Genomic DNA, 57,671 nt, shown 5'->3' on the forward strand with positions numbered 1-57,671 from the left:
AATGGCCCGGATGTTGACTCGAACTTACGCATGTTGATATTTATATGTGTGAAAGCGAGGTGAGAATTCGCCTGGCCCGGCAGCGATTACCCCTGCCCGGAATTCGACACCCGTCGGAATCCGGGAGCCCTGCTGCGGCCCCGATTCGACAGTCGTCCAGCATGACGCCGACGCAAGGAGAATGTCTGTGCGCACCTGGCGGAGGAGGGCGCTGCTACCCGCAGCCGCTCTGCTTGCACTGACCCTGCCCCTGAGTAGCAGCCTCGTTCTGAATTCGGCCGCCACCGCGGCCCCGCGCATCACCAGCCCCGAGCAGTTCTTCGGCTTCCCCCTCGGCTCGGAGGGCAAGCTCGCCCGCTGGGACGATCTCGTTCGCTACTACAAGCTCGTCGCCGACCGCTCCGACAAGGTGCTCTACCAGGAGATCGGCAAGACCGCGGCGGGCCGGCCGTTCCCCCTCCTCACGGTCAGCTCCCGGGAGAACCTACGGAACCTCGACCGGATCAAGGAGGTCAACAAGCGGCTCGCCGATCCGCGTGGGCTGACCGAGGTGGAGGCGAAGAAGCTCGCCGCGCAGAGCAAGCCGGTCTTCCTGCTGGAAGCCGCGATCCACTCCACCGAGGTGGGCACCGCGCAGGTCATTCCGAACATTCTTCACCGGCTCGCCGAGGAGAAGTCGACAACGATTTCGGAAATCCTCGACAACGTGGTGGTGCTCATCATTCCGGCGCAGAGCCCGGACGGCACCAAGTGGGTCGGCGACCATTTCAACGAAACCGCGGGGACCAACTACGCGCGCACCTATCCCGACCTCTACCAGAAGTACATCGGGCACGACGACAACCGTGACTGGTTCATGTTCACCCAGCCCGAGACGCAGATCAGCGTCGCCCTGCAGAACGAGTGGAAGCCGCAGGTCGTGCAGAACCTGCACCAGATGGGTAACGCCCGGGGCCGGATCTTCATCCCCCCGTACCTGTCGCCGAACGACCCGAACATCGACCCCATCACCGTGCAGCAGACCAACTCGCTCGGCATGGAGATCTCCCGAAGCCTGACCGCCGAGGGCAAGAAGGGCGTCAACTGGGGCTCGACCTACGACTACTGGACGCCGTCGCGGCAGTACATGACCTACCACGGCGCGCCGCGCATCCTCGTCGAGGCGGCGAGCGCGCAGGACCTCGCGTACACGTACCGCAGCAGCGACGGCGGCCCGATCGGTCCACAGGAGCCGGACACCAACTTCATCGAGCCGTACGACCAGTCCACCTGGACGCTGGCGCAGATCGTGGACTACCTCGACACGACGGTCTTCGGCGCGTTGAGCAACGTCGCCAAGTACAGGACAGAGTGGCTCTACAACTTCTACCGCACCCAGCGCAACGCGGTCGAGCCGAGCGCCGACAAGCCGTTCGCCTACGTGGCGCCGGCCGGCCAGCGGGACCCGTTCGCCACGTACGAGCTGCTGAAGACGCTGCAGACCGGTGAGGTCGAGATCGAGCGGGCCATCTCGGCCTTCACGGCGAACGGCAAGCGCTACGAGGCCGGCTCCTGGATCATCCGGTACGCGCAGCCCTACGGCCGCTTCGCCAAGACGCTGCTGGAGACGCAGGACTACCCGGACCTGCGGGAGTACCCGGGTGGCCCGCCGCAGAACCCGTACGACGTGACGGCGCAGACCCTGCCGATGCTCCTCGGGGTGCAGGTCGACACCATCGCGAAGCCGTTCACCGTCTCGACCAGCCGGGTCAAGCAGGTGCAGCCGGCCGCCCCGGCGTTCCCCGGCGACCCGGGCAGCCGCGGCGCCTACCTGGTCGGCCCCGAGTCCTACGGCACCGCCATGATGATCGCGGCGCTGCAGAAGGCGGGTGCGGAGACCTTCCGGGCCGGCGCCGAGTTCTCGGCCGGTGGGCGCAGCCACGCGCCGGGAACGCTGATCGTCGAGCCGAGCCGGGCGGCGCGGACCGCGCTGCAGGAGGTCTCCCGTAAGACCGGTATCCCCGTCTTCGGCGTCGGCCAGGCCCCGCGGGTGGCGGCGGAGCAGCTCAAGGAGAACACCCGGGTCGGCCTCTTCCGCGGCGTCAACAACATCCCCGGCGGCTGGATGAAGTGGCTCTTCGAGCAGTACGACATCGGCTTCGAGGAGGTCGTCGCCGCGGACTTCGCCGGTGACCTCAACGCGAAGTTCGACGCGATCGTGCTGCCGGCGGGGATCAGCCGCGCCGACATCGTCTCGGGCCTGAACCGGGACCGTTACCCGGCCGAGTGGGCCTGGGCGTACGGCGTCGGCGAGGAGGGTTGGGCGAAGCTGCGCAAGTTCGTCGAGGACGGCGGCACGCTGCTGGCCATCGGCGACTCGGTGGCGACGGCGCGCCAGCTCGCCTCGCTGCCGATCACCCCGGCGCTGCCGACCGACGAGCACGTCTTCTTCTCGCCCGGCAGCATCCTCAACCAGCGCTTCGACACCACGGACCCGGTGGCCTGGGGCATGCGCCCCGACACCCCGGTCTGGTTCGGCGAGGACGACCAGGCGTACAACGTCGAGGGTGGCGACGTCGTCTCCTCGTTCCCGACCTCGGGCGAGCAGCTGCGCAGCGGCTGGCTGATCGGCGGCGAACACCTCAACGGCAAGGCCAACGTCGTGAAGCACCAGGTGGGCGAGGGTCTGATCGTGACCTTCGGTAGCGAGCCGACCTTCCGTACCTGGTCGCGTGACCCGAGCAAGCTGCTCTTCAACGCGATCTACCACGGACCGTCCACCCCGGTGGAGGCCAGCGCGCTGCCGGGCGCGCTGGGCGGCTGACCCTGGCGTAGCAGGGCGGCTACGGAGGGGGCCGTGTCCCAGCCACGGGACGCGGTCCCCTTCGCGCCGCCGAGCAACCGAGCCCGGCGGCGGTCCGATCTTGACCCATGGGTACGGAATGTGAAAATCTCGAACGATCTTGAAAGTGTCGTTCGGGCCCGTGGAGGAGGGGACATGCGCCGCAGCCGTGTCTACGGAGGACTCATCGCGCTGATCGTCGGCTCGACGACGGTCGCGGCCGGGCCGGCGACCGGGGCGGGCGCGAACGTCGCGGCCGGCGGCGGCTGCGCCCCGGTCGTGACGGCCGCCCGGCCGGCGGTCGGCCTCCAGCAGAAGTGGGCGCACTTCGGCGACGGCGCCGGCGCGGGGGAGTGGGCCGGTGGTGACGGCACCTACTCGACGCCGCTACCGGACGGCCGTACCGCGTGGCTCTTCAACGACACCTTCCTCGGGCCGGTCGGTCCCGGCCGGAGCATCACCCCGCACGCGCCGGTGCACAACACGATCGTGACGGCGGACGGCCGCAGCGACCGGCCGACCGGCACCATCCTGCGCGGAACCGCGGAGAACCCGCTCCCGATCGTCGGTCCGGCCGGCACCGACGAGCCGTGGTACTGGAACGGCGACGGCATCGTCGACGGCGGCAAGCTGTACGTCTTCGAATTCCAGCAGCGGACGGCGGGCGAAGGCCACTTCGGCTTCGAATGGATCGGCACCGACCTCGCGTCCCTGTCGTTGCCGGATCTGCGGCTGCGTGAGGTCACTCCGACCTATGACGGGCACGGCATCCAGTGGGGCGTGGAGCTGCTCCGGGTGGGCGGGTACATCTACATCTACGGCACCGGCGCCGAGTGGCCGGGCAAGCAGGCCCACGTCGCGCGGGCCCGGGCCGGCCACCTCGACGGCGCCTGGGAGTTCTACACGGGCAGCGGCTGGTCCCCGAACGAGGCCGACTCCGTCTCGATCCTGGACGAGGTCGGCTCCTCCTACGGCGTCGCCGAGGTGCAGGGCCGGTACGTGCTCGTCACCACCGACAGCTACCTCGGCTCCGAGATCTACGTCCACACCGCGTCGACGCCGTTCGGCTTCGCCGGCACCGAGCGGGTGCCGGTCTACGACACCCCCGAGGGGCAGCCGGAGTTCGACGCCGACGCGGACGGTGACATCTACACCTACAACGTGGCCGTGCACCCGACGATGAGCGCCAGGAACAGCCTCGTCGTGTCGTACAACGTGAACAGCACGAGCATCGCGGACCTGTACGGGGACATCAGCAACAACCGGGCGCGCTACCTGGACCTGCGGTTCGCCCCCGGGCACCGCCCCTGCCGGTAGCCCCGACCCGCGGCGTGCTCCGCTGACCCGTATCCAGGCGAGGTAAGGCGTGCGGTCACGGGTCCGTCCCGTGGCCGCACGCCTGCCGCCCGCCCGAGCTAGGGCGTGTGTCAAAGTCCCTGGCCGGCCTGCGGCGGGCCCAGACGACGACCGGCGGCGTCGGCGCTTCGTCCGGATACGACACCGGTATCCGAACGAATCCCCGCCTTGCCGGACCGCCGCCTGGACTCCGCCTCGGCTGGACCGAGGACTTCGACACACGCCCTAGAGGTTGAAGCCGCCGGCGACCTCGATGTCCTGCGCCGTGATCCAGCGCCCCTCGTCGGAGACGAGCGTCGCGATCACCATGCCGATGTCGTCCGGCTCGCCGACGCGGCCGAACGCGGTCTTCGCCGCGAGGGCGGGGATCACCTCGGGGTAGCGTTCGAAGGCGTTGTCGGCGAGTCGGGTACGGGTGGCGCCGGGGGCGATCGAGTTGACGCGGATGCCGCGCGGGCTGAACTCCTTGGCCATGTACCGGGTCAGCACCGTGAGGCCGCCCTTCATCGAGGCGTACGCCGAGTAGCCCGGCTCCAGACCGGAGTGCAGCGCGGCGTTGCTGGTGACGTTGACGACCGCGCCGCCGTCGGCCAGCAGCGGCAGCAGGGTCTGGGTGAGGAAGTACGGCCCTTTGAGCAGCACCCGCATGAACCGGTCGAAGAGCTCTTCGGTGGTCTCCTCGAACATCGCCATCTGGCCGAAGCCGGCGTTGTTCACCAGGATGTCGAACGTGTCCCGCTGCCAGGTGTCACGCAGAACCGCCTCGATCGAGTCGCGGAAGGCCGGGAAGGTCTCGCTCCGGCCGACGTCCAGCGGCAACGCGACCGCGCTGCCGCCCTCCTTCTCGATGGCGGCGACGGTGTCCCGCGCTCCCTCCTGGTTCCTGCCGTAGGTGAGCACCACACCCACTCCGCGCTTGGCGATCTGGATGGCTGCGCTCTGTCCGATGCCGGAGCTGGCGCCGGTGACGATGGCGACCCGCATGGTTCGCCCTACCTCTCCGTTCGTGGAGCGCGGCAGCGCTCCGGGGAATTGGGGTTGACCCAATACAACCTCCTGAGCTGCGCAGGTAGTAGAACGATGGTCTTGGAGACTTGCACGATCCTCCAAGCCCGGAGAGCAGTGGGTGTGCTTCAATCGGGTTGTGCCCCTCGACGAGCTGCGGACGTTGCTGGCCCGCCATGCCCGCCCGGATGGCGCCACCGCCATCGACGGTGTGCTGATCTCGAAGGTCGAGCGGGTGGACCCACCGTCGGCGTCGATGTCCGGCACGGTCTTCGCGCTCATCGCGCAGGGCGCGAAGCGTCTGGCGCTGGGCGACCGGGTGTACGAGTACCGCGCCGGTCAGTACCTCGTCGCCTCGGTCGACCTGCCGGTCACCGGTCACTTCACCGAGGCCAGCTCGCGACTGCCGGCCCTGGGGCTGGGCCTGGTGCTGCAACCCGCCGCCGTGGCCGAGCTGTTGCTGCAGGCCGCCGCAACCGATCTTCCGCCGGTGGGCGGCACCCCGCCGCTGGGCATCGCGGTCAGCGACGCCCCCGGCGAGCTGCTCGACGCGGCGATCCGTCTGCTGCGCCTGCTCGACACTCCCCGCGACGTCACGGTGCTCGCCCCGCTGATCAAGCGGGAGATCCTGTGGCGGCTCGTCAGCGGTGAGCAGGGGGCGGCGGTTCGCCAGCTCGGCCTCGCCGACAGCAGCCTGGCGCACGTCTCCCGGGCTGTGCACTGGATCAGGGACCACTACGCCCACTCCTTCCGGGTGGAGGAGGTGGCCCGCAGGTCCGGCATGAGCGTCTCCGCCTTCTACCGCAACTTCCAGGCGGTGACCGCGATGAGCCCGATCCAGTTCCAGAAGCAGATCCGGCTCCAGGAGGCCCGGCTGCTCCTCGCCACCCACCCCAACGACGTCACGGGCGTGGGCCGTCGGGTCGGCTATGACAGCCCGTCGCAGTTCAGCCGCGAGTACCGCCGGCAGTTCGGCGCGTCACCCAGTCAGGACGCTTCCCGCCTACGCGGCTCGGCGGTCACCGTGACCCGCAACCCCGCGCCGGCGCTGCCCTGACGAACGGCGCGCTGCCCGGTCGTCGAACCCCGCGGCCGGGCCGCAGACGTGGGGTGACCGGATAGGACGGTGCTCGCCGCAGCGCGGCCACCCAGGACATCGGTGGCTGTTGACATCCCAACGACAGGCGTTCATATTTTATGAAAACATCGGAGCGCTCACGAGATGAGCCGCCTGCCGTGCCGGGAGTTGCCGGATTTCGCGCGACAGAGGTCCGATGTATACGTCGGAAGGAAACCACCGTGCTCGAGTCGTCACGTCGTAACTTCCTCCGCCTCACCGGCGCGGCCGGCGCCGGTCTCGCGCTCGTCGGCGCCCGGCCGTTCGCCGCGCACGCGGCACCGGCCCGCCCCGCCGAGGCCGCGCTGGTCCCGGAGGCCGAAGCGACGACGCTCTGGTACCGCACCCCGGGCCGCGAGGACCAGATCATCCGCGAGGGGCTGCCGATCGGGAACGGGCGACTCGGCGCGCTCGCCGCTGGCGGTCCCGCCGAAGACGTCGTCTACCTCACCGACGGCTCGTTCTGGACCGGCGGGCGTAACGACACGCTGCAGAGCGACGGCCAGCTCCCGTACGACTCGAACGGCTTCGGCAGCTTCGGCCTGCTCGCCCAGGTGCGCATCGCACTCACCGGTCACACCCCGGACGCGTACGCGGACTATCGCCGGGCGCTCGACCTCAGCAACGGAATCGTGTCGGCGCGTTACCGGATCGGGAAGACGACCTACCGCCGCGAGCTGTACGCCAGCCACCCCGACGACGTGATCGTCCTGCGGCTCACCCGCTCCGGCGGCGGCAGCCACACTGGCGCCGTATCCCTGGTCGGCACGCACGGCGAGGTCACCACCGCCTCCGGAGGCCGGGCGAGCTTCGCCGGCACCCTGGCCAACGGCCTGCGGTACGCCGCGGCGGTCACCGTGATCGGCGTCGGCGGCCGGGTCGGCGTCGACGGCTCCAAGGTCACCTTCGAGGACTGCAGAGAGGTCCTCGTGGTGATCTGCGGTGGCACCGACTACTCGCGGGACGCAGCCCGGGACTTCCGTGACCCGGCGGTCGATCCGCTCGCGCTCGCCCGTGCGAAGGTCGCGGCGGCCGTGGGTGTCGGCGCAACCGAGCTGCTCGCCACGCACGTCACCGACTACCGGCGGCTCTACGACCGGATGCGGCTGCGCCTGGGGGAGTCGACGCCGGCGCAGCGGGCGCTCGACACCTGGTCGCGGGTCGCGGTGCGCTACACCGACCCGAGCACCCCCGACCCCGAGCTGGAGGCGATGTACGTCCAGTTCGGTCGATACCTCACCATCACCGGGTCACGTGACCGGCTGCCGATGAACCTGCAGGGCATCTGGGTGCACAACAACAACCCGGACTGGTACGGGGACTACCACACCGACATCAACATCCAGATGAACTACTGGCTGGCCGACCCGGCCGGGCTCGGCGAGTGCACGCAGGCCCTGGCCGACTACTGCGTGTCCCAGTTGCCGGTCTGGACCGACGTGACCCGGCGGCTCTTCAACGACCCCCGTAACCGCTTCCGCAACACCAGCGGAAAGGTGGCCGGGTGGGCGGTCGCCTTCTCCACGAACATCTACGGCGGCAGCGGCTGGGCCTGGCACCCCTCCGGCAACGCGTGGCTCTGCAACTCGCTGTGGCGCCACTACGAGTACAGCCTGGACCGTTCGTACCTGGCGAAGATCTATCCGGTGCTCCGGGGCGCGGCCGAGTTCTGGCAGGCCCGGCTCGTCCCGACCACCGTCACCGAGCCGGACGGCACGACCCGCGAGGTGCTGATCGACGACACCGCCTGGTCGCCGGAGCACGGTCCGGACGCGAAGGGCATCACCTACGCCCAGGAGCTCGCCTGGGACCTGTTCCAGCAGATCCGGATCGCCGCCGAGGTGCTCGGCCGGGACGCGGAGTTCGCCGCCGAGGTCACCGACCTCCAGGCCCGGCTCTACCTGCCCCGGGTCAGCCCGAAGACCGGCTGGCTGGAGGAGTGGATGAGCCCGGAGAACCTCGGTGAGACCACGCACCGGCACCTCTCCCCGCTGATCGGCTTCTACCCGGGCGACCGGATCAACACCGACACCAGCCCGAAGCCCCTGATCGACGGGGTGCGGGCCCTGCTCACCGCACGAGGCATGGACAGCTACGGCTGGGCCTGCGCATGGCGGTCGCTCTGCTGGTCCCGGCTCAAGCACGCGGAGAACGCCTATCAGCTCTACCTGACCGTGCTGCGGCCGTCGATGAACAACGGCAACGGCACCTCGGCCAACCTCTTCGACATGTACAGCCAGGGCAGCTACACGATCTTCCAGATCGACGCCAACCTGGGCGGCGCCACCGCCGCGCTGGAGATGCTGCTCTACTCCCGGCCCGGCGTCATCGAGCTGCTGCCCGCGCTCCCCGATGCCTGGGCGGACAGGGGTGAGGTGACCGGCGTCGGCGCGCGCGGCGGCTTCGAGGTCGATCTGGCCTGGCGTGCCGGCAAGGTGACCAGTGTGACGATCCGTAGCGTCGGCGGCACCGAGACCGAGCTGCGTGCGGGTGGTTGGCGACGCCGGATCACCGTGCAGCCGGGCAGGTCCGTCACGCTGACCCCCGGCCGCTGACGCGCCTGGCGGAGCCGGCCCGACCGGCCAGGACTCAGCCCCGACGGGTCCTGGCCGGTCGATCCGGCGGGGCAACGGCGGCGGCTCGCCGTGATACCTTCGGCGTCGCCGTGCGCCGCTGCGAACCGAGGAGGTGAGACCGATCAACGCTGTGACAGGTCGGGCCTCCCTCCCGCGCGTGGCCTAGGGAGTGCCCGCAGAAGGCATCCCGAAAGGCTTCAAACGCTGTGCAATTCACCTCTGAGACGTCGTTCGACGGCATCCTCGAACAGCTCTTCACTCTCGGCGAGATCCCTGGCGTGCTCTGGACGCGCGAAGGCGCCGTCGGTCCTCGCCCCCTGATCCTGATGGGGCACGGCGGCGGTCAGCACAAGAAGGCCCCGGGCATGGTGGCCCGCGCGCGCCGCTTCGTGACCGAGGCCGGCTTCGCGGTCGCGGCGGTCGACGTGCCCGGTCACGGCGACCGGCCGAAGGACGAGGAGTACGACCGGATCGCGACCGAGAACCAGGCTCGGGTGGCGGCCGGAGCGGAGTTGGCACCGCTGATCGCCGACTTCCAGGCGCTCGTGGCTCGCCAGACCGTTCCGGAGTGGCGGGCGGTGCTGGACGCGGTCCAGGCCCTCGGGCACGTCGGCGCGGGTCCCGTGGGTTATTGGGGCGTCTCGTTGGGCTGCGGGCTCGGCGTGCCGTTCGTCGCCGCCGAACCTCGGGTCCGCGCGGCAGTGCTGGGGCTGGGCGGGGCGCTGGCCTCGGCCGACGCCGCCGGGAGGATCACCGTTCCGGTGGAGTTCCTGGTCCAGTGGGACGACGAGCGGGTGCCACGGGCCCAGAGTCTGGCGCTCTTCGAGGCGCTGGCCTCGACCGAGAAGTCGCTGCACGCCAACCCGGGCAGGCACGGGGAGATCCCGGCCTTCGAGCTGGAGAGCGCGCTCCGGTTCTTCGCCCGGCACCTCGGCTGACCTCGCCGCCGGGCGTTCGGTACGCGCCGATCGGGATCCTCCCCGATCGGCGCGTACGCGGAACGCGATCAACGTGCTCAGAGGGTGGTCTCGCCGTTGAGGCCGAAGAAGTCGTGCCATTTGGCGCCGCCGGTGAAGGCGGTGCCGGTGGAGAGTCCGACGTAGACGTCGTTGAGGGTGCCTTTGGTGAAGACGATGATGTCGTCACGCCCGTCGCCGTTGTAGTCGCCGAGGTAGGGGAACTCGCCGGCGAGGCAGAAGAAGTCGTTCCATTTGATGGTGGTGCCGGCGAAGCTGGTGCCGGTGGAGGTTGCGGCGTAGACGTCGGCGTTGGCGTTGCAGGTGAAGGTGACGATGTCGTCCTTGCCGTCGCCGTTGATGTCTCCGACGCGCGGCTGTTCGGCGCCGACGGCGAAGAGGTCGTGCCAGGTTTGTGCCGCGCCGAAGGCGGTGCCGGTGGAGAGGGCCACGATGACGTCGGAGGCGGAGGCCGGTCCCTGGGTGAAGGTGATGAGGTCGTCCCGGCCGTCGCCGTCGACGTCACCGAGCGCCGGGTACTCGCCGGCGATGGAGAAGTACTCGTGCCACTTCACGGCCGTGCCGGCGAAGGACGACCCGGTGGAGAGCGCCACGTAGACGTCGCCCGCGGCGTCGTGGGTGAAGGCCACGATGTCGTCGCGGCCGTCGCCGTCCACGTCGCCCACCGCCGCGACCTCGGCGTTCGGCGCGAACCAGTCGTGCCATTTCGTGGCACCGGCGAACGCGGCGCCGGTCGACAGGGCGACGTACACGTCGGCGAGCGTGCCGTGGGTGAAGGCCACGATGTCGTCCCGGCCATCGCCGTCGAAGTCGCCGGAGAGCAGTGTCTCGCCGTCGAGGCCGAAGAAGTCGTTCCACTTCACCGACGTCCCGGCGAAGGACGAGCCGGTCGAGGAGGAGACGTACACGTCGTTCGTCGCCCCCTTCGAGAAGGCCACGACGTCGTCGCGGCCGTCGCCGGTGAAGTCCGTGGGGGAGCCCGCCAGGTATCGACCGCCGGTGCTCGACCCGCCGCAGTTGTCGCTGACCAGGAACCGCTGTTGGTACTGGCCCGGATAGGGGGCCAGCGACACCCCGTTGATCACGATCGGCTGACCGACCCCGTTGAAGAGTTGCTCGTAGTGCACGTGCGGGCCGGACGAGTTGCCGGTGCTGCCCGTGACGCCGATCTGCTGGCCCTGCTGGACGTAGGCACCGTCGGGCACCGAGTAGGAGCTGAGGTGGAAGTAGTAGGTGGTCCAGCCGCCGCCGTGGTCGATGACGACGTAGTTTCCGGCGCCGCCGGGCTGGGAGTAGCGGCGGGCCACCCCGGCGGCCGAGGCGACCTGGGGGGTGCCGCCGGTGATCCCCCCGTCCGCCCGTACGAAGTCCAGCGCCTGCCGTACCTCGGCGCTGTGGTGGCTGTAGGTCCATCGCTGCCCACACGGGAAGGGCGCCTTGAAGACCGGCGCGGCGAGCGCGGGCACGGGCTTCGCCACCGCGCCGGTCAGCACGGCCGTGGCCAGGAGGAGCAGTGCGACCAGACTGCGACGCACGGTGTCACCGTAGCGGCGGGACATGTCGTGACTCCTGTCGGGAGATGGTCGGGGGACGGTGCGACAGGCGGCCCCACCGCCGTTCGGCCACGTCCGGAGGGCAGCGCACCGGCACACCGCGTACCTCGGCGTCGCCCGGCCCGACGCGCTGGCACGCCGCTCGCGACGACGGTCCCCTGTGGAGTCCGGCGCGGCGCCCGGCTCCCGGGCTGCTGGCAGAAGTCAAGCCGTACAGCTCGACACTTGTCAATGCCTGATGGCCTGGACTGAAAATTTCATTCTTCGCCGCAAAGCAAGTCGGCAACCATTGACAATCGTCGCTGGCCGCAGTTAACTCCCGGGAAATCGATTGCCCGCTATCCCGACGGCACCTGCGAAGGGAGACCGATGAGGCTACGAACCCCCCGCTGGCTCGCCGCCGCCGTCGCGGCGGCGCTGGTCACGACCATCTCCACGGCGGCGGCCGCCACCGGGCCGAGCGCGGCCGCCACCGGTGCGAGCGGCGCCGGCCGAGCTGTCGCGGCCGCCGCCGACAAGGGCCCCGTCGGGTGGGACGCCTACCGTCGCCTCGACCGGCTGCCCGAGCTGTCGGGCGGAACCCGGACCCGGCAGTTCTCCAGCTTCGCCCGCGACGGCTCCAACGACGACGGGTTCGTCGGCACGTACTCCTGCCTGCGCCAGTCCGGCGGCTGCGTGATCGCCGAGGATCGCGGCGCGGGGGAGGTGCAGTCGATCTGGTTCACCCGGGACGAGGGCAACGTCACCGCCACCGGCTGGATCCGCATCGAGCTCGACGGAGTCGTCGTCGTCGACACCGGGCTGCAGAACCTCGTCAACGGCGGTCTCGGCAGCCCGTTCGTCGCGCCGCTGGTCAGCAACGCCGACCAGACGTCCGGTGGAGTCACCGTCAAGGTGCCGATGCCCTACCGGGACTCCATGCGGATCACCACCCAGCGCAACCCGCTCTTCTACCACGTCACGTTCCGCGAGTTCGACGACGCGACAGGGGTGTCCCGATTCGACCCCGCCGACCGGGCCACCGACGTCGTCGACCTGCTGCGCGCCGCCGGCACCGGAGACCCGAAACCGCCGCAGCCCGGCGCCGGCACCACGGCCGCGACGGTCACCGTACCCGCCGGTGGGGCGGCCACCCTCGCGACGCTGAGCGGACCGAGAGCGATCACCGCGCTGCGGCTGCAGGTGCCCGACAGCGCGGCCGGCGAACCGGTGCTCTCCGGTCTCCGGCTCCGGATCACCTTCGACGGTCGTACCACAGTGGACAGCCCGGTCGGGGAGTTCTTCGGCAGCGGCCTGGGCGAGCGCCGGGTCCGCTCGTTGATGTTCGGCATGGACGACGCGCCCGGCGGCTGGTACAGCGTCTGGTGGCCGATGCCGTTCCGCTCCACGGCGACAGTCGCGCTCGCCAACACCAGCGGCACGACGGTCAGCGGCGTTCGCGCGGAGATCACCTCCGCCCCCGGCACGCAGTGGACCGACGCGCTCGCCGCGAACGGACCCGCCGGCTACTTCAGCACCCAGTCCCGGCGGGCGGAGACCGTCGGCGGGACCGACTGGATCGTCGCCGACCAGACCGGCCGCGGCCGCTTCGTCGGTGTCTCGCAGACCATGCGCGGGCACATCATCGGCGGGAACACCCGCAACTATCTCGAGGGCGACGAGCGCGTGCACGTCGACGGTTCGCCGACCCCGCAGATCTACGGCACCGGCACCGAGGACTTCTACGAGTCCGGGTGGTACTTCAACCGGGGCGAGTACAGCGGCGTCTTCACCGGCAATCCGGCGCACCTGTTCCGCGCCGGTGGATGCGCCGACGAGTGCGACGCCACGTACCGTCTGATGATCGGTGACGCCGTCGCGTACGGCACGGGTCTGCGCTTCGGCATCGAGCACGGACCGGTCAACGACATGCCGGCGAACTACGCCTCGACGGCGTTCCTCTACACGCAGCCCACCGTCGCGTCGCGGCGGACCGACGCGATAACCACCGGCGACGCCGCCAGCCGGGCGAGCCACGCGTACACCGACTCGGCGACCCAGTACCCGTTGAGTTCGAGCTTCGAGGGCGACGACGACAACGTCACCGAGACGGCCCAGGTCCGCGCCGCGACCGCCGCCGTCCGGTTCCGGATCGCGCTCGACCCGGCCAACCAGGGCGTACGGCTGCGCCGCCACGCCGACCAGCTCAGCGGCTACCAGCAGGTGGCCGTGTCGGTGGACGGCGCCACGGCGGGCGTGTGGTCGCAGCCCCTGGGCAACGCCCGGCAGCGGTGGCTGGCCGACGAGTTCGTGCTCCCGGCGGCGCTGACCAGCGGCAGGTCGACGGTCACCGTGACGCTCGCCCCCGCCTCGGGCGCGCCGGCCTGGACCGCGGCCCGCTACCTGGTCGACAGCGTCGTCGCACCGTTCACCGACACCACCGCGCCGGGGGCGGTCACCGGGCTGGCGCTGGGCGGCGGCCGGGTGCACGCCCTCGGGCTCTCCTGGTCGCCGTCGACCGACGACGTCGGGGTGACCGGTTACCGGGTCTACTCGGCCCGGACGCCGGGGGTCGCGATTACGCCCGGCAACCTGGTCGCCACCACCCGGTCGACCTCGTTCCGGCACGGACCGTTGCCGGCGGGCCAGACCCGCTACTACCGGGTCGTCGCCGTGGACGTCGCTGGGAACACCGGGCCGCCCTCGGCCGAGGTGTCGGCCAGCACCCGGCCCCGCAACGTCAGCGACGCCAACGGTGACCGGCGCGACGACGCGATCGACTTCACCCGCGGCAGCGCCGCCGACGTCTTCACCGCCCTCTCCGACGGCACCCGGTTCGTGCCGGACGGTCGGTCGTGGAACGACTTCTTCGCGGCCGGCGCGGAGATCCCACTCACCGGCGACGTCAACGGCGACGGCCGGGCCGACATCATCACCTTCACCAGAGGTGAGAACGCGGACGTCTACGTCGGGCTCTCCACCGGCTCCGGCTTCGCCGCGGGCGTCAAGTGGCACGACTTCTTCGCCGTCGGCACCGAACTCCCGGCCGTCGGCGACGTCAACGGCGACGGCCGGACCGACATCATCACCTTCACCCGGGGCGAGAACGCCGACGTCTACGTCGCGCTCTCCACCGGCTCCGGCTTCGGCCCGGGGGTCAAGTGGCACGACCGCTTCGCCCTCGGTGCCGAGCTGCCGGCGGTTGGTGACGTCGACGGGGACGGTCGCGACGACATCGTGACCTTCACCCGGGGCGGTACGGCCGACGTGTTCGTGTCCCTCTCCGACGGCACCCGCTTCGTCGAGGACGGGTGGAAGTGGCACGAGAACTTCGCCGTCGGCGACGAGCTGCCGGCGGTGGGCGATGTCGACGGGGACGGTCGCGACGACATCGTGACCTTCACCCGGGGCGGTACGGCCGACGTGTTCGTGTCCCTCTCCGACGGCACCCGCTTCGTGCAGAACGCCTGGAAGTGGCACGAGAACTTCGCCATCGGCGACGAGACGCCCGGAGTGGGCGACTTCGACGGCGACGGCCGGGCGGACGTCCTGACGTTCACCCGAGGTACGGCGGCCGACGTGTACGTCGCCCTCTCCGACGGCGGGCGGTTCGGGCCGACGGCCAACCGGTGGCACGACCAGTTCGCGCCGAACGACCACCTACCCCGGCCGAGCGTGCCGTGAGACACCTCCAATCGACCCCGACGCGACCCCCCGAACCCACGCACCACTCACCGGTGAGGAGCCATCGTGAGACGCAAGCTTCTGGCGATCCCGCTCGCGCTCTGCACGGCCCTGGCGGCAGTGGCCGTCGGCGTACCCGCCCAGGCGGACCCGATCGGCACCCTGGCCTGCCCGTCGATCCCCGCCAACCACGACCCGGCCATCACCCTGATCGTCTACCGGGTGGCCCGCGCCCACAACGTCAACGACAAGGTGCTGCTCTCCGCCTTCGAGGCCGGTTGGGTGGAGTCCCACATGAACAACCTGCCCTGCGGTGACAAGAGCTCCCTCGGGGTCTTCCAGCAACGCTGGGACTACGGCTGGGGCACCCCCGAACAGATCATGGACCCGGTCTACGCCACCACCCAGTACGTCACCCGGGCCATCGTGTGCGACAGCAACAACCCCGGCTTCACCGCGGGCCAGGTCGCCCAGTGCGTACAGCGCTCCGGATTCCCGGACCGCTACGACCAGGTCGCGGCGAAGGCGCGGACGCTGCTCGCCGAGGCGGCCCGCACCCACGCCATCGCCGGCGGATCGCCGACCGACGTCACCGGCGACGGCCGCGACGACGTGCTCACCTTCACTCAGAACGGGCTGGCCGACGTCTACGTCGCCACCTCCACCGGCTCCGCCTTCGCCGGCACCTCGGCGAAGTGGAACGACTTCTTCTCCATCGGCGGCGAGACCGCGTCGAGCGGCGACGTGAACGGCGACGGCCGCGACGACATCGTCACCTTCGCGCACAGCAACACCGGCGACGTCTACGTGGCCTTGTCGAACGGCTCCGCCTTCGGCGGCGGCCAGAAATGGCACGACTGGTTCGCCCCGGGAGCGGAGATCGGCGCGGTCGGCGACGTCGACGGTGACGGCCGCGACGACCTCGTCGCCTTCACCCACAACCCGGCCGGCGACGTCTACGTGGCGCTCTCCACGGGCACGTCGTTCGGCCCCGGGCAGAAGTGGCACGAGTTCTTCAGCCCGTTCGGCGAGTACCCGGCGGTGGGCGACGTCGACGGCGACGGCCGGGACGACCTCATCACCTTCACCCAGGGTCCGGCCTCCGCCGCCGACGTGATCGTGGCCCGCTCGACCGGCACCGCCTTCGGCGCGGCACAAACCTGGCACGACCTCTTCGCCGTCGGCTCGGAGCTGCCCCGCGTCGGTGACGTCAACGGCGACGGCAAGGACGACATCGTCACCTTCACCTGCGACGCCAACGCCGACGTCTACGTCGGGCTCTCCACCGGTACGTCCTTCGCCGGCACCACCGTGAAGTGGAACGACTTCTTCTGCCTCGCGGGCGAATTCCCCTACCTCGGCGACTTCGACGGCGACGGGCGTGACGACATCGTCGTCTTCACCAAGGGCGCCACCAACGACGTCTACGTCGGTCTCTCCACCGGCACCGCGTTCGCCGGCGGCGCCAAGTGGCACGACTTCTTCGGCCTCAACGGGGAGGCGACGCTGTGAAACCCGAACTGGAGACCCCCATGGCAGGAACCCGTCCCCGCCGGCGCCGTGGCGCCGTCACCCTCGTCGCGGTGGCTCTCACCGCCGCCACCGTCGGCCCGGCCGGGCCCGCGGCGGCCGACAGCCCGGCCCGTACCGCGATCGACTCCGCCTTCGAGCGAGCGGCGAACGAGTTCGACGTGCCGCGGGACCTGCTGGTCGCCGTCGGATACGGCGAGTCCCGGCTCGACGGACACGACGGCGAGCCCAGCCAGGCCAACGGGTACGGCGTCATGCACCTGGTGAGCAACCCGACCCGGCACAGCCTGGAACGGGCCGCCGCGTTGACCGGCGAACCGGTCGCCAGGTTGAAGGCGACCACCTCGGCGAACATCCGGGGTGGCGCGGCCGTGCTGCGGGACCTAGCCGACGCGCAGGGGCTGACCGCCGACGACCGCGACCGGATCACCGCCTGGTACCCGATCGTGGCCAGGTACGGGGGAGCGGTCGACGACCCGACCGCGCGGCTCTACGCGGACCACGTCTACGACCTGTTGCAGCAGGGCATCCCCGGCGCCGCTCCGGTGCGTCCGCACCGGGTCGAGCCCGAGCGGGGCCGCTACGCGCAGGTGTCGCCGGCCGGCACGCCCGCGTCGAAGCTGGCGGCCGCCGCCGTGCCCGAGTACGCTCCGGCGCGCTGGATCGCCGCCAACGGGGCCAACTACGGGGTCGGCCGGTCCAGCCGGATCACCACCGTGATCATCCACGTCACCCAGGGCTCGTACGCGGGCACCATCAGCTGGTTCCAGAACCCGGCGGCGGGGGTGAGCGCGCACTACGTCGTCAAGTCGAGCAACGGTGAGATCACCCAGATGGTGCGCGAGGGCGACACCGCCTACCACGCCCGCTCCGGCAACGCGTACGGCGTGGGCATCGAACACGAGGGGTACGTGGACAACCCGGCCTGGTTCACCGACGCGATGTACCGCTCGTCGGCGGCGCTGACCCGCTACCTCTGCGACAAGTACGGCATCCCGAAGAGCCGGGCCGGCATCAAGGGGCACAACGAGATCCCCGGCAACACCCACACCGACCCCGGGCCGAACTGGAACTGGAACTACTACATCTCCCTGGTCAACCAGGGCGGTACGGGCACCGGGTCGGCGTACCTCGCCGGTTCGCCGACCGATTTCACCGGTGACGGCAAGGACGATGTCGTGGCGTTCACGCACGGCGCGCTCGCCGACGTCTACGTCTCGACCTCCACGGGGACCGGCTTCGCCGGCACGTCGGTGAAGTGGAACGACTTCTTCGGCCTCACCGGCGAGACGCCGCTGACCGGAGACTTCAACGGCGACGGCCGGGACGACATCGTGGCGTTCACCCACGGCTCACTCGGCGACGTGTACGTCGGGCTCTCCACCGGCACGGGATTCGCCGGCGGTGCGAAGTGGCACGACTTCTTCGCGCCCGGCGCCGAGGTGCCGGCGGTCGGGGACGTCAACGGCGACGGCCGGGACGACATCATCACCTTCACCCATGACGCCGCGGGCGACGTCTACGTGGCGCTCTCCACCGGCAGCTCCTTCGGCCCCGGGCAGAAGTGGCACGAGTTCTTCTCGATCGCCGGGGAGTATCCGGCGGTGGGCGATGTCGACGGCGACGGCCGGGACGACCTCATCACCTTCACCCAGGGACCGGCCTCCGCCTCCGACGTCATCGTGGCCCTCTCCACCGGCACCGCCTTCGGCGCGGCACAAACCTGGCACGACCTCTTCGCCGTCGGCGCCGAACAGCCGCGCGTCGGAGACATCAACGGCGACGGCAAGGACGACATCGTCACCTTCACCTGCAACGCCGATGCCGACGTCTACGCGGCGGTCTCCACCGGCACCAGCTTCGTAGGCACCACCATCAAATGGAACGACTTCTTCTGCCTCGCCGGCGAGTTCCCCTACCTCGGCGACGTCAACGGCGACGGGCGTGACGACATCGTCGTCTTCACCAAGGGCGCCACCAACGACGTATTCGTCGGACTCTCCACCGGCACCGCCTTCGCGGGCGGCGCCAAATGGCACGACTACTTCGGGCTGACCGGCGAGACCACACTCTGACCGACAGTTCGAAGGGGAAGCGCCGGCCCGGCCAGGGCCGGCGCTCCGTCGTGCTGGCGCGGCCAGCCGGCGGGGATGCGCTCCAGCACCCCGCCGGCGAAGACGTCCCGCAGGCCGAGGGGCTTGAGGTGCACGTATCCGATGTGGCAGTCGCAGATCGCGTTGCCGCACGGCCGAGGCTTCAGAGCGGCCCGCCACGAGCCGTCGTAGAGGTTGCCGATGGGGCTGGGGATGAAGTGGCAGCGGCGCACCGTCCCGTCGCCCAGCACGGAGACGGCCGTCTCCCCCGCGTGGCAGGGCTCGCCGAGGGAGAGGTGCGGCCGGACGCTGTAGCCGAAGTGCGGGTCCAGCTCGGTCCAGGTCGCCTCCTCGGCGGCGTCGTAGCGGTGCCCCTCGGCGGCGTTCACCCAGAGGTAGACCTCCTCCGGCAGGGCCGCGCGCAGCGCCCGCGCCTCGTCGAGGTGCTCCGGAAGCCCGACCACCCCGACGGAGTACCGGATGCCCAGCTCGGCCAGGCGGGCACAGCGCCGCAGGAACTGCTCCCGCTCGACCTGCCCCGGATGGTAGGTGGCCCAGAGCGCGGCGGAGCCGGGGTCGGCGTCGGCCAGCCAGTCGACCCGGGCGGCCAGGTTGGTCTGGATGGCGACCCGCTCCACGTGCGGCAGCTGGGACAGCGACACCATCGCCTCCCGGTACCAGCTGCGGGTCAGCCCCTCGCCCCACGGGGTGAAGAGCACGGAGAGCGAGACGTCGGTGGTCGCGGCCACCCAGTCGGTGAACCGGGTCAGCGCCGTCCGGTCCGCCCGGAGCAGCTCGGGCGGGTCGCGCCGCTTGGCGAACGGGCAGTACGGGCAGTCGTAGTTGCAGCTCGCCAGCGGCCCGCGATAGAGGATCGCCAGGTTCATCGCGGCACGTACCCGGTCATCGCCTGGTGGACCTGTGCGGAGGTGAGCCACGGGCCGACCGCGTCGGAGTGGGCCAGCCCGGCGGGCGTCAGTCGCAGCCCGCCGTCGGTGGCCCAGCCCCGCTCGACGAGCCGGCCGAGCTGGGGGAAGTCGTCGGTCGGCGGACGCCCGAACCGGGCCCGGTAGGCGTCGGCGTCGACCCCCTCGGCGCGCAGCAGCGACTTGAGCAGCCACCGGCGGCGCTGCTCGGCGCCGTCGAGGTGGAAGCCGAACTCGGCGTACCCGAAGTCGTCGGCGTCCCGGGCGAGGTAGTCGTCGAGCACCGCCCGCACCTCGGTCACGCTCACCGCGTAGTCGAAGGAGTAGTGCAGGGTCGTGGTGTAGGAGCGTGCGCCGCACCCCAGCCCGACCATGCCGTCGTCCTGGCAGCAGTAGTCCGGACCGTCCGGGGCCGGCACGTCCGCGCGGCGGAACTGCCGCATCGACTCCTGTCGGTAGCCGGCCGCGGCGAGCGTCTCCACGGCCTGCCGGTAGAGGGCGAGCCGCTGGGCGTCCCAGTCGGCGCGGGCATGGGCGCGCCTGCCGAGCCCGGTGAGCGGCCGTACGTAGAGCGGGTAGAGGTAGAGCTCCTCGGGCCGCCAGGCCAGCGCCGCCGCCAGGCTCTCCTGCCAGGTCTCGGTGGTCTGCCCGTCGATGCCGTAGATCAGGTCGATGTTGAGCACCGGGATCCGGGCGTCGCGGATCGCGCCCAGCGCGGCCTCCACCTCGGTGCGGCGCTGCGGGCGGCCCGCTGCGCGCGCCTCGACGTCGAGGAAGCTCTGCACGCCGATGCTCACCCGGGTCGTGCCGTACGCGGCGAGCACCGCGAGCCGGTCCGGGGTCGCGGTGGCCGGTGAGGTCTCCACCGACAGGGGTACGCCCGGCAGGCGGGCACCGATCGTGCCGGTGGCGATGTCGAAGAGCTCGGTCAACTCGTCGGCGGTGAGATAGGTCGGGGTGCCGCCACCGAACGCCGCCCGCGCGTACCCGGCGTCGTCGCCGAGCGCGTCGGCGACCCGCCCGGCCTGTCGCCGCAGCTGCCGCAGGTAGGCGGTGACCTGCTCCTGTGGGGCGTTGGCCCGGGTGAAGAGGTTGCAGAAGCCGCATCGCATCTCGCAGAACGGCACGTGCAGGTAGAGGAAGAGGGCTTCTCGTGCCTCGGCCCGCCAGACGTCCGCCAACCGGGGGCGCGGCCGCAGCGGCCGGTACGACGTCTTGTGCGGGTACGCGTAGAGGTACTGCTGGTACGGCGAGCCGTCGAGGCTCGGGTCGGTGCTGGTCACCATTCTCCCGGTCGCAGGGTGAAGTGAGCGTACGGAACGGTCCACACCACGTCGTGGCCGATCCGGTGGCCGGTGTGCCCGTCCTCTCCGTAGGCGGTGCCGTGGTCCGAGCAGATGATCGTGAAGACTGGCCGGCCCCGGCCGGTGACCAGGTTGAACAGTCGATCGATCCGCCCGTCCACGTACCGGAGCGCGGCGGTGTGGCTGGCCAGGCTGTCGACCTCCGCGCCGGGCAGGTGGTGCCGGTTGGGCTGGTGCATCGCGGCGACGTTGAGGAAGGTGAAGAGCGGCTGCGTCGCCGGCACCCGGGGCAGCACCTCGGCCAGCCGGTCGAGCTGCGCGTCCAGGCAGGTCGGGGAGGTGACCCCGAACTCCGACTCCCAGTGCGCCTCGGCGAAGAGTCCCGGTAGCACCGCGCCGAGCGGACTGTGCCGGTTGAAGAAGCCGACCCCGCCCAGGCAGAGCGTGTGGTAGCCGACGCCGGCGAGGGCGGTCGGCAGGTCCGGCTCGTCGAAGACCCAGGTCTCCGCTCCGGAGGTCTCGCTGCCCGGGAAGGCCGCCGCGTAGAGCCGTTCGTGCCGGCCGGGGCCCGCCGGGGTGGGCAGGAAACCGGCGAAGAAGGCGTGGTGCGCGGCGTAGGTGAAGCTGGCGGGGGAGTGGCGTCGCTCCCAACGCCCGCCCGGCAGGGCCCGGGCGAGGTTCGGGGTACGCCCCGCCGCCGCCTCCGCGACGGCCACGTCGTAGCGCAGCGTGTCGAGGGTGACCAGGAGCAGGTCGTGACCGCCGATCAGACTCCGCACGGCAGCACCTCCCGCACCGGATCCGCCCCGACGGCCGCCCGCCAACGCCGCCACCGGCCGCTGGTGAGCGCGTGCACCTGCTCGGCGTAGCTGTCGCGCCCGTCGGCCAGCACCCCGGGCAGCAGGTCACCGAAGGCGTTGACCTCGGCCACGGCGTGCCGACGCCAGCCGGCCAGGAACATCAGGTCGATCCCGACGTGCAGCGAACCCGGGAAGCACGCGGCGACCCGTTCGCAGGTCTCCATCGCCGCCGACCAGCCCCGCGGCCCGGCCGCGGCCCGCAGCTCGGCGAGGTCACCGCGCGCGTTGCCGAGGTGCAGGTTGGTCATCGGTCCGCGGGCGGCGCGGACCACCGCGTGCGTCGGCCGTCCCGCGACGACCAGCACCCGCACGTCGACCACCCGGTCGCCGAGGCCGGCCTTCGGCAGCCACCGCTCGACGTGCAGGCCCTCCGGCGCGAGCCGGTCGACGATCGCGGCGATCTCCGGCTCGTCGGTGTAACGGCGTACCCGCAGCGAGTTGAAGAGCGCGTCCGGGGTGTGCTCGATGGTGGTGACCGCCTGCACTCGCCCGGGTCCGACCGCGAGTGCGATCACCCCGGCGGCGGAGGAGCCGTGCGCGGGCTTCACGAAGACCCGGGCCCAGCCGGCCGCCGCCATCGCCGCGCGCAGCTGCGCGTACCCGCCGACCGGCGGCAGCGCGGGTGGCACCGGCACCCCGGCGGCCGCCAGCACGGCGTGGCAGCGACGCTTGTCGCAGAGCACCGCGACGTCCTCCGGCCCGTTGAGCAGGTCGGCGCCGCCGGCGGCGATCCGCGCCAGGCCGTCGACCAGACCGGCGTACGCGTCGGCGAGGCCGACCAGCTCGCCGGGCCGGGCGGTGGTGGCCGCCCGGCGCAGCATCCGATCGACCTGTGGGTCCTCGCCGGGCGAATCCACCCGCACCAGCGCACCGGCAGGCGGTGGCGCCGCCCCGGCCAGCACGTCGGCCCAGGGCAGCACCTCGGGTCGGGGCAGCCCCGCAGCGAGCACGGCGCGGGTGAACATCTCCACCCGGCGATTGGCGGGGTTACCGACGACGGTCAGCCGCATGTCACTCCGACACCGCCGTGTAGCGGTAGGTCTCGCCGTCGTACTCGTCGGGCTTCTCCTGCTCGGAGACGTCCACCTGGACGCCGGGCAGCGCGGCGACCACCGACGCCGCCACCTCCTCGGACATGAAGTGGTGGTGCAGGTCGAGCTGGGCCAGGTGGGTCAGCGGCTGCCCGGCCAGCAGCGCGGCGGCCCCCTCGTCGCCGAGGGTGCCCAGCGACAGGTCCAGCCGTTCGAGCCGGCGGACCACCGGTGCGGCGGCCACCGCACGCGCCACCTCGTCGGCGGTCTCCGCGTTGCGCAGCCCCAACCGGGTCAGCTGCGGGAAGAGCTCCCCAGCCAGCAGCGGCGCCAGGTCCGCGGGCGTCGCGTCGCCGCCGTATTCCGAGGTGCCGAGCCACAGCTCCAGGTCGGTCAGCGCGGGCAGGTCGGAGTCGAGCACCGCGCCGACGAACTCGCGCGACAGGCCGCCGCTCTCCACCGCCAGCTCCCGCAGCCGCGGATGCCGGACGGGGGAGAAGCGGAAATCCTCGCCGCCGCGTACCCGCAGCACCTCCAGGGACGGGAACGCCGCCAGCAACTGGCTGACGTCACCGACCTTCATCCAGGAGACCTCACACTCCTCGCCGGTCATGTCGCCGAGGAAGAGGGCACGCAGCGCCGGCAGGCGGGGCGCCGCCTCGCAGAGCTGCGCGATCGGGGCGGGGTTGAACGCGGCGTAGCCCCAGGCCCCCACGACCAGCGACTCCACGGTCGGGCCGGCCTGCGCCACGAACTGCTCGAACCCCACCTGGAACGCCTCGGAGAGGACGTCCTCGGCGTCGTCGTCGAAGTCCCAACGGGAGAAGCGCCACGAGACCGGACCGTCCACCTCCGGCAGCGGACCGTCCTCGGGGACCTCGACGACCGGTCGGCCGGCGAAGGAACGTGCGTGGGATCCGAAAGCCATCGTCGATCACACTCCGGCCGAGTGGTCGCGGCGCTGCCCGCCGTCGTAGCTCGTGGGCTCCGTGGCCTCGACCCGGCGGGCCGCACCGGGCGGCACCGGCAGCCCGGCGAACGACGGAACGTCTGGATGGATCACGGCAACCTCCGGTCCCACTGCGGCAAGGGCGGCGGAACCGTAACAGGCCACTCCGACACGTCGGTGCGCGGTGGCGGCGCTCATACAGGCCACTGTGGACGGCGGGGCGGCGGTACGTTTCCTACGCCGCCGGCGGGTCGGACCGGTCGGGTCGCCCGTGGGGAGCAGCTCCTACGAGCAGCTCACGCCGGGGCCCCGTGTTCCCGGATGGCCCGGTCGATGCGGCGGTCGGGGACGATCCACATGATCGCGATGGCGACGTAGCAGGCCAGGGCGATCCACACGCCTACGCGCCCGTCCCGGTCGATCGTCAGCGCGCTGAGGATACCGGCGATGAGCAGCGCCGGAGAGAGCTTGCCCTTCAGGTCGAGGCCGAGGGCGTCGCGCAGCGGCGAGTTCGGCCCCTGCTGGCGGATGATCACCCGCTGGAGCACGTAGTAGGCGACAGCCGCGCTGAGCAGGTTGAGACCGTAGACGACGACCGGGGTCTGCTCGAACCTCGATTCGTCCACCCAGGTGGTGGTGAACGGGATCAGCGACAGGCAGAACAGCAGTCCCAGGTTCGCCCAGAGCACGTCGCCGCTGACCTTCTCGACGAGGTGGAACATGTGGTGGTGGTTGTTCCAGTAGATGCCCACGTAGACGAAGCTGAGCAGGTACGTGAGCAGGCCGACGCCGCTGGTGTGGAAGAGGTCGGAGAGATCGTGGCCCTCCGGCACCCGCAGCTCCAGCACCATGATCGTGATGATGATGGCGAGCACGCCGTCGCTGAACGCCTCGAGTCGGCTGGTCCTCACCGCGCACCCTTCCCTCACTACGGTCGGTTCGCCTCGGACGTCCCGTGGCGCCGTTTCCCGGTCGACCGCGCACGCCGCGAATCTCCCCGGCGCACGATATAGGTGCCGCGAGCTGCGCTGTGTCCCCGACCGCGAACGGGTCGGACGCCGGGGATCGACGTACCCACGGTCTCGGATTGGGAGACGATGAGCGCGTGGGCCGGGGTTTCGACCGCTGAAGACGGGCCGTGGGCAGCCGCTCGATCAGGTTCTTCCGCCCTCGTCGGTTTCGTCGTCAACGTCACTGCTGCGCACCGCGCCTTGGCGTTCGCGGCGGACCCGGCACACGATGGGCTCGGGGGAACCCAACGGCAGGATCGGACGGGGGCGAGCGATGGCGGATTCCGGGGTGGATCACGAGCCGGTCGGGTCGGACGATCTCGAGGAGGCCGCACGGGTCTTCACCGACGTCCGGCCCCGGTTGTTCGGGATCGCGTACCGGATGCTGAGCAGCGCCAGCGAGGCCGAGGACCTGGTGCAGGAGGTGTGGCTGCGGTGGCAGGCGACCGACCGCAGCGCCGTGTTGAACCCGGCGGCGTTCCTGGCGACGACCACGACCCGGCTGGCCATCAACGCGCTCCAGTCGGCGCGGAGGCGGCGTGAGACGTACATCGGACCGTGGCTGCCGGAACCGGTCGACACCAGCGCGGATCCGTATCTGGGGGCGGAGCGCGGCGCGGCCCTGGAGTTCGCGGCGCTGCTGCTGATGGAGAAGCTCACCCCCAACGAACGTGCCGCTTATGTCCTGCGGGAGGCGTTCGACTACCCGTACGCCCAGATCGCCGACATCCTGGGGTCGACCGAACCGGCGGTGCGCCAGCTGGTGAGCCGGGCGCGCAAGCACATGGCCGAGGAGCGCCGTACGCCGGTGAGCCCGGCCGCGCAGCGGGAGCTGCTGACCACCTTCATCGCGGCGGCCCGCTCCGGCGACCTGGCCGCGTTGGAGCGGCTCCTCGCGGCGGACGCGACAAACATCGCCGACGGCAACGGCCGGATCCGCGTCTCCCGCCGGCCGGTGGTGGGGGCGCAGCGCGTGGTGAAGTACCTCTCCGCGCTGAGCTGGTTCTGGGCGGACGTCGAGGTGGAGTGGGCGACGACGAACGGCCAGACGTCCGCCGTGCTGCGGCAGAACGGCAGCGTCTACGGGCTGCTCACGGTCACCGCTTCGAGTGACGGCATCGATCAGTTGCTGTGGATGGTCAACCCGGAGAAGATTGCGGCGGCGTCGGTGACCTGAGGGCCCTCACAGCGGAGGCGGACCGTTCGGTCCTGGCTGGTGACCACCCGAGGGCGGGGCCCGCACGCGGGTCGTGCGGGCCCCGACGGGTCAGCGCGCGAGGAATTCCCGGTAGGTGGTCTTGAAGATCACCGCGTCGGCCTCGGCGAGGAGGGCGTTGCCGGAGGCGGCGGCGAAGAGGCCGGCGCTGTCGTCGGTGACGACGGCGCGCTGGTCGCCGCGGGCGGCGAGGGTGATCCGGCCCAGCTCGTCGAGGGGGAAGACCTCGGGGCCGCCGACGTTGCGGGTGCCCCGCAGCGGGGCGCCGACGGCGACGTCAGCCACGGCCCGGGCCACGTCGGCCGAGGCCATCGGCTGCACGAGCGTGGCGGGCAGACGCACGGTCTTCTCGTCGGAGGTCCAGGACATCGCCGCGTCGACGAACTCGAAGAACTGGGTGGCGCGGACGATCGAGTACGGCACGGGGCCGGCCTTGAGGATCTCTTCCTGCAGCACCTTGGCCCGGTAGTAGACCAGGTCCGGCACCTTCTCCGCGCCGACGATCGAGAGGATCACGGCGTGGCCGACGCCGGCCGCGTTCGCCGCCCCGAGCAGATTGTCCATCGTCGTCTGGAAGAACGCGGGCGACGCCTCGTCGAACGTCGGCGAGTTCGTCAGGTTGACGACGACATCGGCTCCCGCCATCGCCTCGGGCAGCCCCTTTCCGCTGATCAGATCCAGGCCGGTGCTCGGAGAGTGCGGCACTGCCTCGTGCCCGCCCGCGGCCAGGATCTTCACCACCTGAGATCCGATGAGTCCGGTGCCTCCGATGACAGCGATCTTCATGTTCGTTGATCCTCCTGGTTCCGGATGGGAGTCGTCTCCACCTCGTACGACCGGGCAGCCGGGCGAGTTGTGACAGCCGACCTCGGTTCGAGCTGTCACAGGCCGGGGGACCGTCCGGTCTTGGTTGGCGGCGACCACGGGCGTGACCCGTCCCATCTGTACCAGATTCCACCCATGTCACGGAGGAAAGATGAGCACCCCACTCGGCGACGGCGCCTTCCTGCACGAGCTCGAGGCCAACGTGAGGACGGAGCTGACCGAGGCCGAACGGAGCCGGCCGGTCGACGCGGCGGTCGACGAGTGGCTCCTCGATCCGGCGGATGCCCAGCGCGACGAGGTCGGACTCCGCAGCCTGCTCGGTGCGGTCCAGGCCCTGGCGGGCGGCCCCGGACCCGGCGAGCCGTCGACCGCAGTGCCGGGCGGCGGAACATCGGCGGGGCATGCGCCGAACGAGCCCGCATCCGGCCCCACCCCGGGGGAGAATCGGCAGGTGGGCAGCGCTCCGTCACCTCCGCGCGGCAGCCGCGTGGCCGCCCGCGACCACTGCCTCAGCCCGGTACGCTCCGTCGACCGGCCGACCGGCGCGGCCCGTTACGGACGGATGTTCCGCGACCTGGCCCCGCTCGGCACCGACCCGAAGTTGCTGATCCGCGCGGGCGGTGACGGTGGGATCTGTGCCGCCGCAGAAGCGTTGGACCAGCTGAACGCCGGCGGCGACGATGCTGCCGAGGCCGCCGGTTGGCCCTTCTTCGGCCAGCTGATCGCCCACGACATCACCGCCGACCGCTCGCCCATCACCGGCGGGGTGGCCGTCGAGGCGCTGCGCAACGCCCGCGCGCCCATGCTCAACCTGGAGATCATCTATTCGGACGGCCCGATCGGCTCGCCCTACCTGTTCGACCTCGCCGACCCGGCGAAGTTCCTGCTCGGCCCGGACGGCGGCGACGTGCCGCGCAACCAGCAGGGAGTGGCCCTGATCGGCGACCCCCGCAACGACTCACACGTCTTCGTGCTGAGCCTGCACGTCGCCCTGCTGCACGCGCACAACCACCTGGTCGACCTGTTGCGCGCGGGCGGGATGCCCGAGTCCAACGTCTTCGACGCGGCACGGACCGCCCTCACCTGGCACTACCAGTGGACGGTGGTCCACGACTACCTGCCCCGGCTGGTCGGAGCGCCCCTGGTGCGGCAGGTGCTCGCCGAGGGTGGCCGGTGGTTCGCGCCGCGGCCGGGCGAGGCGTACATCCCGCTGGAGTTCGCCGACGCCGCCTTCCGGTACGGCCACGGCCAGATCCGGCACACCTACCGGCTCGTCGACGGCGGCGCCGCAGTGCCGGTCTTCCCGGACCTGGTCGGCTTCGGCCCGCTCCCCACCGACCGGCGGGTGGATCTCACGCAGCTCTTCGACGTTCCCGGCCGCCCACCCGCCCAGCGGGCCAAGCGCCTCGACGGCCGGCTCCCGGCCAGCCTCATCGGGCTGCCCGAGCAGGTGACCGGCACCGTCGACGCCGCCGCCTACCGTTCCCTGGCGGTACGCGACCTGCTGCGGGGCGAGGCCACCGGCCTGCCCAGCGGCGAAGCGGTCGCCCAGCTCATGGAGGTGACGCCGCTGAGCCCCGACGAGCTGGCGCAGACCTGGCCGCACGGCACTCCACTGTGGTTCTACATTCTCAAGGAGGCGGAGCATCGCGGTGGCGGTGACCGGCTCGGCCCGGTCGGCGGTCGGATCGTGGCGGAGGTCCTGATCGGGCTGCTCCGCGCCGACCCGGGCAGCTACCTCCACCGGGAGCCGGACTGGGTGCCGGAGCTGCCCGCAGCCGGAGCCGTCTTCGGCCTGGCCGACCTGCTCACCGCCGGCGACTCCCACGATCGGCCGTCCGGCGCGGCCTGATGCGGGCCCGTCGCCTCGTCAGTGCGGGGTCGACCCACGCTGACGAGGCGACGGTCACCGGCTACCTCTTGTCGATCCTGATGGTCGCCGTGCGGTAGCTGTCGCGCTTGCCCTTCTTGGTCGGGTCGTAGTTGTTCTCGACGTTGCCGGCCGCGTCGACCGAGAACCACTTGAACGTGGTGGTCGCGGTCACGTGGAACACCTGCCCCGGCTCACGGAACTCGGTCGCCTCGTAGCGCTGCGACTGGAGCGTGGGCCGGCTGCCGTCCGTCGTGTAGTAGACGGTGGCCGGCTCGTTCGTCTCGAAGCGCACGTCGACCGGCGCGCGGTACTTCCCGCCGCCCGGTACGAGCGTGGACTTCGGGTCCTTCTTGTCCTTGCCCCAGTCCGCCGCGACCCGGAACATCTCCATGATCCCGTTGGCGTACTCCATCGTCTCGGAGTGGCCGCTGACCAGGTTCGGGTCGCCCTCCCACGGCGGCTGGAACGAGCCGCCCTGCCAGTTGCCGGTGGCCGGGTTGTAGACCGAACCGCCGACCTCCCAACCGAAGGCGTAGATGCCGTAGGTGTGGTACAGGTCCTCGCGCACGTTGCCGGCGGAGGAGTAGAGGACGTCCGACGAGCCGCCGACGTTCTCCGGCGTCACGACGGTCTCCCGGTACGCCTTGACCTGCGAGAGGATCCGGCCGGCCGACTGCCAGTAGAACGCCTCGTCACCCAGCGGCGGGCGCGGCGTGGTGATCCGGCCGTCGGCGATGTACGCGCCCGGCTGCCAGAAGAGCTGACCGCCGTTCGAGTGCACCGACATCATGAACTTGATGTTCCGGTACTTCTCGACCAGCCAGATGATGTTCTGCGACTCGGGCTCGGAGAGCTCCTCCGGCCCCTGGTAGGTGCCGCTGGTGCACACCGTCGAGCCGCCGGCGTAGCCGTCGTGGCCCGACCCGACCCGGTAGTTCCGGTTCAGGTCGACGCCCCAGGAGTCACGCCGGCCCGGGTCGGCGTTCTCGTCCGGGCAGTGGTTCGTCAGGTTCTTACGCTGCGAGGCGAAGTTGTAGAAGCTGTAGTTCGCCCCGTCGGGGTTGTTGGAGAGGATGAAGAAGACGTCGGTGCCCTCGACGATCTTCTTGGTCTCCCGGTCGGTCCGGTAGTTGTGCACCAGCCGCTCGGCCGACTCCAACGAGGTCGTCGCCGGCACCCACTCGCGGGCGTGGTCCTGCGCCTGGATCAGGACGCCGGGCTTCGTGCCGTCGCGGTGCTTGCCGATCCGCAGCACCGGGATCGTCGCCGGGCCGCGGGGCACCTCGCCTTCCGGCGCGCCGACCCGCTTCTGGTCGAGGAAGTCGGTGAGCGCGACCGGGCCACCGGTTGCCGCGACGATGCCGGTCCCGGTGTTGGTCCGGTACGGGTGCGCCCGGTCGACGAGGCCCGCGGACTGGGTCTCCAGCGCCGTCGCCACCTGGGCGGCCGTGCTCGCGAGCGCGCCGGCGGCGTCCTTGGCGAGCAGTACCCGGATCGCCTTGCCGGTCACCTCGACGGCGAGCGGGAGGTCCGCCCCCGGGCGCTCGACGAAGTCGACGGTGATGTCGTTGCCGCCCTCGTGGCCCCACGCCGCCGAGCTGACGACGACCGCGGACTGCCCGGTGCCGCCGATGGTGGCCTGCGCCTTGCGCTGATAGCCGTTGGTCTTGTTCGGCAGGTAGATGATCTGGGCGATGTCCGGGTACTGCCGGGCGATCTCCTTGGCGCGGCTGTAGAGCTGCTGCGGGGTCTGGTAGCCGTCGACGAAGTCGGACTTGTAGCCGCGGTTCTCGGTCAGCGGCGGCGGGGCGTTCTCCAGCCAGTCGGAGACCTTGCCGGTGGTGACGCCGCCGGTCGAGCTGGTGACCCGGATCTGGCTCGGACGCTCGTCGAGCTTGAACAGGTTCCGGTGGAACATGTACTGCCCCGAGTCGACGAAGCGGCTCATCGTCCGGGGGAAGCCGAACGAGGTGCCCCGGCCCGAGTCGTTCTCGAGCTGCATCCCGACGACCGGGTCCTCCTGCTGCCCCTCGGTGGTCCGCGCCTCGACGTAGAGGAAGCCCTGCCCCTTGGTGGTGAACCAGTCGGCGCGGACGACCCGTACCGTCTGCTTGTGGCTGAGCGGCGCGACGGCCTGCCGGCCGGCGGCCTGGAACCCCCCGTCGGCCTGCTCGTTCCAGGCGAAGCCCTCGTCGGCGCCGAGGATCCGGACGCCCATCGACTGGAGTTCGGCGACCTGCTCGGCGGTCACCACCGCCTCGCCCTCGATGCCGGTCGGCACGCGCTTGACGCCGTGCTCCAGGTCGAACCCGGCGGCGACCACCTTGTCCAGCATGTCGGCGCCGGTCAGCTGGAGGCGTACCAGGCGTACCGATTCCTGAGCCTCGAGGTGCGATCGCTTCGCACCCGCGCCGGCTGTGGGGTGCGCGGGGTCCGCGCCCGCCGGCGCGGTCGCCATGAGGACGCTTCCCGTCATGGCGGTCAGCGCGAGAAGCGCGACGTTGAGATGCCTGCGTCGCATACTCCCCTCCTTCCGTGTGCGGTCAGTGGTTGATCCTGGCCCGCCCAGGTGCCGACCGCTCCGATCTACTGGGGACTGACGCGCTGAACTCGCCCACGGTGGACCGTGGTGGCAGGACGGGGATCGCGGTCGTGAGACGGGTCGAGAGGGCTGTGGGCGAGCCGGGTGCGGTGATCGTATTCGCAATCCTCACATCGATGGCTGACGTGCTGCGGATTTGAGGATTACTTGAGGCAACGCCCACCGGCGTGCGTCCGGGCCGGGAAACGGGGCGGGCCCGCCGGGCGCGGATCAGGTCGATCCGCGCCGGGCGGGCCCGGAGGGTGGTCTGCGCGCTCCGCACCGGGCGTCGGACGGCCCGGTGCGGAGCGCCGCCGGTCAGAAGTCGTCGTCGAAGGTGACGCTGCCCGTCACCGCGACCTGGTATGCCGAGACCCGGCGCTCGAAGAAGTTCGACAACTCCTGCACGTCCTGCAGCTCCATGAACGCGAACGGGTTCGCCGAACCGTAGAGCGGCTCGATGCCGAGCTGGGCGAGCCGGCGGTCGGCGACGTGTTGCAGGTACTCCCGCATGTCGCCGAGGGAGAGCCCGGAGACGCCCTGCTCGAGCAGGTCCTCGGCGAACTGCACCTCGCACTCGACCGCCTCGGCCAGCATCTCCCGCACCTGGCGGGCCAGCTCGTCGTCGAAGAGCTCCGGCTCCTCGCGCCGTACGGTCTCCACCACGTCGAAGGCGAAGGCCATGTGCATGGACTCGTCGCGGAACACCCAGTTGGTGCCCGAGGCGAGCCCGTTGAGCAGGCCGCGGGAGCGCAGGAAGTAGACGTAGGCGAACGCGCCGTAGAAGAAGAGCCCTTCGATGCACGCGGCGAAGCAGATCAGGTTCAGCAGGAACGCCCGGCGGTCCTCCCGGGTCCGCAGCTCGCGCAGCTCGAAGATGGAGTCGATCCAGCGGAAGCAGAACTCGGCCTTGCGCCGGATGGACGGGATGTTCTCGATCGCCGCGAACGCCGCGAAGCGTTCGCTGTCGTCCGGCACGTAGGTGTCCAGCAGGTTCAGGTAGAACTGGACGTGCACCGCCTCCTCGAAGAGCTGGCGGGACAGGTAGAGCCGGCCCTCCGGGCTGTTGACGTGCTGGTAGAGGTTGAGCACCAGGTTGTTGGCGACGATGGTGTCGCCGGTGGCGAAGAACGCGACCAGCCGGGACACCAGGTGCCGCTCGGCGGGGGAAAGCTTCGCCAGGTCGGCGAGGTCGGAGTGCAGGTCGACCTCCTCGACGGTCCAGGTGTTCTTGATGGCGTCCTTGAACCGGTCGAAGAAGTGCGGGTACCGCATCGGACGCAGCGTCAGGTCCATGCCGGGGTCGAGCAGCATCTGCCGCGCTTCGGCGCCGGTGGTGCGGGGTTCGGGGATCGTGGTCACTGGCAGGCCTCGCAGCTCTCGGGGTTCTCCAGGGAACAGGCCAGCGCCTCGTCGTCGCTCACGGCGACGATCGGCTTCACCGTCTGACCGACGGCGACGGTGGCCTGCTGGATGCGGGTCGCGGGACGCGACCGCAGGTAGTAGGTGGTCTTCAGCCCGGACTTCCAGGCGTGGAGGTACATCGACGACAACTTGCCGATGGTCGGCGCGGCCAGGAACAGGTTCAGTGACTGCGACTGGTCGATGAACGGGGCGCGGGCGGCCGCGAGGTCGATCAGTGCCCGCTGCGGCAGCTCCCAGGCGGTGCGGAACAGCTCACGGACGTCGACGGGCAGGTCGGCGATCCCCTGCACCGAGCCCTCGGCGCGCTTGATCTGCTCCCGGATCGCGGGCGTCCAGAGCCCGCGCGCCTTCAGCTCACGCACCAGATACGTGTTGACCTGGAGGAACTCGCCGGACATGGTCTCGCGCTTGAACAGGTTGGAGACCTGCGGCTCGATGCACTCGTAGCAGCCGGCGATCGAGGCGATCGTCGCGGTCGGGGCGATCGCGACCAGCAGCGAGTTGCGCAGGCCGTGCGCGGCGACCGCCGACCGCAGCGCGGCCCACCGGGCCGTCTGGCTGGGCTCGACGCCCCACAGGTCCGGGTGCAGGTCGCCCTTGGCGGCGCGGGTCTCGGCGTACGCGGGGTGCGGGCCGAACCGCTCGGCGAGCCCGGCCGACGTCTCCAACGCGGTCAGGAAGATCTCCTCCTGCACCCGGGTGGAGAGCTCCCGGGCCTGCGCGGAGTCGAACGGCAGGCGCAGGGTGAAGAAGGCGTCCTGCAGGCCCATCAGCCCGAGCCCGACCGGCCGCCAGCGCGGGTTCGACGCCGCCGCCTGCTCGGCCGGGTAGTAGTTGATGTCGATCACCCGGTCGAGGAAGACCACCGCGGTACGCACCGTCGAGCGCAGCTTCTCCCAGTCGACCCCGTCGGCGGTGACGTGCGCGCCGAGGTTGACCGAGCCCAGATTGCAGACCGCGGTCTCGGCGTCGTTGTTCACCTCCAGGATCTCGGTGCAGAGGTTCGACAGGTGGATCGTGTTGCCGGGCGCGCCGGTCTGGTTGGAGAGCCGGTTCGACGGGTCCTTGAACGTCATCCACCCGTTGCCGGTCTGCGCGAGCGTGCGCATCATCCGCCCGTACAGCTCCCGGGCCTTGACCGTCTTCACGGCCTTCTTCTCGGCCGCCCGGTACGCCTCGTCGAACTCCTCGCCGTACAGGTCCGGCAGCTCCGGCGCCTCGGACGGGTCGATGAGCGACCAGTCGCCGTCGGCCTCGACCCGCCGCATGAACTCGTCCGGGATCCAGTTCGCCAGGTTGAGGTTGTGCGTACGCCGGGACTCCTCACCGGTGTTGTCGCGCAGCTCGAGGAACTCCTCGACGTCCGGGTGCCACGGCTCCAGGTACACGCAGGCCGCCCCCTTGCGCCGGCCGCCCTGGTTGACCGCCGCGACGCCGGCGTCGAGGGTCTTGAGGAACGGCACGATCCCGTTCGACCTGCCGTTCGTGCCGCGGATCAGCGCGCCACGGCCGCGCACCCGCGACCAGGCGATGCCGATGCCGCCGGAGAACTTCGACAGCTTCGCCACCTGGTGGTAGCGCTCGTAGATCGAGTCCAGCTCGTCGCGGGGCGAGTCGACCAGGAAGCAGGACGACATCTGGGTGTGCCGGGTGCCCGAGTTGAACAGGGTCGGCGAACTCGGCAGGTACGCCAGCGACGACATGAGCCGGTAGAACTCGACCGCCTCGACCGGCGTCTCGGAGAGGCCGCACGCCACCCGCAGCAGCCAGTACTGCGGTGTCTCGACCACCAGCCGCGACTGCGGGTGCCGCAGCAGGTAGCGGTCCGCGACCGTGCGCAGGCCGAAGTACTCGAACCGCAGATCACCGGCCGGTTCCACGGCGTCGTCCAGCTTGCGCGCGTGACGTGCCACGAACTCGGCCGTGTCGTCGCCGATCAGGCCCAGACCGTGGGCGTACCGGATGGACTGGCTGAAGCTCTCGACGCCCTGCCCGCGCACCTCCTTGTCCACGTAGGCGGCGAGCAGCCGCGCCGCGAGCTTCGAGTACTGCGGCTCCTCACCGATCAGCTCCGCAGCCGTCTGGATGGACAACTTGTCCAGCTCCGCGGTGGTGGCCCCGTCGTACAGCCCGCTGATCGTCCGGGTGGCGACTCGCAGCGGGTCCACCTCGCCCAGGTCGGCGACCCACCGCTCCACCGCCCTGACGATCTTGTTGACGTCCACCGGCTCGGTGTCGCCGTCGCGCTTACGGACCTGCATCACATGCCGACGCTGCTCCGGCACCGCCTGATCGACTGCCGCCTGCTCCTGCGTCGCCGTCATGTCCCCTCCTCACGCATGTCCACTGTCGACGAACGCGCAGGAGGAACGCCACTGGCCGCCTCACGGCAGGCCGGCCGTGACCGGCCGGCTGATGGCGTCGGCCGTCCCGCGCGGCCTCCGACCACCGCACGCGACGCGTGCGGCGCGCTGGCAGGTCTTCGGACTCGCGGGCGTGACCGGGGGAGACCGGTCGCCTACTGGCCGTCGCTTCCCAGGCCCGTCGGGCCCAGTGCTCGATGACGGCGTTCGTTCCCACTCACCGCTGCGGGGCAGTCCCGGATTCGCACCGGGTTCCCTCTTGCCTCGGCCGCCCCGTGCAGGTGCGGCCGAACCAGCTGCGTGAGACACCATATATGCCGCCGTCGGCGGGTCGGCAACACCAGATGTCGCGTCCGCGTGTCGCCTTTCTCTCACCGTCGCCCGGGAGCGTGCCGTCCGCCGCGATGCCGTGGCCGGGAGCATGTCGTCCACCGGGGCGCCGTCGTCGTCGGTCGGGCGACCGGCGTCGTCCCCGGGTCGGGCTCCGTCCGGTCCGGACGTCGCCGCCAGGGGCGGCGTACGTCACGCTGCCCGTCGGGCGCTTGCCCCGCCCGGTGACGGCCCGATAGCCTCTCGCCCGTCAAGGTGCACGGGAAGCCGGTGAAATGCCGGCGCGGCCCTCGCCACTGTGACCGGGTAGCGATCTCCGAGAAACGCCACTGGGCCCATCCGGGCCTGGGAAGGCCGGAGTGAGCGTCGATCCGGAAGCCAGGAGACCGGCCTTGACGGGATCTCATCCACGAGGTGCTGGAGAGGAAGGTCGTCGATGCACATCGCCGAGGGGTACCTCCCCCCGATACAGGCCGCGGCGTGGTTCGCGGTGTCCACACCGTTCGTCGTCCACGGCAGCCGGGCGCTGGTCCAGCAGGTCCGCCGGGACCCGGAGTCGAAGCTGCTGCTCGGCGCCGCGGGCGCGTTCACCTTCGTGCTCTCCGCGTTGAAGATTCCCTCGGTGACGGGTTCCTGCTCACACCCGACCGGCACCGGCCTGGGGGCGGTGCTGTTCCGACCGCCGGTGATGAGCGTGCTCGGCGGCATCGTGCTGCTCTTCCAGGCGGTGCTGCTCGCGCACGGCGGGTTGAGCACACTGGGCGCCAACATCTTCTCGATGGCGATCGTCGGCCCGTGGGTGGCGTACGCGGTCTACGCGCTGATCCGCCGGCTCGGCGGCGGACTGGACGTGGCGGTCTTCGCCGCGGCGGCACTGGGCGACCTGGCCACCTACTGCGTCACCAGCGCCCAGCTGGCGCTGGCGTTCCCCGACCCGGCGACCGGCTTTGTGGGCGCGCTCGTCAAGTTCGGCGGGATCTTCGCGGTGACCCAGATCCCGTTGGCCGTCAGCGAGGGGCTGCTCTCCGTGCTGGTGGTACGCCTCCTGACCCGGGTCAGCGGCGACGAGCTGCGCCGGCTCGGCGTGCTGCGGAAGCCGGCGGTGCAGGCGTGAAGCGCTTCTCCCGGATCAACCTGCTCCTGCTGCTCGCGGTGGTGCTGCTGGCGGTGGCGCCGGTGGCGCTCGGCCTCGGTTCCGGTGAGGAGCCGTTCGCCGGCGCGGACGCGCTCGCCGAGCAGGCGATCGTCGACGACCACCCCGACTACGAACCCTGGTTCTCGCCGATCTACGAGCCGCCCTCGGGCGAGGTGGAGTCCGCGCTCTTCGCGCTCCAGGCGGCGCTCGGCGCCGGTTTCCTCGGCTACTACTTCGGGGTCGCCCGGACGCGGCGGCGGTGCCGCATCGCCGAGCAGCCGCACGAGTAGGTGTTCGCTCTCGACGTCGCGGCCCACACCGGCCCGTGGCGGTCACGGCACCCCGGGGAGAAGGCGCTGCTCTCGCTCGGGTTGCTGGCCTGCGCGGTGATCCTGCCGCCGTGGCCGGGCGCGCTGCTCTCCGGCCTGGCGGCGGCGGTGCTGCTCGTCGGGCCGGCACGGGTGTCGCCGGCCGTGGTGCTGCGGGCGGCGAGAGTGCCACTGCTCTTCGTGGCGACGTCGACGGTGCCGCTGGTGGTGACGGTGCACGCGCCGATCCGGCTGTCGGTCAACCCCGCCGGCTTCGGCACGGCGGCGCACACGGCCGGACGGTCGGTGGCGGCGCTGACCTGCCTGCTGCTGTTCAGCGCCACCACACCGCTGTCGGAGGTGCTGCCGAGGCTGCAACGGCTCGGGGTGCCCGCGGCGGTCACCGAGGTCGCCGCGCTGACCTATCGGATGCTCTTCCTCCTGGTGGAGAGCGTGCGCGCGGTCCGGGAGGCGCAGGCGGCCCGGCTCGGCTTCCGGACCTGGCGCACCGCCTACCGGTCGCTCGCGGGGCAGGCGGGCGCCATCTTCGTGCGGGCGTTCAGCCGGGCACGGCGCCTGGAGGAGGGGTTGGCGTTGCGGGGATACACCGGTTCGCTCGCGGTGCAGGTCGAGGCGCGACGGATGTCGCCGCCGTTCCTGGTGGCGAGTGGAGGACTGCTCGTCCTGATCGTCGCGGTGACCGCCGCCGTCGTCGTCGGGCCACAGTGGTGACCGATCCGCTGCTGGACGTCGCCGGCGTGCACTTCGCCTACCAGCCGGGCCGTCCGGTCCTCTCCGGCGCCGACCTCCGCGTCGAGCCGGGCCAGCGGTTGTCCGTGGTCGGCCCCAACGGGGGTGGCAAGACGACCCTGTTCCGGCTCGCCGCCGGCGCGCTGACGCCCGGCGCCGGCCAGGTCGCCGTCGCCGGTGTCCGGGTGCGGCACAACCGGACGGGTCTGCGCGCGCTACGACAGCAGGTGCAGCTGGTGCTCCAGGACCCGGACGACCAACTCTTCTCCGCCAGCGTCCGGCAGGACGTCTCCTTCGGGCCGGTCAATCTGGGGCTGCCGCCGGAGGAGGTCCGACGCCGCTGCGACGAGGCGCTGACCGCGCTCGGGGTGGCCGCGCTCGCCGACCGTCCGACCCACCTGCTCTCCTACGGCCAGCGCAAACGGGTGGCCATCGCCGGGGCGGTGGCGATGCGACCCCGGCTGCTCATCCTGGACGAGCCGACCGCCGGGCTCGACCCGGCCGGGGTGGAGGCGTTGCTGCGGACGTTGGACGACCTGCACGCCGCCGGCACCACCGTGGTGCTCTCCACCCACGACGTCGATCTCGCCTACCGCTGGGCGGACGCGGTGGCCGTGGTCGCCGGGGGTGAGGTGCGCACGATGCCGGCGGCCGCGGGGCTGGCCGACGCCGGCCTGCTCGGCGCGGCGCACCTGCTGCCGGCCTGGGCTCCGCTGGTGCACCGGTTGCTCGACCGGATCCCCGGGCTGGCCGGCGCCCGCCCCGGCTCGGCCGCCGACCTCGCCGCGCTGCTCACCGCCGAGTCGGAGCGGGAAGTCGGCGGGCGACCCCCGTCGCACGGGGAGACGGCAGGCAGCCGGTCCGCCGGCTGACCCGGCTCGTCCGCCACGGTGTCGCCGGGGCCACCGGGCTGCGTGTTCCGGACCGGACCGCCGCGGTGTGCCGGATCAGCGCCGAGCGCACTCCACCGGACAGCTAGGGTGAATTGCCGGAATCCGGACGGCAGGGGAGACGGTCGAGGAGAGCGCGATGACGAGAGGCGCCGGCCGACCACGATGGTCCGGTCAGACCACGTGGGTCGGCCGGTTCGACGCCTCGCTCCGCTCCTTCCTGCGTACCGAGACCGGCAGCGCCCGCCTGGTCGTGCTCGCCACGGTGGCCGCTCTCGTCTGGGCGAACGTCGGCCTGTCGTCGTACGAGTCGTTCTGGCACACGCCGCTCTCCCTGCGACTCGGCGACTGGGAACTCGCCCGCGACCTGCGCGGCTGGGTCAACAGCGGACTCATGACGATCTTCTTCCTGGTCGCCGGGTTGGAGCTGCGTCGCGACTTCGACATCGGGGAGCTGCGGGAACGGCGGCGGCTCACGTTGCCGCTGCTGGCCGGGCTCGGCGGCATGCTCGTGCCGATCCTGATCTATCTCGCGATCAACGCCGGGAACACCACCGCGGCCGGTTGGGGCGTGGTGATGGCGACCGACACCGCGCTCGCGCTCGCCACGCTCGCCATCCTCGGACCACGCTTCTCGGATCGGCTGCGCGGCTTCCTGCTGACGGTCTCCGTCGTCGACGACGTGGTCGCCATCGTCGTGCTGGCCGTCGCCTACCCGGAGCACCCGTCGCCGCCCGCGCTGCTCACCGCGGGCGGGATCTTCGCCGTCGTCCTGCTGGCGCGGGCGACCGGGTTTCGGTACGGGCCGATCTACCTGCTGCTCGGCGTGGCGGCCTGGGTGGCGGTCTCGGTCTCCGGTGTCGACCCGGTCGTGGTGGGCCTCCTGATGGGTCTGCTCACCTACGCCTACGCCCCGAGCCGGGTCGACCTGGAGCGCACGAGCGACCTGTTCCGCCTCTTCCGGGAACAGCCCACCCCGCAGTTCGCCCACTCGGTGCGCGCCGGTCTGGTGGCCGCGCTCTCCCCGAACGACCGCCTGCAGCACCTCTACCACCCGTGGGCGAGCTACGTGATCGTGCCGCTCTTCGCCCTGGCCAACGTCGGCCTCGTCATCGACGGTGAGCTGCTGGCCCGGGCCGTCACCTCTCCGGTCACGCTCGGTGTGGTCGTGGCGTACGTGATCGGCAAGCCGGTGGGGATCATCCTCACCTCGCGCCTGGTGACCGTACTCACCCACAACCGGCTCCGGCCCCCCGTGGGCTGGGGCGCGGTGACCGGCGTCGGCACGGTCTCCGGCATCGGATTCACCGTCGCCCTCCTGGTCGCCTCCCACGCGCTGAGCGGTCCGGCGCTGGACGAGGCGAAGCTCGGCATCCTCGCCGCGACGGTGGTGTCGGCCGTCGTCACCTGGTCGGTCTTCCGGCTCGCCGCCCGGCTGCCGGCCGAGCGGCGCGCCCGCGCGTTGCTCGGTACCGCGGAGGAGATCGTCGATCTGCTGGTGCCCGTCGACATGGACCGGGACCACATCCGAGGGCCGGCGGACGCGCCCGTGACGGTCGTCGAGTACGGCGACTTCGAATGCCCCTACTGCGGGCAGGCCGAGCCGGTGGTCCGGGAGCTGCTGGCCGAGTTCACCAAGATCCGGTACGTGTGGCGGCACCTGCCGCTCACCGAGGTCCATCCGCACGCCGAACTCGCCGCCGAGGCCGCCGAGGCGGCCGGGGACCAGGGCGCGTTCTGGGAGATGCACGACCTGCTCTTCGAGCACCAGGACGCGCTGGGCACCGTCGACATGCTCCACTACGCGGAGCAGCTCGGCCTGGATCTGGACCGGTTCCGGGACTACCTCGCCGAGCGCCGGAGCGTCGACCGGATCGGTGAGGACGTCGACTCGGCCGACCTCAGCGGGGTCTCCGGAACACCCACCTTCTTCATCAACGGCCGCCGCCACCACGGTGCGTACGACATCACCGCGCTCTCCGCCGCGGTGAAGGGGGCGTTCGCCCAGGCGAAGCTGCGTCCCGAGTAGCCGACCGGCGGCTTCCCCGATTCTTCGAAATTCATCGATCGACCGTGAACCGGTCCCACCCGCTCCGCGTGCCTACCAGTGGGGCCCGGTCTCGGCGCGGCCGCGCGACGAACGTTGTCGGTGGGTTCGCCGGCCTCGGCCCCGGGCGGGGTGCCCGACGGCGACGAGGCCCGGCGGTCGTCGTCCGGGACCGGCCGTAACGCCCCTGGCTTGTGCCCGCGTTGAACAGGGAGGAGGCCACCACCACCGAACCACGCGAGGCGCCGGGTCACGCCCGGCGACACCGTCCACGGAATTCGCGTCATCAGTCGGGAAGAAGGGAAACCTGGCATGCCCGTACGACATGTCCGTGCCGTCGACCCAAGCCGCAAGCCCCCGGAACCACCGATCGGATCCCCCGACGATCGTGTGCCGCCACCCCGACGCCGTCGTACCCGAAGGACCGTCGCGTTGCTCGCCCTGGCCGCGACCGGCCTCTCCGTGACCGTGACCGGCGGGCCGGCCAACGCCGAACCGGGCGGTCCCACGATGCTCGACCCGAAACTGGCGGTGCGCACGGCCGTCACCGGGCTGGTCAGCCCCACCGGCATGGCCTTCCTCGGCGACGACGACATGTTCGTGATCGAGAAGACGACCGGACGGGTCCAGCGGGTGGTCGACGGAGTCGTCGCCGGCACGCCCCTCGACCTCGCCGTCAACTCCGCCTCCGAGCGAGGACTGCTCGGCATCGCCCTGCACCCGCGCTTCCCGGCGAACCCCGGGGTCTATCTGTACTGGACGGAGAGCACGACCGGCGCGGACAGCAACGTCGTCACCGAGACCGCGCAGCTCGGCAACCGGGTGGACCGCTTCGTCTGGAACGGGAGCACGCTCACCTTCGACCGGAACCTGATTCGCATCCGCGCGGTGCAGGAGGACGCCGGTCAGCCGGCCCGCGGCAACCACAACGGCGGGGTGCTCAGCTTCGGCCGGGACCGGAAGCTCTACGTCTTCACGGGCGACCTCGGCCGGCGCGGCCGACTGCAGAACCTCACCTGCGGGCCGACCGCCACCTGCCCGGGGCCGACCGTCGCGGACGACCAGTTCGGCGGCCCGGCGCCGGACCGGGCCCACCTCAGCGGCGTGGTCCTGCGCCTCAACGACGACGGCAGCACGCCGATCAGCAACCCGTTCTTCCGGGCCGGCGCGAAGATGGGCGGCGAGGTCGGCGCCACCGTCCAGAAGATCTTCTCCTACGGCCACCGCAACGGCTTCGGCATGGCCGTCGATCCCGACACCGGGAACGTGTGGATGCAGGAGAACGGCGATGACAGCTTCAGCGAGCTGAACCGGCTGGAGCCGGGGATGAACGGCGGCTGGATCCAGATCGCCGGGCCGGTGGGGCGGGTCGACCAGTTCAAGGAGATCGAGACGACGTTCGGTGGGCAGAACCTCCAGCAGCTGCGCTGGCCGCCGACGAACATCGCGGACAGCCCGTGGACGGCGCTCCGCCGGCTCTTCATGCTCCCCGGAGCGCACTACAGCGATCCGGAGTTCAGCTGGAAGTGGGAGGTCGCGCCCGGCGGGCTGGGCTTCCTCGACAGCCGCCGGCTCGGCCCGCAGTACGAGGGTGACCTCTTCATGGGGGCCGCGACCGGGGCCCTCGACGGGGGATACCTGTTCCGCTTCAACCTGACCGGCAACGGCCGGCAGGTCGCCGTCTCCGATCCCCGGCTGAAGGACCGGGTGGCGGACAACCTCGCCAAGCACGAGATCACGGAGAGTGAGAGTCTGCTGGTCGGCCGCGACTTCGGCGCCGTCACCGACATCGAGACCGACCCGGACGGCAACCTCGCGGTGCTGTCGCTCTCCAACGGAGCGGTCTACACGATCCATCGGCGCTGACGGGGCCCGTCACCCGCGGTGGGACCCGCCCGTTCGCCCTGCCGGGCGGGCGGGTTCCCCGTTTCGGGCTGATCGGCACGGGTACTGGCGTGCCGGCAACTCGCGGAGGGCGGTGGCGCCGTGCACCTCGGTCGGCTCGGTGACCTGCTGGTGGGTACGGTCGGCGACGCGGCGGCGAGCGTCGCCGACGCTCGCCGGGGACTCCGGCGCCGCCCGCTCCCCGCCGGCGGGCTCGTTCTCGCCGCCGGCCTGCTCGCCGGGTACCTGATCGCCCGCGCCCGGCGAGCCACCTGATCACGCCGCCTCCGCCGCACGTCGGCGGCCGGGCCGGCCGAATCCACCGGTGGTGGTGACATCTCGTACCCGTCTGGCGTTTACCGCCCCGGACGACGGGTAGCCGCCGCCAAGTTCGCTCTGCCGGATGCTGTCCGGTTCCGCGCTCGCGCAGCTGTGGCCCCGACACCGGTCGGGGGCGGGCGAACCCGGAGCGAGGAGGGCGACGTGCAGGAGATCGTTGGCGAGTGCCTGGCCCGGCGACTGGTGGACTGGGGGGTCGACACCATCTTCGGCCTGCCGGGCGACGGCATCAACGGCCTCATGGAGGGCTTCCGCCGGCACCGCGACAAGATCCGGTTCATCCTGGTGCACCACGAGGAGGCCGCCGCCTTCATGGCCACGGGGTACGCGAAGGCCACCGGCCGGCTCGGCGTCTGCGCCGCCACCTCCGGGCCGGGCGCCATCCACCTGCTCAACGGCCTCTACGACGCCAAACTCGACCACGTGCCGGTGCTGGCGATCACCGGCATGCAGGAGACGTCGGTGCTCGGGTCCAACTACCAGCAGGAGGTGCACACCACGCAGCTCTTCCAGGACGTGGCCGCGTACAACCTGATGATCACCAACCCGCAGCAGGTGCCGGGGGTGGTCGACCTGGCGATCCGTAACGCGCTCGGCAAGCGGACGGTGGCCCACCTCTCCTTCCCCAACGACCTCCAGGTGGCTCCGATCACCGGCGACCCCTACCGGCACGTCAGCCCGGGCAAACCCCCGAAGAGCAGCACGGTGCTGTCGCAGCCGCCGGTGCCGGCCGCGCAGACCGACCTGGATCGCGCCGCCGAGGTGCTCAACGCCGGCCGGAAGGTGGCGATGCTGGTCGGCGTCGGCGCCCGCGGCGCGCGCGACGAGGTGCTTGCCGTGGCCGAGGCGCTGGCCAGCCCCATCGTGAAGACCCTGCCCGGAAAGATGGTGGTGCCCGACGACCATCCGCTCACCACCGGCGGTCTCGGCCTGCTCGGCACCCGACCGAGCGAGGAGCTGATGGAGGAGTGCGACACCCTGCTGATGGTGGGCACCTCCTACCCGTACGGGAAGTACCTGCCCGAGCCGGGTCAGGCGCGGGTCGTGCAGATCGACGTGGACCCGAGCCTGATCGGGTTGCGGCTGCCCGTCGAAGCCGCCATCACCGCCGACGCGCGGCTCGCGCTGGGGCAACTGCTACCGATGCTGCAGGCGCGTACCGAGCGGTCGTTCCTCGGCAAGTACCAGAAGTCACGCGACGCCTGGCTCTCCGACATGGTGTCGCTGCGCGACCCGGACCGCAATCCGATCGCGCCGCAGTACCTGATGGGCTGCGTCGACGAGGCCGCGACCAACGACGCGATCCTGACCTGCGACTCCGGCACGGTCGCCACCTGGTCGGCCCGGCACTGGACGATCCGCGGCGAGCGGGAGTACTACCTCTCCGGCAACCTGGCCAGCATGGCGCCGGGCCTGCCGTACGCGATCGCCATGCAGCACGCCCATCCGGGACGCCAGGTCATCGCCTTCGTCGGTGACGGTGGCTTCGCCATGCTGATGGCCGAGTTCCTCACCGCGGTACGGCACGACCTGCCGGTCAAGGTGATCGTCAACAACAACAACTCGTACGGCCAGATCCTCTGGGAGCAGATCATCCTCGGCTACCCCGAGTACGCCGTGCGGCATCGGCAGCCGGAGGCCGACTTCGCCGCCTGGGCGCGCGCCTGCGGCGCGTTCGGCGTCAAGGTGGCCGACCCCGCGGCGTTGCCCGGCGCGATCCGGGAGGCCCTCGCGCACCCCGGTCCCGCGGTCGTCGACTGCGACGTCAACCCGAACGAGCCACCGATGCCCGGCAAGATCCGCTACGAGCAGGCGAAGTACTTCACCGAGTCGTTCCTGCGCGGCCAGCCACACAAGATCGCCACGCTCGCCAGTGTCGCCCGCGACAAGTTCAACGAGTTCCGGTCATGACCGGGATCCTGCTGCCCGCCCCGGTACGCCGGCCGGCCGAGCCGGCGCAGGACATCGATCTCACCGCGCTCGCGGCCGAACTGCGCGCCGAGGTGGACGGCGAGGTCCGGTTCGACGCCGGCTCGCGGGGCGCCTACTCCACCGACGCCTCGAACTACCGGCAGGTGCCGCTCGGCGTCGTCGTACCCCGATCCGTGGAGGCGGCGGTGGCCGCCGTAGCGGTCTGCCGTCGCCACCGGGCCCCGCTGCTGTCCCGGGGCGGCGGCACCAGCCTGGCCGGTGAATCCACCAACACCGCCGTCGTGCTCGACTGGTCGAAGTACTGCCACCGGCTGCTGGAGGTCGACACCGACTCGCGCACCTGCCTGATCGAGCCGGGCATCGTGCTCGACACGCTCAACGAGCAACTCGCCCCGACCGGCCTCCAGTACGGCCCCAAGCCGGCCACGCATGACCACTGCACCCTCGGCGGCATGCTCGGCAACAACTCCTGCGGCGCCACCGCCCAGCGCACCGGCAAGGTGGTCGACAACATCGTCGAGCTGGAGGTGCTGCTCTACGACGGAGCCCGGATGTGGGTGGGGGAGACCGACGACGAGCAGTACGCCGAGATCCAACGCCGGGGTGGCCGGCGCGCGGAGGTCTACCGGCAGCTGCGAGCCCTGCGCGACGAGTACCTGGCCGACATCCGCGCCCGCTACCCGCAGATCCCGCGCCGGGTCTCCGGCTACAACCTCGACAGCCTCCTGCCCGAGAAGAACTTCCACGTCGGCCAGGCACTGGTCGGTTCCGAGGGCACCCTGGTCACGATCCTGCGCGCCCGGCTGAAGCTGGTCCCGATCGTCCCGGCCAATTCGCTCGTCTTCCTCAGCTACCCGGACATCGCCGCCGCCGGGGACGACGTGCCGCGCGTCCTGCCCCACGAACCGATCGCCCTCGAGGGCATCGACGACAAGTTGATCAACTTCGAGCGACGCAAGAAGCTGCACCCCGCGGCGCTGCAGGAGCTGCCCAGCGGCGGCGCCTGGCTGATGGTCCAGCTCGGCGGCGACACCCCGGAGCAGGCCAAGGCGGCGGCGGACCGGCTGATCGCCGAGGTCCGCCGCGACGGCGGGCCCACCGTGCACGAGTTCGCCGACCCGGACGCCGAACAGCGGATGTGGGAGGTCCGCGAGTCGGGGCTCGGCGCGACCGCGCACGTGCCGGGCGCGGAGAGCACCTGGCCAGGCTGGGAGGACTCCTCCGTCGCACCGGACCGGCTCGGTGACTACCTGCGCGACCTGCTGCGGCTGTACCGCGAGTACGGCCTCGAACAGGCTTCGGTCTACGGCCACTTCGGGCAGGGCTGCGTGCACAGCCGGATCCCCTTCCGGCTGCGTAGCGCCGAGGGGATCCGGCAGTTCCGCTCCTTCATCGAGCGCGCCGCCGACCTGGTCGTCTCCTACGGCGGCTCGTTCTCCGGCGAGCACGGCGATGGCCAGGGCCGCGGTGAACTGCTGCCGAAGATGTACGGTGACCGGCTCGTACGCGCGTTCGGGCAGTTCAAGGCGATCTTCGACCCGGACGACCGGATGAACCCCGGCAAGGTGATGCCGCCGTACCCGATGGACAGCCACCTGCGCCTCGGCGTGGACTACAACCACGGCGGCGTGCAGACCGTCTTCGCCTACCCCGACGACGGGGGAAGCTTCGGTGAGGCTGTGCTGCGCTGTGTCGGCGTGGGCAAGTGCCGCCGCGAACACGGCGGGGTGATGTGCCCCTCCTACATGGTCACCCGGGAGGAGGAGCACTCCACCCGGGGACGGTCCCGGTTGCTGTTCGAGATGCTCGACGGCACCGGGCGCGGTGGCGCCGTCGCCGGCGGTTGGCGCTCCACTGCCGTACGGGACGCGCTCGACCTCTGCCTCGCCTGCAAGGGCTGCAAGGCGGACTGCCCGGTCAACGTGGACATGGCCACCTACAAGGCGGAGTTCCTGTCCCACCACTACGCCGGCCGGATCCGGCCGCGCACGCACTACTCGATGGGCTGGCTGCCGGTGGTCGCCGTCGCCGCCGGGGTCGCGCCCCGCACCGTCAACGCGCTCGCTCAGGCCCCCGGGCTGACCTGGCTCGCGAAGCTGCTCGGCGGGATCGACCAGCGGCGGCGCATCCCCAGCTTCGCCCGCACCTCCTTCCAGCACTGGTTCGCCGGGCACCGTCCGCACGGTGACGGATCGCGGGGTGAGGTGCTGCTCTGGCCCGACACCTTCACCAACCGGTTCCACCCGGGGATCGGGCAGGCGGCGGTCGAGGTGCTGGAGGCCGCCGGTTGGCGGGTGCGGGTACCGGAGGGTCCGGTCTGCTGCGGACTGACCTGGATTTCCACCGGTCAGCTCGGCACCGCGAAGCGGGTGCTGCGCCGCACCGTGGACGTGCTGCGCCCGTACCTGCGCGCCGGCACTCCCGTGGTGGGGCTGGAACCGAGCTGTGCCGCGGTCTTCCGCAGCGACGCCCACGAGCTCTTCCCCGCCGACGACGACGTGCGCCGGCTGCGGGAGCAGACCGTCACCCTCGCGGAGCTGCTGCACGAGCACACCCCGGGCTGGCAGCCGCCGCGGCTTCCGGTGCGCGCGCTGATCCAGACCCACTGCCACCAACACGCCGTCCTGGGTACCGCCGCCGATCAGGCCGTGCTCGCCGCCGCCGACGTCCAGGCGGAGTTCCTCGACTCCGGCTGCTGCGGCCTGGCCGGCAACTTCGGCTTCGAGCAGGGGCACTACGAGGTCTCCGAGGCCTGCGCCGAACGGGTCCTGCTGCCCGCCGTACGGGACGCCGCCGAAACCGACGTGCTGCTGGCCGACGGGTTCAGCTGCCGTACCCAGGTCGAGCAGAGCGCGTCCGGCGGGCGGGCCGCGATCCACCTGGCCGAACTGCTCCGCGCCGGCCTGCACGGCCCGACCGTGCCCCCCAGGCCGGAGCGGAGCTGGTCGCAGCGTCCCCACCCGCCGTCCCGCCCCGCCCGCCTGGCCGCCCTCGGCCTGACCGGCCTGGCCGCGCTGGGGCCTGCCGCGCTCGCGGTGCGGGCCGCGCTCCGCCGACGGTGAGCGGTCTGCGGCTCGCCGTCGAGGCGTACCAGGTGCCGACCGACGCTCCCGAGGGCGACGGCACACTCGCCTGGACCAGCACCACCCTGGTGCTCGTGCGGGCCGAGGCGGACGGTGTCACCGGCATCGGCTGGACGTACGGCCCGCGGGCCGTGGTGCCGGTGGTGACCGACCTGCTCGGTCCCGTCGTCGCCGGCCTGGACTCGGACGACGTGCCGGCGGTCTGGTCGGCGATGCAGCGGCGGCTGCGCAACGCCGGCCGGCCGGGCGTCGCCGGGCTGGCGCTCTCCGCCGTCGACTGCGCCGTCTGGGACCTGAAGGCCCGCCGCCACACGATTCCGCTGGCCCGGCTGCTCGGCACCGCCCGCCACCGGGTCCCCGTCTACGGCAGCGGTGGGTTCACCACCTACGACGCCGAGCGGCAGCACCGTCAGCTCGCCGGCTGGGTGCACGACGACGGCATTCCCCGAGTGAAGATCAAGATCGGGGAGTCGTGGGGGAGCGAGGTGGCGCGGGACGTCGACCGGATGACCGCCGCGCGGCGCACCATCGGCGACCACGCCGAGCTCTACGTCGACGCCAACGGCGCCTACCAGCGCAAGCAGGCCATCCGCGTGGCCCACGCTGTCGCCGACCTCGACGTGCGCTGGTACGAGGAGCCGGTCAGCTCCGACGACCCGGTCGGGCTCGGACTGGTCCGGGACCACGTCCGGCCCGACGTGGCGGCGGGCGAGTACGGCTACGACCTCGGCTACTTCCACCGCCTGGCCCCCTACGTCGACTGCCTCCAGATCGACGTGACCCGGTGCGGTGGCATCAGCGAGTTCCTCCGCGCGGCGGCGGTCGCGGCGGCCGCCGGCCTGGAGGTGTCCGCGCACTGCGCACCGCACCAGCACCTGGCGGTCGCCGCGGCCACCCCCAACCTGCGGCACATCGAGTGGTTCCACGACCACGTGCGGATCGAGTCGATGCTGTTCCACGGCGCCGTGCGGGCCGTCGGCGGCAGCGCACCCGTCCCGCTCGAGGAGAGCGGCAACGGCCTGACCTTCCGTACCGACCGTGCGGAGCCGTACCGGGTGGCGTGACACGCCCAGAACGCCGGCCGCCCCTGCCCGGTCCGGCCTCAGCCGACCTCGGTCTGCCCGAGGACCAGGGCCGTCTCCAGCATCAACGCGTGCACGAACGCCTGCGGCAGGTTCCCGCGCAGTTGCCGCTGGCCGACGTCGTACTCCTCGGTGTACAGGCCGGCGGGGCCGCACGCCGCACGGTTGCGCTCGAACCACCGCAGCGCGGACACCCGGTCGCCGGCTTGCCACGCCGCGAGCGCCGCCGTGAACCCGCAGAGCAGGAACGCGCCCTCGGCGTCGCCGAGCGGCCTGCGGTCCGGCCGGAACCGGTACAGGTAGCCGTCACGCTCCAGCTCGGCCAGCACCGCACGGCGAGTGGCCTCGGTACGCGGATCGTCCGCCGGTACCGCCCCGCGAATCCCGGGCAACAGCAACGCGGCGTCGACCCGCTCGTCGTCGTAGGCCCGCTGCCAGCGCCCGGAGGAGTGCCGAGCGTGCGCCCCGACGTCGGCGAGGATCGCGTCGGCGAGCGCCGCCCAGCGCCCGGCCACGGCGGTCGGCGCCACCCGGGCGGCGGCTCTCAGCCCGGCCACGCAGGTGAGCTTCGAGTGGGTCCACTGCTGGGCGGGCAGCTCCCAGATGCCCGAGTCCGGTTCGCGCCAACGTTCCTCGACGATCCGGGCGGCGAGGTCCAGCGCCCGCCACGAGTCGTGCGGTAACCGGTCATGGTGGGCCGCGGCGGCGAGCAGGAGCAGGACCTCCCCGAACGCGTCCAGCTGGAACTGCCGCCGGACCCAGTTGCCGACCCGCACGGGAGCGCCCGGGTAGCCCGGCAGGAATTCCAGGTCGGTCTGCGGCGGCACGGTCCCACCGGAGACGGTGTAGGCGGGCGCGAGCCGTTCGCCGTCGGCGAGCACCCGCGCGGTGAGGAAGGCTGCCGCCTCGTCCAGCAGCTCGTACCGGCCGGTCAGGGCGGCGGCCTGCCCGGCGAACGACTGGTCCCGGATCCACGCGTACCGGTAGTCGTAGTTGCGCCCGGCGTGGGCCCGCTCCGGTAAGGCAGTGCTCGCCGCCGCCACCATCCCGCCGCCCGGGCTGGTCAGGCCCCTCAGCACCGCGTAGGCGAGGGCGGCGTCCCGTTGCGCGTCGCCGCCGGCCAGGCGGGGTGTCGATGCCCGCCACCCCTGTTCGGTGATCCGCCAGAGCACGTCCGGGTCCGGCGGCGGCTCGACGAGCGGATCGACCGAGACCTCCAGCACCAGGTCGTGTCGCCCGCCCTTCGGCAGGTGCAGCTCACCCTCGAGCGCCTCGTCGTGCGTGAGGCGAAGCCGGTCGCCGCCGCTGTGCCGTACGTGCAACCCGCCCGTCCGGGCCGTCCACGAGCCGTCCGCGCGACGAGCGTCGACGAGCGGGGCCCGGCCGAAGTCGGCCCGGGGATCGAGCCGGACGCGGACGAGCGCGTCGCGGTCCAGCGCGTGGACCCGCCGCAGCAGCACCACCCGACGGGCGTCGCCGGGGAAGAGCAGTGCCTCGCGGGACTCCACGACGCCGTCGGTGGTCACCCAGCGGCTCACCCAGATCAACGACCCGGGCTCGTAGTGCCCGCTCCAGACGAACCGTGGGCCTACGGGCTCGACGAGATAGCGACCCCGCCCACCCAGCAGACCGCTGAAGAGCGGGGGATCGGCCCAGCCGGGGGCGCACAACCAGACCACGTCGCCGTCGGGGCCGATCAGCGCGCCGCGATGGCCGTCTGCGAGCAGGGCGTACTCCCGCAGCACCTGGGGTGCGCTGACCAGTCGTACCCGGGTCGGATCCCCGTCGTCCGACACGGCGCACCTCCTCCCGTCGCCACCGCGAACGCTCCCGCTACCCGCTGCCGGGCGATCCACACCAGGTGGGCGCGCCGACTCGCGGTGACCGCGCTGCGCCGACCGCCGCGGGCCGCCCCGGGCCCGTGCCTCGCCGGGTTCCCGAACCCCGGCCGGCGCCGGTTCGGTGCCCGCCCGGGCCATTGGCTGTTTCCGCGTCCGAACCATGTCCGCATAGGCACAGTAAGTGGGTGGACGACGGCGGGGAGGCGAACTCGCAGCGTGCGTTCGGGGCCGGTGGAGAGATCAAGGCCGCGACACACGGCGGGGTGACGCGCTCGGAACTCTTCCTGGACCTGGTCTTCGTCTACGCCTTCATCAACGTCACCCACCTCATGGCGGAGGGCCCAGCCCTGGACTCGCTGCTCCAGGGCGGGCTCGTGGTGCTGCTCATCTGGCGCAGTTGGGCCGGGTACGCCTGGGTGGGGAACCTGGTCCGGCTCGACCGCGGCGCGTTGCCGGTCGCCGTCTTCGCGGTGGCCATCGTGATCCTGCTCGTCGCGGTCGCCATTCCGGAGGTCTTCGTCAACCACTCGTTCGGGTTGGTCGGGCCGCTCGTCTTCGTCGTCGGCTTCCTGGCGACCCGGATCGGAGCCCTGCTGATCGTCTCCCGGGCCCGGCGTGGCGGTCCCCGCTGGTCGTCCACCCCGGCCCGGCTCGCCTGGCTGCCGCTCGCCGGCAGCGTCCCACTACTGCTGTGCGCGGTCCTGCTGCCCCAGCACCTACCACCCGGGCAGGGCGCGGAGATCCTCCAGCTCGTGCTCTTCGCGGTCGCGATCGTCATCGACTACTTCGGGCTGCGGGCGGCGGGGGCAGGGACGTGGCAGCTGGCGTCGGCCCGGCACTGGGCGGAGCGACACAACCTGATCATGCTCATCGCGCTCGGCGAGACGATCATCTCGATCGGAACGAGCCGCGGCTTCGGCGGCGACGTCCCCGTCACCTGGTCCATACTCGCCGGGGCGGCGCTCGGGCTCCTCGTCGTGGCGTTCCTGTGGTGGGCGTACTTCGACATCGCGTCGCCCTCCGGCGAGCAGGCGCTGGAGGGCACCCCGCCCCAGCACGTCCGGTCGCGCCAGGCCCGCGACGCCTACACCCTGCTGCACCTGCCGATGATCGGCGGGCTGATCCTGGTCGCGTTCGGGCTCAAGAAGGCGCTCGGCGGGACGCCCATCGGTGAGCCGGAGCACTGGACCGCGCCGGACCTCGGGGCTCTCTACGGTGGCGTCTTCCTCTACCTGCTCGGACTGGTGGCGTTCGAGTGGCGTACCGCCCGACGCATCGGTCGCGGCCCCGTGCTCGGCCTCGTCCTGGTGGCGCTGCTCTCCGTGCCGGCCCGCGGCCTGACGGCTCTGGGGTCGCTCACCCTCCTCGCCGGCGCCCTGGTCTGCCTGGTGATCGCCCATCTGACCGTGCTGCGAGGTCGTCACCAACAATTGCACCGCGACGTCGAGGAGACCGCCTCCCGGGAGGTCGACGCCACCCCCGAGGAGCTCTTCCTGGACCTGGTCTTCGTGTACGCGTTCATCCAGGTCACCGTGCTGATGATCCGGAACCCGTCGGTGATCGGGGTGCTCCAGGGGTTGGCCGTGCTGGCGCTGCTGTGGTGGTCGTGGGTCAACTACACCTGGTTCACCACGACGATCCGCAGCGCGGGCAACGCCCTGCGGCTCGTCGTCCTCCTCGCGGTGGCACTGACCCTGATGCTCGGCATCGCCACCCCCCAGGCGTTCAGCTACATCTCCGGCGGACTGCCCGGGCCGCTGATCGTGGTCACCGCGTACGCGGCGGTTCGCATCCTGCACCTGGTGGCGTTCTGGTGGGTGCTCCGGCACGACGCGGAACTCCGCGCCATCGTCGCCCGGGCGGCCGCGCCGACCGGCGTGGGGATCGCGCTGCTCTTCGGCGCGGTGTCGACCGGGGTCGTGACGGGGAAGCCGGTCAACCCGATCAGCACGTTCTGCTGGACCGTCGCCCTCGTCGTCGACGTGGGCGGCGGCTACCTCATCCGGTCCCGCAACTGGCGGCTGCGATCGGTCAGCCGGTGGATGGGCCGCTTCAACCTGATCATCCTCATCGCGCTCGGCCAGGCGGTGATCTCCACCGGCATCGCCGCCGGCGACCCGCCCGTCTCGATGGCCACCTTCCTCGCCGTGGGGCTCAGCGCCGCGCTGATCGCCGCGCTCTGGTGGACCTACGTCGGCAGCGACGTCGTCGTCGCCCAGCGCTTCGCCGAGCTGCGCACGAGCGGCGAACGTGGCGCGCTGGCCCGGGACGCCTACGCGTACCTGCACCTGTTCCTCGTCGTCGGCCTGGTGCTGGTCGCCTTCGGGTTGCGTACCACGCTGCCTCGGCCGGGGCACGACCTCGACGCTCCGGCGACGGTCGGGCAGGCCACGCTGGCCTGCGGAATCGTCGTCTACCTGCTCGCCGACCACCTGATCTGGCGACGCGCGAACCGTCCGATCGGTGGCCGGCGGGCGGCCAACCTGGTCGTCGCCGCGCTGGCTCCGGTGACGATCCTGCTGCCGATCATGTGGGCGTTGGTCGTCCTCACTGTGGCGCTGGTCCTGGCGCACCTGATCGGACGCAAGGCCATCCCGTCACCGGGCGCCGTGCTCGGCGACGGCAGATGAGCCCACGGCGACGGGGGAGCGTCGCGGGCCGGGTTCGTGCGGGTCGTGCCGAGCCTCGCCGACAGGCGGTCCGGTGCTCCGCGCCGGCTCCTGGCGGCCGGTGTCCCGATACGATCCGGTCCGTGGGGGTGGGCAGATATCACTCGCCGCGGCGCGCCGACGCCGCGGCGGCGACCAGGGCGATGATCCTGGCCGCCGGGCGCGAGCTCTTCCTGAGCCAGGGGTACGCGGGAACCACGGTGCCGCAGATCGCCCGGGCCGCCGGGGTCGCCGTACCCACCGTCTACTCCAGCGCCGGTGGGAAGGCCGACATCCTGGCGGCGCTGATCGAGCCGATCACCCGCGATCCCGCGGTCGCCGAGACGTTGGCCGCCATCGGCGGGAGTGCGGACGCCATCGAGATCCTCACGCTGCTGGGAGAGGGCGTGCGGCGGACCCACGAACGTCACTGGGACGTCATCGTCGAGCTCTTCCCGCAGAGCCAGTCGGAGCCGGCCGCCGCCGAGGTGTACGACCGGATCCTGCGCGCGTACCAGGAGGCCTTCGGCGCGGTGGCCGACCGGCTCGTCGGCCTCGGCGCGCTGCGCCCCGGCCTGAGTAGTGACGACGCGCTCGACCTCCTCTGGTTCTACCTGGGGCAGGCGGCCTGGCCCACGCTCGTGCGGGACCGCGGCTGGTCGTTGGAGCGGGCGGCGCGCTGGCTCACCGCCCAGGTCACCGGCGCGCTGCTGCCGGTCGGCTGAGCCGCCGCGCAACGGATCGGCCGCTCCGGCGCGGCGGTGCTCCCCCCGATGCCGGGGTCGCCCGTGGGCCGTCCTCCATCGCGGTCGGCCCGCGCGGTTGCCCGGTTTCTCGGACGTCGTCGTGGTACGAGTGCCCGGTGGATGCTGACGAGCGGGAACCGGCCGCCGACCGGTCACGCCGCGACCGGGTGACCGAGCGCGTCCGGGCCGCCGTGGTCGGAGCCCGGGGCCGAAGCCGCCGGGCCGGTCGGGTGCGGCTGCACCAGCTCGAAGTCGCCGTGGTCATCTCCCTCCAGGCGGGACTCGCCGCGGCGCTCGCCTGGTCGATCGGGCACGACCTGCTGGGTAACCCGTCGCCCGTCTTCGCGCCCTCCGCCGCGGTGGGCACGATCGTCGCCGCGCTCGGCCAGCGCGCCCGCCGCACCGCCGAACTGCTCCTCGGGGTCGGACTCGGCATCGCCACCACCGACTTCCTGCTGACGTTCCTCGGTACCGGGTTCTGGCAGACCGGGTTCATCGTCGGCTGCGCCATCCTGGCCACGCTCCTGCTCTTCGGGCGCGGCGGGGCGGCCGTGGGGCAGGCCGGGGGCACGGCGGTGCTGCTCGCGACCCTGGCTCCGGCCCAGAAGGATCTGGAGTGGCCGCGCATCGTCGAGGCGGCGGTCGGCGGCGCAGTGGGCCTCGTGGTGGTCGCGCTGCTGCTTCCGATCAATCCGATGCGGATCCTCGACCGCGACGCGGCCCCCGTCTACCGGTGCCTGGCCGATCAACTGCGGGAGATCGCCGCCGCCCTGGCGACCCGCGACCAGCAACGGGCGGTCCGCGTGCTGGACCGGCTGCGCGGCATGGGGCCGGACCTCGACCGGATGCACCAGGCGCTCAGCGGCGCCGAGGAGGTGGTCAGCCTCGCGCCGGCCCGTTGGCGACGCCGTCGGGACGTGGAGCGGTTCGCCCGCGCCACCGTGTACCTGGAGCGGGTCATCGAGCACAGTCGAGGGCTGGCCCGCCGGTCGGCGATGGCGCTGCAGTACGACGAGCGGATTCCTCCCGACCTGCCCGCCGGCGTCGGCGACCTCGCCGACGCGGTCGAACTCCTGCGCAGTGAGCACCGGGCGGGGCGTCCCGTCGAGCGAACCCACCAGCGGGTTCGGGACGCCGTGCAGCGGGCCGGCCGAGCCCAGGCGCTGGGGCTGGCGGACTTCGGCGACGCCGTGGTGAGCCAGCTGCGTACCGCCGCGAGCGACCTGCTTCGCGCCGCCGGCTGCGACCCCAGCTCCGCGAACCGCGAGGTACGGAACGCGATCCGGCGCGGCGAGGAATCCGTGCGCGGCACCGGGTAGCCGCGCGCCGGGCGCGGTGGATCTGCGCCGGGTACGCCGTGCGGGCGTGACCGGGCCCCACCTTGACAGCGGAACACTCGATTAGGTTAGCCTAACCTCATGTCAGAGCGGACGCCGTTCACCGGCGGCGAGCAGAGCTTGCGGGGGAGCGACCTCCGGTTGGGCTACCACGGGGTGACCGTGGTGCATGATGCGGCGATCACTCTCCGCGCCGGCGCGGTGACCGCTCTGGTGGGCCCGAACGGCAGCGGCAAATCCACCCTGCTGCGCTCCCTGGCTCGGCTGCACCCGATCGCCGCCGGCACGGTGCACCTCGCCGGCGGCGCCACCGCGGCCGGCCTGCCGGCCAAGGAGTTCGCCCGCCGGGTCACCCTGCTCGCGCAGAGCCGGCCGGTGCCCAGCGGGGTCACCGTCCACGACGTGGTCGGCTACGGTCGCCACCCGTACCGGGGGCGGTGGCGCGGCGAGGACCCGCAGGGCCCCGCGGCCATCAGCCGCGCCATGACGGTCACCGGCGTGGCCGCGATGGCCGACCGTCCGGTGGACGAACTCTCGGGCGGCGAGCTGCAACGGGTCTGGCTGGCGACCTGCCTGGCGCAGGACACGCCGGTGCTCCTGCTCGACGAGCCCACCACCTTCCTCGATCTGCGCTACCAGGTGGAGATCCTCGACCTGATCCGGGACCTCGCCGACGACCACGACGTCGCCGTCGGCGTGGTGCTGCACGACCTCAATCACGCCGCCGCCGTGGCCGACGAGGTGGTGCTGCTGCACGACGGCCGAGTCCGGGCCACCGGAACACCCGGTGAGGTCTTCACCGAGCAGGCCCTCACCGAGACGTACGGCATCCGTATCGAGGTCTCCGCCGACCCGGTCAACGGGCTGGTGACCACCCGTCCCGTGGGTCGGCACCTGACCCGAATCCCGGTCTGAAATCCGAGCACGTCACACACCCACGAGAAAGACTCCGATGAACCGTATCCGCGTTACCGCGATCGTCGCCGCGGCGGCCGCGCTGCTGTTGAGCGCCTGCGGCACCACCGAGAAGAACACCACGCCCGAGAGCTCGGCCTCCGCCGCCGCGACCGGCCCGGTGACCGTCACCGACAGCCGCGGCAAGGAGATCACCCTGAAGGCGCCGGCGACCAAGGTGGTGGGGCTCGAGTGGGGTGAGGTCGAGATGCTCGTCAGCCTCGGCGTCATGCCCGTGGGCGTGGCGGACCCCAAGGGCTACGGCACCTGGGTGACCGCCGCCAAGCTCGACCCGGGGGTCAAGGACGTCGGTACCCGCGGGGAGCCCAGCGTGGACTCCATCGTGGCCCTGCAGCCCGACCTCGTGGTGATGGAGGACGACCGGGGCGGTGCGCTGGTCAACCAGATCGAGAAGTACGTCCCCGTGCTGGTCGCCAAGGGCAGCGACGCCAAGGACAACCTCGGCCGGATGCGTACGGACCTCGGCATGATCGCCAAGGCGGTCGGCAAGACCACCGAGGCCGAGAAGCTGCTCGGCGACTTCGACGCCGCCCTCGCCGACGGCAAGAAGAAGATCGCCGACGCCGGCGCCGCCGGCCGCCCGTTCGCCATCGCCGACGGCTGGAAGGAGGGGAGCACGGTGAGCATCCGGATGTTCGGCCAGGGCGCGCTCGTCTCCCAGCTCGGCATCCAGCTCGGCCTGACGAACGCCTGGACCGGCAAGACCGACGAGGCGTGGGGCCTGGGCCAGACCGACGTCGAGGGGCTGACCGTCCTCAAGGACCCGAACCTGCACTTCTTCTACAACGCCTCCGACGGCGTCGACGTCTTCGCCGACGGCCTCGCCGGCAACGCCATCTGGAAGTCGCTGCCCTTCGTCCAGCAGAAGCACCTGCACCGGATGCCCGACGGCATCTGGACCTTCGGTGGGCCGCTCTCCGGTAAGCAGTACATCGACCAGTTCGTCAAGACCTACGCGGTGTGAACACCCTGACCGCGCCCCCGCGCCCGGAGCCGGCCCTCGCGCCGGCTCCGGCCGGGCCCCTCGCCAAGCCCCGCCTCGTCGGGCTCTTCGTCGCCGCGATCCTGCTCACGCTCGTCGTCGCGGCGGTCCACCTCACCCAGGGCACCTCCGCCGTCGGCGCCCTCGACCTGCTTCGGCTGGCCACCGGCGGCGACGACGAGGCGGCCCGCGTGCTGATCGCCTCCCGGCTGCCCCGGTTGCTCGCCGGCCTCACCATCGGCGTCGCGCTCGGCTTCGCCGGCGCCGCCTTCCAGTCGGTCGCCCGCAACCCGCTCGCCTCGCCGGAC

General features: G+C 71.6%; 40 protein-coding genes and 2 riboswitches (1 of these 42 cut by a window edge). Of the genes, 26 read left to right on the top strand and 14 right to left on the bottom strand.

Features of this window, described 5'->3' with window-relative positions; translation table 11 throughout:
* Window positions 1–187: 187 nt before the first annotated feature.
* Window positions 188–2,803, top strand: a complete 2,616-nt coding sequence (locus tag D7044_RS10340) for a M14 family zinc carboxypeptidase (protein WP_158609976.1) — start codon at window positions 188–190, stop codon at window positions 2,801–2,803.
* A 174-nt stretch (window positions 2,804–2,977) separates the two neighbouring features.
* Complete coding sequence (locus tag D7044_RS10345; protein WP_120674587.1) at window positions 2,978–4,138, top strand: DUF4185 domain-containing protein; 1,161 nt, start codon at window positions 2,978–2,980, stop codon at window positions 4,136–4,138.
* A 264-nt stretch (window positions 4,139–4,402) separates the two neighbouring features.
* Here D7044_RS10345 and D7044_RS10350 read toward each other — a convergent pair whose 3' ends face one another.
* A complete protein-coding gene (locus D7044_RS10350; protein ID WP_120674589.1) occupies window positions 4,403–5,161 on the bottom strand; it encodes an SDR family NAD(P)-dependent oxidoreductase in 759 nt (252 codons plus the stop codon).
* 160 nt (window positions 5,162–5,321) lie between these two features.
* On the opposite strand from D7044_RS10350, the gene D7044_RS10355 reads away from it, so the two are divergent.
* The 3 genes from D7044_RS10355 to D7044_RS10365 all read left to right on the top strand — a co-directional run bounded on the left by D7044_RS10355 (window position 5,322) and on the right by D7044_RS10365 (window position 9,813).
* Window positions 5,322–6,239, top strand: coding sequence for an AraC family transcriptional regulator (locus D7044_RS10355; RefSeq protein ID WP_120674591.1), 918 nt, complete (start codon window positions 5,322–5,324; stop codon window positions 6,237–6,239).
* 242 nt (window positions 6,240–6,481) lie between these two features.
* Window positions 6,482–8,854: a glycosyl hydrolase family 95 catalytic domain-containing protein gene (locus D7044_RS10360; RefSeq protein WP_199716562.1), complete on the top strand. Its 2,373-nt coding sequence runs from the start codon at window positions 6,482–6,484 to the stop codon at window positions 8,852–8,854.
* A gap of 227 nt (window positions 8,855–9,081) precedes the next feature.
* Entirely contained in the window at window positions 9,082–9,813 is a 732-nt protein-coding gene (locus D7044_RS10365; protein WP_120688686.1) for a dienelactone hydrolase family protein, read from the top strand.
* Window positions 9,814–9,890: 77 nt separating this feature from the next.
* Here D7044_RS10365 and D7044_RS10370 read toward each other — a convergent pair whose 3' ends face one another.
* Window positions 9,891–11,375 (bottom strand): FG-GAP-like repeat-containing protein, encoded by a 1,485-nt coding sequence (locus tag D7044_RS10370; RefSeq protein WP_411710978.1) that lies wholly within the window; start codon window positions 11,373–11,375, stop codon window positions 9,891–9,893.
* Between the two features lie 399 nt (window positions 11,376–11,774).
* On the opposite strand from D7044_RS10370, the gene D7044_RS32345 reads away from it, so the two are divergent.
* From D7044_RS32345 to D7044_RS10385, 3 genes are all read left to right on the top strand, one after another.
* On the top strand, window positions 11,775–15,068 hold the full coding sequence (locus D7044_RS32345; protein ID WP_158609977.1) for a DUF2961 domain-containing protein: 3,294 nt from the start codon (window positions 11,775–11,777) through the stop codon (window positions 15,066–15,068).
* A 66-nt stretch (window positions 15,069–15,134) separates the two neighbouring features.
* Entirely contained in the window at window positions 15,135–16,580 is a 1,446-nt protein-coding gene (locus D7044_RS10380) for an FG-GAP repeat domain-containing protein (protein ID WP_120688688.1), read from the top strand.
* Between the two features lie 20 nt (window positions 16,581–16,600).
* Entirely contained in the window at window positions 16,601–18,673 is a 2,073-nt protein-coding gene (locus tag D7044_RS10385; RefSeq protein ID WP_120688774.1) for an N-acetylmuramoyl-L-alanine amidase, read from the top strand.
* Here the strand turns inward: D7044_RS10385 and D7044_RS10390 are convergent.
* From D7044_RS10390 to D7044_RS10415, 7 genes are all read right to left on the bottom strand, one after another.
* Window positions 18,640–19,578 carry an STM4011 family radical SAM protein gene (locus D7044_RS10390; RefSeq protein ID WP_120674600.1) on the bottom strand — a complete coding sequence of 313 codons (939 nt, stop codon included), beginning with the start codon at window positions 19,576–19,578 and terminating at the stop codon, window positions 18,640–18,642. The two genes, D7044_RS10385 and D7044_RS10390, sit on opposite strands and share 34 nt — an antisense overlap.
* Window positions 19,575–20,900, bottom strand: a complete 1,326-nt coding sequence (locus tag D7044_RS10395; RefSeq protein ID WP_233564931.1) for an STM4012 family radical SAM protein — start codon at window positions 20,898–20,900, stop codon at window positions 19,575–19,577. Before D7044_RS10395 ends, D7044_RS10390 begins: the two co-directional genes overlap by 4 nt.
* Entirely contained in the window at window positions 20,897–21,700 is an 804-nt protein-coding gene (locus tag D7044_RS10400) for an STM4013/SEN3800 family hydrolase (protein ID WP_120688690.1), read from the bottom strand. Before D7044_RS10400 ends, D7044_RS10395 begins: the two co-directional genes overlap by 4 nt.
* A complete protein-coding gene (locus tag D7044_RS10405; RefSeq protein ID WP_120688691.1) occupies window positions 21,688–22,791 on the bottom strand; it encodes an STM4014 family protein in 1,104 nt (367 codons plus the stop codon). The genes D7044_RS10400 and D7044_RS10405 overlap by 13 nt, the downstream gene beginning before the upstream one ends.
* Window position 22,792: 1 nt before the next feature.
* A complete protein-coding gene (locus D7044_RS10410; RefSeq protein ID WP_120688692.1) occupies window positions 22,793–23,740 on the bottom strand; it encodes an STM4015 family protein in 948 nt (315 codons plus the stop codon).
* Between the two features lie 6 nt (window positions 23,741–23,746).
* Window positions 23,747–23,875 carry a hypothetical protein gene (locus D7044_RS33270; protein WP_267901595.1) on the bottom strand — a complete coding sequence of 43 codons (129 nt, stop codon included), beginning with the start codon at window positions 23,873–23,875 and terminating at the stop codon, window positions 23,747–23,749.
* 182 nt (window positions 23,876–24,057) lie between these two features.
* The gene (locus tag D7044_RS10415; RefSeq protein ID WP_120674610.1) at window positions 24,058–24,672 is read right to left on the bottom strand and encodes a TMEM175 family protein; all 615 of its coding nucleotides are present in this window, start codon (window positions 24,670–24,672) and stop codon (window positions 24,058–24,060) included.
* Window positions 24,673–25,060: 388 nt separating this feature from the next.
* Here D7044_RS10415 and D7044_RS10420 point away from each other — a divergent pair, with 388 nt between their 5' ends.
* Entirely contained in the window at window positions 25,061–25,948 is an 888-nt protein-coding gene (locus tag D7044_RS10420) for an RNA polymerase sigma-70 factor (protein WP_233562969.1), read from the top strand.
* Window positions 25,949–26,038: 90 nt separating this feature from the next.
* On the opposite strand, the gene D7044_RS10425 is transcribed toward D7044_RS10420, so the two are convergent.
* On the bottom strand, window positions 26,039–26,773 hold the full coding sequence (locus D7044_RS10425; protein WP_120674614.1) for an SDR family oxidoreductase: 735 nt from the start codon (window positions 26,771–26,773) through the stop codon (window positions 26,039–26,041).
* A 190-nt stretch (window positions 26,774–26,963) separates the two neighbouring features.
* Between D7044_RS10425 and D7044_RS10430 the strand changes: the two genes are divergently transcribed.
* Window positions 26,964–28,664, top strand: coding sequence for a peroxidase family protein (locus tag D7044_RS10430; protein WP_233562970.1), 1,701 nt, complete (start codon window positions 26,964–26,966; stop codon window positions 28,662–28,664).
* Between the two features lie 61 nt (window positions 28,665–28,725).
* Here D7044_RS10430 and D7044_RS10435 read toward each other — a convergent pair whose 3' ends face one another.
* The 3 genes from D7044_RS10435 to D7044_RS10450 form a co-directional block, all read right to left on the bottom strand.
* A complete protein-coding gene (locus tag D7044_RS10435; RefSeq protein WP_120688693.1) occupies window positions 28,726–31,206 on the bottom strand; it encodes a M14 family metallopeptidase in 2,481 nt (826 codons plus the stop codon).
* Between the two features lie 378 nt (window positions 31,207–31,584).
* The gene (locus tag D7044_RS10445) at window positions 31,585–32,580 is read right to left on the bottom strand and encodes a ribonucleotide-diphosphate reductase subunit beta (protein ID WP_120688775.1); all 996 of its coding nucleotides are present in this window, start codon (window positions 32,578–32,580) and stop codon (window positions 31,585–31,587) included.
* A 44-nt stretch (window positions 32,581–32,624) separates the two neighbouring features.
* A complete protein-coding gene (locus D7044_RS10450) occupies window positions 32,625–35,015 on the bottom strand; it encodes a ribonucleoside-diphosphate reductase subunit alpha (protein ID WP_120688694.1) in 2,391 nt (796 codons plus the stop codon).
* Window positions 35,016–35,147: 132 nt separating this feature from the next.
* A riboswitch (cobalamin riboswitch) is annotated at window positions 35,148–35,366 on the bottom strand.
* Window positions 35,367–35,620: 254 nt separating this feature from the next.
* Window positions 35,621–35,793, top strand: a riboswitch (cobalamin riboswitch).
* A 27-nt stretch (window positions 35,794–35,820) separates the two neighbouring features.
* Between D7044_RS10450 and D7044_RS10455 the strand changes: the two genes are divergently transcribed.
* The 10 genes from D7044_RS10455 to D7044_RS10495 all read left to right on the top strand — a co-directional run bounded on the left by D7044_RS10455 (window position 35,821) and on the right by D7044_RS10495 (window position 48,816).
* Window positions 35,821–36,498: an energy-coupling factor ABC transporter permease gene (locus D7044_RS10455; RefSeq protein WP_120688695.1), complete on the top strand. Its 678-nt coding sequence runs from the start codon at window positions 35,821–35,823 to the stop codon at window positions 36,496–36,498.
* Complete coding sequence (locus D7044_RS10460; RefSeq protein WP_120688696.1) at window positions 36,495–36,809, top strand: energy-coupling factor ABC transporter substrate-binding protein; 315 nt, start codon at window positions 36,495–36,497, stop codon at window positions 36,807–36,809. Before D7044_RS10455 ends, D7044_RS10460 begins: the two co-directional genes overlap by 4 nt.
* On the top strand, window positions 36,810–37,559 hold the full coding sequence (gene cbiQ / locus D7044_RS10465; RefSeq protein ID WP_120688697.1) for a cobalt ECF transporter T component CbiQ: 750 nt from the start codon (window positions 36,810–36,812) through the stop codon (window positions 37,557–37,559).
* Window positions 37,553–38,449: an energy-coupling factor ABC transporter ATP-binding protein gene (locus D7044_RS10470; RefSeq protein WP_199716563.1), complete on the top strand. Its 897-nt coding sequence runs from the start codon at window positions 37,553–37,555 to the stop codon at window positions 38,447–38,449. The genes cbiQ and D7044_RS10470 overlap by 7 nt, the downstream gene beginning before the upstream one ends.
* A 157-nt stretch (window positions 38,450–38,606) precedes the next feature.
* Entirely contained in the window at window positions 38,607–40,496 is a 1,890-nt protein-coding gene (nhaA, locus tag D7044_RS10475; protein WP_120688698.1) for a Na+/H+ antiporter NhaA, read from the top strand.
* A 450-nt stretch (window positions 40,497–40,946) separates the two neighbouring features.
* Entirely contained in the window at window positions 40,947–42,380 is a 1,434-nt protein-coding gene (locus D7044_RS10480; protein WP_158609978.1) for a PQQ-dependent sugar dehydrogenase, read from the top strand.
* A 120-nt stretch (window positions 42,381–42,500) separates the two neighbouring features.
* Window positions 42,501–42,674, top strand: a complete 174-nt coding sequence (locus tag D7044_RS32350; protein WP_158609979.1) for a hypothetical protein — start codon at window positions 42,501–42,503, stop codon at window positions 42,672–42,674.
* Between the two features lie 207 nt (window positions 42,675–42,881).
* On the top strand, window positions 42,882–44,648 hold the full coding sequence (locus D7044_RS10485) for a thiamine pyrophosphate-dependent enzyme (RefSeq protein ID WP_233564932.1): 1,767 nt from the start codon (window positions 42,882–42,884) through the stop codon (window positions 44,646–44,648).
* A complete protein-coding gene (locus tag D7044_RS10490; protein WP_120688700.1) occupies window positions 44,645–47,731 on the top strand; it encodes an FAD-binding and (Fe-S)-binding domain-containing protein in 3,087 nt (1,028 codons plus the stop codon). The genes D7044_RS10485 and D7044_RS10490 overlap by 4 nt, the downstream gene beginning before the upstream one ends.
* A complete protein-coding gene (locus D7044_RS10495) occupies window positions 47,728–48,816 on the top strand; it encodes an enolase C-terminal domain-like protein (RefSeq protein ID WP_120688701.1) in 1,089 nt (362 codons plus the stop codon). Before D7044_RS10490 ends, D7044_RS10495 begins: the two co-directional genes overlap by 4 nt.
* Before the next feature lie 38 nt (window positions 48,817–48,854).
* Here D7044_RS10495 and D7044_RS10500 read toward each other — a convergent pair whose 3' ends face one another.
* Entirely contained in the window at window positions 48,855–50,630 is a 1,776-nt protein-coding gene (locus tag D7044_RS10500; protein ID WP_233564933.1) for a glycoside hydrolase family 15 protein, read from the bottom strand.
* A gap of 230 nt (window positions 50,631–50,860) precedes the next feature.
* Between D7044_RS10500 and D7044_RS10505 the strand changes: the two genes are divergently transcribed.
* The 6 genes from D7044_RS10505 to D7044_RS10530 form a co-directional block, all read left to right on the top strand.
* A complete protein-coding gene (locus tag D7044_RS10505; protein WP_147434631.1) occupies window positions 50,861–53,305 on the top strand; it encodes a low temperature requirement protein A in 2,445 nt (814 codons plus the stop codon).
* Window positions 53,306–53,427: 122 nt separating this feature from the next.
* On the top strand, window positions 53,428–54,048 hold the full coding sequence (locus D7044_RS10510) for a TetR/AcrR family transcriptional regulator (protein ID WP_120688704.1): 621 nt from the start codon (window positions 53,428–53,430) through the stop codon (window positions 54,046–54,048).
* 137 nt (window positions 54,049–54,185) lie between these two features.
* Window positions 54,186–55,388: an FUSC family protein gene (locus D7044_RS10515; protein WP_233564934.1), complete on the top strand. Its 1,203-nt coding sequence runs from the start codon at window positions 54,186–54,188 to the stop codon at window positions 55,386–55,388.
* 99 nt (window positions 55,389–55,487) lie between these two features.
* Entirely contained in the window at window positions 55,488–56,321 is an 834-nt protein-coding gene (locus D7044_RS10520) for an ABC transporter ATP-binding protein (RefSeq protein ID WP_120688705.1), read from the top strand.
* Window positions 56,322–56,358: 37 nt separating this feature from the next.
* Window positions 56,359–57,345 carry an ABC transporter substrate-binding protein gene (locus tag D7044_RS10525; protein WP_120674645.1) on the top strand — a complete coding sequence of 329 codons (987 nt, stop codon included), beginning with the start codon at window positions 56,359–56,361 and terminating at the stop codon, window positions 57,343–57,345.
* Window positions 57,342–57,671, top strand: the beginning of a protein-coding gene (locus tag D7044_RS10530) for an iron ABC transporter permease (RefSeq protein ID WP_233564935.1). 1,776 nt of this gene lie beyond the right edge of the window; 330 of the gene's 2,106 nt are visible here — the first part of the coding sequence; its start codon is at window positions 57,342–57,344; its stop codon lies beyond the right edge, outside the window. The genes D7044_RS10525 and D7044_RS10530 overlap by 4 nt, the downstream gene beginning before the upstream one ends.

Origin of the sequence: Micromonospora musae (assembly GCF_003626635.1) — a bacterium.
Classification (GTDB): Bacteria; Actinomycetota; Actinomycetes; order Mycobacteriales; family Micromonosporaceae; genus Micromonospora; species Micromonospora musae.

Excerpts from the sequence above, each read along its gene's own strand:
- D7044_RS10345 (WP_120674587.1), top strand. The coding sequence starts at position 2,978 with ATGCGCCGCAGCCGTGTCTACGGAGGACTCATCGCGCTGATCGTCGGC.
- D7044_RS10350 (WP_120674589.1), bottom strand. The coding sequence starts at position 5,161 with ATGCGGGTCGCCATCGTCACCGGCGCCAGCTCCGGCATCGGACAGAGC.
- D7044_RS32345 (WP_158609977.1), top strand. The coding sequence starts at position 11,775 with ATGAGGCTACGAACCCCCCGCTGGCTCGCCGCCGCCGTCGCGGCGGCG.
- D7044_RS10385 (WP_120688774.1), top strand. The coding sequence starts at position 16,601 with ATGGCAGGAACCCGTCCCCGCCGGCGCCGTGGCGCCGTCACCCTCGTC.
- D7044_RS10390 (WP_120674600.1), bottom strand. The coding sequence starts at position 19,578 with ATGAACCTGGCGATCCTCTATCGCGGGCCGCTGGCGAGCTGCAACTAC.
- D7044_RS10405 (WP_120688691.1), bottom strand. The coding sequence starts at position 22,791 with ATGCGGCTGACCGTCGTCGGTAACCCCGCCAATCGCCGGGTGGAGATG.
- D7044_RS10410 (WP_120688692.1), bottom strand. The coding sequence starts at position 23,740 with ATGGCTTTCGGATCCCACGCACGTTCCTTCGCCGGCCGACCGGTCGTC.
- D7044_RS10425 (WP_120674614.1), bottom strand. The coding sequence starts at position 26,773 with ATGAAGATCGCTGTCATCGGAGGCACCGGACTCATCGGATCTCAGGTG.
- D7044_RS10430 (WP_233562970.1), top strand. The coding sequence starts at position 26,964 with ATGAGCACCCCACTCGGCGACGGCGCCTTCCTGCACGAGCTCGAGGCC.
- D7044_RS10435 (WP_120688693.1), bottom strand. The coding sequence starts at position 31,206 with ATGCGACGCAGGCATCTCAACGTCGCGCTTCTCGCGCTGACCGCCATG.
- D7044_RS10445 (WP_120688775.1), bottom strand. The coding sequence starts at position 32,580 with ATGCTGCTCGACCCCGGCATGGACCTGACGCTGCGTCCGATGCGGTAC.
- D7044_RS10450 (WP_120688694.1), bottom strand. The coding sequence starts at position 35,015 with ATGACGGCGACGCAGGAGCAGGCGGCAGTCGATCAGGCGGTGCCGGAG.
- D7044_RS10455 (WP_120688695.1), top strand. The coding sequence starts at position 35,821 with ATGCACATCGCCGAGGGGTACCTCCCCCCGATACAGGCCGCGGCGTGG.
- nhaA (WP_120688698.1), top strand. The coding sequence starts at position 38,607 with ATGACGAGAGGCGCCGGCCGACCACGATGGTCCGGTCAGACCACGTGG.
- D7044_RS10490 (WP_120688700.1), top strand. The coding sequence starts at position 44,645 with ATGACCGGGATCCTGCTGCCCGCCCCGGTACGCCGGCCGGCCGAGCCG.
- D7044_RS10520 (WP_120688705.1), top strand. The coding sequence starts at position 55,488 with ATGTCAGAGCGGACGCCGTTCACCGGCGGCGAGCAGAGCTTGCGGGGG.
- D7044_RS10525 (WP_120674645.1), top strand. The coding sequence starts at position 56,359 with ATGAACCGTATCCGCGTTACCGCGATCGTCGCCGCGGCGGCCGCGCTG.